The organism is Paraburkholderia sp. 35.1 (assembly GCF_050436525.1).
GTDB lineage: Bacteria > Pseudomonadota > Gammaproteobacteria > Burkholderiales > Burkholderiaceae > Paraburkholderia > Paraburkholderia tuberum.
Map to the genome: position 1 here is coordinate 1 of NZ_JBNDMJ010000003.1, position 56,041 is coordinate 56,041.

At 65.5% G+C, this 56,041-nt stretch carries 51 protein-coding genes and 7 pseudogenes (1 of these 58 cut by a window edge); 23 read left to right on the forward strand and 35 right to left on the reverse strand.

Annotated features, from left to right (window positions below; translation table 11 throughout):
- Positions 1–225: 225 nt before the first annotated feature.
- The 10 genes and pseudogenes from OKW27_RS20025 to OKW27_RS20070 all read left to right on the forward strand — a co-directional run bounded on the left by OKW27_RS20025 (position 226) and on the right by OKW27_RS20070 (position 7,888).
- Positions 226–735: a hypothetical protein gene (locus tag OKW27_RS20025; protein ID WP_429332867.1), complete on the forward strand. Its 510-nt coding sequence runs from the start codon at positions 226–228 to the stop codon at positions 733–735.
- Positions 707–1,096 carry a hypothetical protein gene (locus OKW27_RS20030; RefSeq protein ID WP_429332104.1) on the forward strand — a complete coding sequence of 130 codons (390 nt, stop codon included), beginning with the start codon at positions 707–709 and terminating at the stop codon, positions 1,094–1,096. Before OKW27_RS20025 ends, OKW27_RS20030 begins: the two co-directional genes overlap by 29 nt.
- Complete coding sequence (istA, locus tag OKW27_RS20035; protein ID WP_429332103.1) at positions 1,089–2,588, forward strand: IS21 family transposase; 1,500 nt, start codon at positions 1,089–1,091, stop codon at positions 2,586–2,588. The genes OKW27_RS20030 and istA overlap by 8 nt, the downstream gene beginning before the upstream one ends.
- On the forward strand, positions 2,566–3,366 hold the full coding sequence (gene istB, locus OKW27_RS20040) for an IS21-like element helper ATPase IstB (RefSeq protein ID WP_429332102.1): 801 nt from the start codon (positions 2,566–2,568) through the stop codon (positions 3,364–3,366). The genes istA and istB overlap by 23 nt, the downstream gene beginning before the upstream one ends.
- Positions 3,367–3,405: 39 nt before the next feature.
- On the forward strand, positions 3,406–3,768 hold the full coding sequence (locus OKW27_RS20045; RefSeq protein ID WP_429334646.1) for a hypothetical protein: 363 nt from the start codon (positions 3,406–3,408) through the stop codon (positions 3,766–3,768).
- Positions 3,769–3,839: 71 nt separating this feature from the next.
- A complete protein-coding gene (locus tag OKW27_RS20050; protein WP_429333246.1) occupies positions 3,840–4,925 on the forward strand; it encodes an IS630 family transposase in 1,086 nt (361 codons plus the stop codon).
- 197 nt (positions 4,926–5,122) lie between these two features.
- A pseudogene (locus OKW27_RS20055) lies at positions 5,123–5,248 on the forward strand (ATP-binding protein); the annotation flags it as partial.
- 481 nt (positions 5,249–5,729) lie between these two features.
- A complete protein-coding gene (locus tag OKW27_RS20060; RefSeq protein WP_429334647.1) occupies positions 5,730–6,422 on the forward strand; it encodes an NnrU family protein in 693 nt (230 codons plus the stop codon).
- Between the two features lie 153 nt (positions 6,423–6,575).
- A complete protein-coding gene (locus OKW27_RS20065; protein ID WP_184043462.1) occupies positions 6,576–7,283 on the forward strand; it encodes an SDR family NAD(P)-dependent oxidoreductase in 708 nt (235 codons plus the stop codon).
- A gap of 140 nt (positions 7,284–7,423) precedes the next feature.
- Positions 7,424–7,888: a RidA family protein gene (locus OKW27_RS20070; RefSeq protein ID WP_429334648.1), complete on the forward strand. Its 465-nt coding sequence runs from the start codon at positions 7,424–7,426 to the stop codon at positions 7,886–7,888.
- 68 nt (positions 7,889–7,956) lie between these two features.
- Here OKW27_RS20070 and OKW27_RS20075 read toward each other — a convergent pair.
- From OKW27_RS20075 to OKW27_RS20110, 8 genes and pseudogenes are all read right to left on the reverse strand, one after another.
- Positions 7,957–8,142: pseudogene (locus OKW27_RS20075) on the reverse strand (biosynthetic-type acetolactate synthase large subunit); the annotation flags it as partial.
- Positions 8,143–8,263: 121 nt separating this feature from the next.
- Positions 8,264–8,464 (reverse strand): hypothetical protein, encoded by a 201-nt coding sequence (locus tag OKW27_RS20080; protein WP_090805095.1) that lies wholly within the window; start codon positions 8,462–8,464, stop codon positions 8,264–8,266.
- A gap of 48 nt (positions 8,465–8,512) precedes the next feature.
- Positions 8,513–9,742: an MFS transporter gene (locus tag OKW27_RS20085; RefSeq protein WP_090805793.1), complete on the reverse strand. Its 1,230-nt coding sequence runs from the start codon at positions 9,740–9,742 to the stop codon at positions 8,513–8,515.
- Between the two features lie 90 nt (positions 9,743–9,832).
- Positions 9,833–11,356, reverse strand: coding sequence for an efflux transporter outer membrane subunit (locus tag OKW27_RS20090; RefSeq protein ID WP_429334649.1), 1,524 nt, complete (start codon positions 11,354–11,356; stop codon positions 9,833–9,835).
- The gene (locus OKW27_RS20095) at positions 11,353–12,429 is read right to left on the reverse strand and encodes an HlyD family secretion protein (protein ID WP_429334650.1); all 1,077 of its coding nucleotides are present in this window, start codon (positions 12,427–12,429) and stop codon (positions 11,353–11,355) included. Before OKW27_RS20095 ends, OKW27_RS20090 begins: the two co-directional genes overlap by 4 nt.
- Before the next feature lie 12 nt (positions 12,430–12,441).
- Positions 12,442–14,049 (reverse strand): MFS transporter, encoded by a 1,608-nt coding sequence (locus tag OKW27_RS20100; protein WP_429334651.1) that lies wholly within the window; start codon positions 14,047–14,049, stop codon positions 12,442–12,444.
- Between the two features lie 348 nt (positions 14,050–14,397).
- Complete coding sequence (gene mug, locus OKW27_RS20105) at positions 14,398–14,979, reverse strand: G/U mismatch-specific DNA glycosylase (protein WP_429334652.1); 582 nt, start codon at positions 14,977–14,979, stop codon at positions 14,398–14,400.
- The gene (locus OKW27_RS20110) at positions 14,966–15,937 is read right to left on the reverse strand and encodes a GlxA family transcriptional regulator (protein ID WP_090805106.1); all 972 of its coding nucleotides are present in this window, start codon (positions 15,935–15,937) and stop codon (positions 14,966–14,968) included. The genes mug and OKW27_RS20110 overlap by 14 nt, the downstream gene beginning before the upstream one ends.
- A 420-nt stretch (positions 15,938–16,357) precedes the next feature.
- Between OKW27_RS20110 and OKW27_RS20115 the strand changes: the two genes are divergently transcribed.
- The 4 genes and pseudogenes from OKW27_RS20115 to OKW27_RS20130 all read left to right on the forward strand — a co-directional run.
- Complete coding sequence (locus OKW27_RS20115; RefSeq protein WP_429334653.1) at positions 16,358–18,826, forward strand: 2-oxoglutarate dehydrogenase E1 component; 2,469 nt, start codon at positions 16,358–16,360, stop codon at positions 18,824–18,826.
- Between the two features lie 6 nt (positions 18,827–18,832).
- Positions 18,833–19,438, forward strand: coding sequence for an AraC family transcriptional regulator (locus OKW27_RS20120; protein WP_429334654.1), 606 nt, complete (start codon positions 18,833–18,835; stop codon positions 19,436–19,438).
- Positions 19,438–19,737 (forward strand): ArsR/SmtB family transcription factor, encoded by a 300-nt coding sequence (locus OKW27_RS20125; RefSeq protein WP_429334655.1) that lies wholly within the window; start codon positions 19,438–19,440, stop codon positions 19,735–19,737. Before OKW27_RS20120 ends, OKW27_RS20125 begins: the two co-directional genes overlap by 1 nt.
- Positions 19,738–19,799: 62 nt before the next feature.
- A pseudogene (locus OKW27_RS20130) lies at positions 19,800–20,216 on the forward strand (LysR substrate-binding domain-containing protein); the annotation flags it as partial.
- A gap of 60 nt (positions 20,217–20,276) precedes the next feature.
- Here the strand turns inward: OKW27_RS20130 and OKW27_RS20135 are convergent.
- The 5 genes from OKW27_RS20135 to OKW27_RS20155 all read right to left on the reverse strand — a co-directional run bounded on the left by OKW27_RS20135 (position 20,277) and on the right by OKW27_RS20155 (position 25,832).
- Positions 20,277–21,593, reverse strand: coding sequence for an HlyD family efflux transporter periplasmic adaptor subunit (locus OKW27_RS20135; RefSeq protein WP_429334656.1), 1,317 nt, complete (start codon positions 21,591–21,593; stop codon positions 20,277–20,279).
- Between the two features lie 34 nt (positions 21,594–21,627).
- Positions 21,628–23,148 carry an efflux transporter outer membrane subunit gene (locus OKW27_RS20140; RefSeq protein ID WP_429334657.1) on the reverse strand — a complete coding sequence of 507 codons (1,521 nt, stop codon included), beginning with the start codon at positions 23,146–23,148 and terminating at the stop codon, positions 21,628–21,630.
- 54 nt (positions 23,149–23,202) lie between these two features.
- Entirely contained in the window at positions 23,203–23,640 is a 438-nt protein-coding gene (locus tag OKW27_RS20145; RefSeq protein WP_429336574.1) for a MarR family winged helix-turn-helix transcriptional regulator, read from the reverse strand.
- A gap of 106 nt (positions 23,641–23,746) precedes the next feature.
- The gene (locus OKW27_RS20150; RefSeq protein ID WP_429334658.1) at positions 23,747–25,309 is read right to left on the reverse strand and encodes a DHA2 family efflux MFS transporter permease subunit; all 1,563 of its coding nucleotides are present in this window, start codon (positions 25,307–25,309) and stop codon (positions 23,747–23,749) included.
- An 85-nt stretch (positions 25,310–25,394) separates the two neighbouring features.
- Positions 25,395–25,832 carry a MarR family winged helix-turn-helix transcriptional regulator gene (locus OKW27_RS20155; protein ID WP_184043427.1) on the reverse strand — a complete coding sequence of 146 codons (438 nt, stop codon included), beginning with the start codon at positions 25,830–25,832 and terminating at the stop codon, positions 25,395–25,397.
- Between the two features lie 196 nt (positions 25,833–26,028).
- Between OKW27_RS20155 and OKW27_RS20160 the strand changes: the two genes are divergently transcribed.
- Positions 26,029–26,451 carry a VOC family protein gene (locus OKW27_RS20160; protein WP_429334659.1) on the forward strand — a complete coding sequence of 141 codons (423 nt, stop codon included), beginning with the start codon at positions 26,029–26,031 and terminating at the stop codon, positions 26,449–26,451.
- A 200-nt stretch (positions 26,452–26,651) separates the two neighbouring features.
- Positions 26,652–27,362 (forward strand): SDR family NAD(P)-dependent oxidoreductase, encoded by a 711-nt coding sequence (locus tag OKW27_RS20165; RefSeq protein ID WP_429334660.1) that lies wholly within the window; start codon positions 26,652–26,654, stop codon positions 27,360–27,362.
- A 31-nt stretch (positions 27,363–27,393) separates the two neighbouring features.
- On the opposite strand, the gene OKW27_RS20170 is transcribed toward OKW27_RS20165, so the two are convergent.
- From OKW27_RS20170 to chrA, 9 genes and pseudogenes are all read right to left on the reverse strand, one after another.
- On the reverse strand, positions 27,394–28,338 hold the full coding sequence (locus OKW27_RS20170; RefSeq protein WP_429334661.1) for a LysR substrate-binding domain-containing protein: 945 nt from the start codon (positions 28,336–28,338) through the stop codon (positions 27,394–27,396).
- A 166-nt stretch (positions 28,339–28,504) separates the two neighbouring features.
- On the reverse strand, positions 28,505–29,605 hold the full coding sequence (locus tag OKW27_RS20175; protein WP_429334662.1) for an NAD(P)H-dependent flavin oxidoreductase: 1,101 nt from the start codon (positions 29,603–29,605) through the stop codon (positions 28,505–28,507).
- Between the two features lie 58 nt (positions 29,606–29,663).
- A pseudogene (locus OKW27_RS20180) lies at positions 29,664–30,948 on the reverse strand (MFS transporter).
- Positions 30,945–32,153, reverse strand: a complete 1,209-nt coding sequence (locus OKW27_RS20185; protein ID WP_429334663.1) for a YbfB/YjiJ family MFS transporter — start codon at positions 32,151–32,153, stop codon at positions 30,945–30,947. The pseudogene OKW27_RS20180 and the gene OKW27_RS20185 overlap by 4 nt, the downstream one beginning before the upstream one ends.
- A gap of 120 nt (positions 32,154–32,273) precedes the next feature.
- Positions 32,274–33,206, reverse strand: coding sequence for a LysR family transcriptional regulator (locus tag OKW27_RS20190; RefSeq protein ID WP_184043413.1), 933 nt, complete (start codon positions 33,204–33,206; stop codon positions 32,274–32,276).
- A 346-nt stretch (positions 33,207–33,552) separates the two neighbouring features.
- Positions 33,553–33,716: pseudogene (locus tag OKW27_RS20195) on the reverse strand (Hsp20/alpha crystallin family protein); the annotation flags it as partial.
- Positions 33,717–33,764: 48 nt separating this feature from the next.
- Positions 33,765–34,040 (reverse strand): DUF1488 domain-containing protein, encoded by a 276-nt coding sequence (locus OKW27_RS20200; protein WP_429334664.1) that lies wholly within the window; start codon positions 34,038–34,040, stop codon positions 33,765–33,767.
- A gap of 172 nt (positions 34,041–34,212) precedes the next feature.
- Positions 34,213–35,067: a potassium channel family protein gene (locus OKW27_RS20205; RefSeq protein WP_429334665.1), complete on the reverse strand. Its 855-nt coding sequence runs from the start codon at positions 35,065–35,067 to the stop codon at positions 34,213–34,215.
- Positions 35,068–35,223: 156 nt separating this feature from the next.
- Entirely contained in the window at positions 35,224–36,465 is a 1,242-nt protein-coding gene (chrA, locus tag OKW27_RS20210; protein ID WP_429334666.1) for a chromate efflux transporter, read from the reverse strand.
- A gap of 359 nt (positions 36,466–36,824) precedes the next feature.
- On the opposite strand from chrA, the gene acs reads away from it, so the two are divergent.
- Together acs and OKW27_RS20220 are read left to right on the forward strand one after the other, a co-directional pair.
- The gene (acs, locus tag OKW27_RS20215; RefSeq protein ID WP_429336575.1) at positions 36,825–38,723 is read left to right on the forward strand and encodes an acetate--CoA ligase; all 1,899 of its coding nucleotides are present in this window, start codon (positions 36,825–36,827) and stop codon (positions 38,721–38,723) included.
- A gap of 31 nt (positions 38,724–38,754) precedes the next feature.
- Complete coding sequence (locus OKW27_RS20220; RefSeq protein ID WP_429334667.1) at positions 38,755–39,366, forward strand: acetate uptake transporter; 612 nt, start codon at positions 38,755–38,757, stop codon at positions 39,364–39,366.
- A gap of 244 nt (positions 39,367–39,610) precedes the next feature.
- Here OKW27_RS20220 and OKW27_RS20225 read toward each other — a convergent pair whose 3' ends face one another.
- The 12 genes and pseudogenes from OKW27_RS20225 to OKW27_RS20280 form a co-directional block, all read right to left on the reverse strand.
- Positions 39,611–41,179 carry a F0F1 ATP synthase subunit alpha gene (locus OKW27_RS20225; protein ID WP_429336576.1) on the reverse strand — a complete coding sequence of 523 codons (1,569 nt, stop codon included), beginning with the start codon at positions 41,177–41,179 and terminating at the stop codon, positions 39,611–39,613.
- Positions 41,163–41,921: a F0F1 ATP synthase subunit B gene (locus OKW27_RS20230; RefSeq protein ID WP_429334668.1), complete on the reverse strand. Its 759-nt coding sequence runs from the start codon at positions 41,919–41,921 to the stop codon at positions 41,163–41,165. Before OKW27_RS20230 ends, OKW27_RS20225 begins: the two co-directional genes overlap by 17 nt.
- A gap of 8 nt (positions 41,922–41,929) precedes the next feature.
- A complete protein-coding gene (locus OKW27_RS20235; protein ID WP_090805166.1) occupies positions 41,930–42,175 on the reverse strand; it encodes a F0F1 ATP synthase subunit C in 246 nt (81 codons plus the stop codon).
- Positions 42,172–42,870, reverse strand: a complete 699-nt coding sequence (locus OKW27_RS20240; RefSeq protein WP_090805797.1) for a F0F1 ATP synthase subunit A — start codon at positions 42,868–42,870, stop codon at positions 42,172–42,174. Before OKW27_RS20240 ends, OKW27_RS20235 begins: the two co-directional genes overlap by 4 nt.
- Complete coding sequence (locus OKW27_RS20245) at positions 42,867–43,160, reverse strand: ATP synthase subunit I (protein ID WP_244144802.1); 294 nt, start codon at positions 43,158–43,160, stop codon at positions 42,867–42,869. Before OKW27_RS20245 ends, OKW27_RS20240 begins: the two co-directional genes overlap by 4 nt.
- The gene (locus tag OKW27_RS20250) at positions 43,153–43,506 is read right to left on the reverse strand and encodes an AtpZ/AtpI family protein (protein ID WP_409259876.1); all 354 of its coding nucleotides are present in this window, start codon (positions 43,504–43,506) and stop codon (positions 43,153–43,155) included. The genes OKW27_RS20245 and OKW27_RS20250 overlap by 8 nt, the downstream gene beginning before the upstream one ends.
- Positions 43,503–43,934, reverse strand: coding sequence for a F0F1 ATP synthase subunit epsilon (locus OKW27_RS20255; RefSeq protein WP_429334669.1), 432 nt, complete (start codon positions 43,932–43,934; stop codon positions 43,503–43,505). The genes OKW27_RS20250 and OKW27_RS20255 overlap by 4 nt, the downstream gene beginning before the upstream one ends.
- A 13-nt stretch (positions 43,935–43,947) precedes the next feature.
- Positions 43,948–45,420, reverse strand: a complete 1,473-nt coding sequence (atpD, locus tag OKW27_RS20260; RefSeq protein WP_429336577.1) for a F0F1 ATP synthase subunit beta — start codon at positions 45,418–45,420, stop codon at positions 43,948–43,950.
- A 75-nt stretch (positions 45,421–45,495) separates the two neighbouring features.
- Positions 45,496–46,536, reverse strand: a complete 1,041-nt coding sequence (locus OKW27_RS20265) for a zinc-dependent alcohol dehydrogenase family protein (RefSeq protein ID WP_429334670.1) — start codon at positions 46,534–46,536, stop codon at positions 45,496–45,498.
- A 420-nt stretch (positions 46,537–46,956) separates the two neighbouring features.
- Complete coding sequence (locus tag OKW27_RS20270) at positions 46,957–47,832, reverse strand: helix-turn-helix domain-containing protein (protein ID WP_090805174.1); 876 nt, start codon at positions 47,830–47,832, stop codon at positions 46,957–46,959.
- A 37-nt stretch (positions 47,833–47,869) separates the two neighbouring features.
- Positions 47,870–48,427 carry a carboxymuconolactone decarboxylase family protein gene (locus tag OKW27_RS20275; RefSeq protein ID WP_187612778.1) on the reverse strand — a complete coding sequence of 186 codons (558 nt, stop codon included), beginning with the start codon at positions 48,425–48,427 and terminating at the stop codon, positions 47,870–47,872.
- Between the two features lie 102 nt (positions 48,428–48,529).
- A pseudogene (locus OKW27_RS20280) lies at positions 48,530–48,685 on the reverse strand (alcohol dehydrogenase); the annotation flags it as partial.
- 9 nt (positions 48,686–48,694) lie between these two features.
- Here OKW27_RS20280 and OKW27_RS20285 point away from each other — a divergent pair.
- Positions 48,695–48,799 (forward strand): annotated as a pseudogene (locus tag OKW27_RS20285) (alcohol dehydrogenase); the annotation flags it as partial.
- A gap of 136 nt (positions 48,800–48,935) precedes the next feature.
- Here OKW27_RS20285 and katG read toward each other — a convergent pair.
- Positions 48,936–51,194, reverse strand: coding sequence for a catalase/peroxidase HPI (gene katG / locus OKW27_RS20290; protein ID WP_429334671.1), 2,259 nt, complete (start codon positions 51,192–51,194; stop codon positions 48,936–48,938).
- A gap of 546 nt (positions 51,195–51,740) precedes the next feature.
- On the opposite strand from katG, the gene OKW27_RS20295 reads away from it, so the two are divergent.
- The 4 genes from OKW27_RS20295 to OKW27_RS20310 form a co-directional block, all read left to right on the forward strand.
- Entirely contained in the window at positions 51,741–52,985 is a 1,245-nt protein-coding gene (locus OKW27_RS20295; RefSeq protein ID WP_429334672.1) for a tyrosine-type recombinase/integrase, read from the forward strand.
- Between the two features lie 214 nt (positions 52,986–53,199).
- Complete coding sequence (locus OKW27_RS20300) at positions 53,200–53,796, forward strand: hypothetical protein (protein ID WP_429334673.1); 597 nt, start codon at positions 53,200–53,202, stop codon at positions 53,794–53,796.
- A gap of 334 nt (positions 53,797–54,130) precedes the next feature.
- Entirely contained in the window at positions 54,131–54,730 is a 600-nt protein-coding gene (locus OKW27_RS20305; RefSeq protein ID WP_184022779.1) for a DUF2760 domain-containing protein, read from the forward strand.
- Positions 54,727–56,041, forward strand: the 5' portion of a protein-coding gene (locus OKW27_RS20310) for an Hsp70 family protein (RefSeq protein ID WP_429334674.1). It continues 533 nt past the right edge of the window; only the first 1,315 of its 1,848 coding nucleotides appear in the window; its start codon is at positions 54,727–54,729; its stop codon lies beyond the right edge, outside the window. Before OKW27_RS20305 ends, OKW27_RS20310 begins: the two co-directional genes overlap by 4 nt.

A 56,041-nucleotide genomic window follows, 5' to 3' on the forward strand; every position in this document is an offset into this window, starting at 1 on the left:
TGTCATCGGCAACTTGAAAGTCGTCGAGATCTGACGGTGCGAACGTCATCTTCTTCGTGGTGGTTTTTCTTCCGGGTGCGTTTTCTTCCGGCTTTTGTTTCATAAAGGCCTGGCTGTTCTTCGCTTTTCGCTTCTTCTTCGGCTGTTGTTTTTTGTTCGTGCCGAACCTGACGGCGAGGCTCGGGCGTAGGCGCGCGCATGATCTGCCCCCAAGGAGGGTCGGTCATGAAGCGCGTCGGACAGCGAAAGTGCCGGCATTGCGGGGCCTGGTTTCGTCCCGATCCCCGCAATGCGCGGCACCAACGGTACTGCAGCGAACCCGCGTGTCGCCGGGCGAGCAAAGCCGTCAGCCAGCGGCAATGGCTGGCCAAACCCGAGAACCAGGACTATTTCCACGGTGCGGAGCACGTCGCGCGGGTGCGGCATTGGCGCGCCGAGCATCCGGGCTACGGGCGCCGAACGCAGCAGAAGTCCGAGAAGTCTGGGGATGCGTTACAAGAGAACTGCCGCGCGCAAACCCTTGCCCCACAAGGCTCGGGGGCCGATTCGGGAGGCGCTGCGTTACAAGAAGTCTTATCGGCGCAACCGGCCGTCCTGATTGGGCTGATCGCCCATTTGACCGACAGCCCGTTACAAGAAGACATCGTGCGCAGCAGCCGGCGGTTGCTACAACTGGGGCAGGACATCTTGCATGGGAGGGGGGAGCATGCCGAGCAAGCGTGTGATTTGCCCTGAGCGGATCCGGCAGATTCCGGCGCACTTCAGTTGGGTCGATCACCGGCTGGTGCGCGAGCGCTACATCGAGCGCTGTGACGCCTGTGCGGCTGCGCTGTACCTGTTTCTGGTCACCGTCGCCGATGCGCAGGGCCTGAGCTACTACGCCGACGCGACGCTCGCACGGCGCCTGTCGATGGCGCCGGCGCGTCTGGAGATGGCCCGCAGCGACCTGATTCGCGTCGGCCTGATCGCCTGGCAAGGGCCGATCTATCAGGTGCTGGCGCTGGATGCGCCGGTGCCGGCGCCGCCGCTGCCTCACGCGGACGTGACGACGCAGCTTGAGCGGTTGCACGCGGCGCTGGGGAAGCGTCGTGCTTGATTATGAAACGTACTGCAAGATTCGCGACTGCCATGATCGGCAGCACCTGACGATCACGCAGACGGCGCGCGCGCTCGGCCTGCATCCGCAAACGGTGTCCAAGTGGTTGAAGGCCGCGCGGTACGCACATCGCGCGCAGCCGCCACGCACCAGCCGGCTCGATCCGTTCAAGGCGCAGGTGGTGCGCTGGCTCGATGCGCACCCGTACAGCGCGCAGCAGATCTTCCAGCGCTTGCGTGAAGCGGGCTTCGACGGCGGCTATACGATCGTGCGCGACTACGTGAGCAAGATCCGCCCGCCGCGGCGCGAGGCATTCCTGAAGCTCGCGTTCGCCCCGGGCGAGTGTGCCCAGGTCGACTGGGGCGAATACGGTTCGATCGCCGTGGGCTCGACGCGGCGGCGGCTCTCGTTCTTCGTCATGGTGCTGTGCTACAGCCGGCTGATGTATCTGGAGTTCACCGTCTCACAGACGATGGAGCACTTCCTCGCCTGCCACGAACATGCCTTTGCCGCCTTCGGGGGTTGTCCGGCCAAGATTATGGTGGACAATCTGAAGTCCGCGGTGCTGCAGCGGCTGATCGGCCAGGCGCCGGTATTCAATCCGCGCTACCTCGATGCAGCGCGCCACTGGGGGTTCGAGATCGTCGCCTGCAACGTCGGCAAAGGCAACGAGAAGGGCCGCGTCGAGAACGGCGTGGGCTACGTCAAGAAGAATCTCTTGAACGGGCTCGAGCTCGCCGAGTTCAGCGCCATCAACCCCGCGGCCCGACTCTGGCTCGATACCATTGGCAACGTGCGCATCCACGGCGAGACGCACCAACGCCCCGTCGATCTGTTCGAGACCGAGCGCGCGCATCTGAAGCCGCTCAATGCTTCGCCCTACGACGTCGCGCGCATCCTCACGGTGCGCACGAGCAGCCAGTTTCGCGTAGCGCTGGACACCAACCACTACTCGGTGCCGGCGCGCTACGCCAATACGCGCGTCACGCTCAAGGCCTATCCCGATCGGATTTGCATCTACTACGAGAACCAGTTGATTGCCCGCCATGTGCGCAGCTACGAGCGTCACCTCGATATCGAGGATCCCGAGCATCCGAAGGCCCTGCTCGCGCAGCGTCGCCATGCGCGCGAACAGCGGCTGATGCTGCGCTTCCTGAGCCTGGGCCCGCACGCCCAGGCCTATTGCGAAGGCCTCGAGCAACGGCGCATCAATGCGCGCCAGCATGTGCGCAAGATCGTCGCGTTGAGCGAAATCTACGGCATCGAGGCCGTTGCGCGCGCCCTGCAGGACGGGCTCGCGTTCCAGGCCTTCAGTTGCGAGTACATCGCCAACATGCTCGAGGCCAGAGCGCGGCAGCGGCCCGAGGCCGGAGCACTGCATCTGATCCGCCATCAGGATTGGCTGGAGTTCGAACTCGCGCAGCCGGATCTCTCGTGCTACCGCGTGCCGGAGGCCAACGATGACCAGGATGACGACAAAGACAAAAGCTGAATCCAGCGCGCCACAGTCAGGCGCCGATTCTGCGGCGACGCTGCGCACGCAGCTTATGCAGCTGCATCTGGCCTACACGCTGCAACACTACGAGGCTTTGGCCAGCGAGGCAGCCGCCCAGCACTGGTCGCATGTCGGGTATCTGGCCCGCCTGGTCGAAGGCGAGGCGCATCGGCGTGAAGATCGCAGCGTCGCCCGACGCGTCGCGCTCGCGCGATTCCCGGTACTCAAGACATTGGACCAATTCGAGTGGAACTGGCCCACCAAGATCAATCGTCTGCAGGTCCAGAATCTGTTTCGCCTGAACTTCATCGAGGAGCACGCCAACGTGATCTTCCTCGGCGGCGTCGGGCTGGGCAAAAGCCACTTGAGCATTGCGCTGGGCCATACCGCCTGCCTGCGCGGCTACTCGGTGCTATTTGCCACGGCCGTGGACATCATCAATTCGGTGAATGCCGCCTGTGCCCATGGCGGGCTCAGGCGTGAATTGCGCCGCTACGCCAAGCCGCGCCTGTTGATTATCGACGAACTCGGATATTTGCCCATCGACCAGCAAGGCGCCGACATCCTGTTTCAGATCGTCAGTCAACGCTACGAACACGGCGCCACCATCATCACCTCCAATCGCGCCTTCAAGCACTGGCCCGACATCCTCAACCACGACAGCACCTTGACCTCCGCGCTGCTCGATCGCGTCTTGCATCATGCCGAGACCGTCGTCATCGAAGGCAAGAGCTATCGCATGAAAGACCAGAGCGACCCCGAACCCGCCGCTTGACGCCGTTCACCACCGTGAGTTTCAAACCGCCCGATTCGCGTGAAATTGACGCCGCCGCTGACAATCGGCGTGGTTGAAACGGGTTACCTGTATCCATCAACAGCGGAGGATCAGCGAGACTTCGCGTTTTCCATCTCGCATACCTCCTCCTACGTCCGGGGTTATGCCGACCAGCTTTACATCAAAGCGCGGGGCCAACAGCAAGGGCGCGCCACGAAGGTGGAGTACAACACGGACGAGTTTTATTCGGTGTTCTTAAAGCGCAGCTGGGCCGATCTGGCGAATGGTTGTCCTCCCGTTGCAGGGTTGCGGGAGGCCGAGCATGCGATCGCTGTCGTCGAGGCAGGATACCGCTCTGTCGCCAACGGCGGCGCACCAGAACCGGTCGACAATGCCTTCTAGTGTAGTGCGTCGTAAATAATGCAACTTAATCGCGATTTGCGAGTCTCCTTCCAGGTGATGAGGGAGAACCCATGAGAATCGCGGCAAAAGTTGAGCTGAGCGAAGGCCAGCGCAAACAATTGGAAACGTGGGCGGCTGGGCGGAGGGTTCCGGTACGACTGGCCGAGCGTGCCAAGATGATATTGCTCGCGGCACTGGGCCACACAGACAAAGAGATCGGTGTGCAGTTGGGTATCTGGCGAGGCACGGTGGCGCGCTGGCGAGCGCGCTTCATCGCGGACGGTGTGGCGGGGATCGAGCGGGACGAGACGCGACCCGGGCGCAAGCCGAAGATCTCTGCGCGCAAGGTCAAGGCCATCGTGGCGATGACCATGCAGCAGCGTCCCGATAACGCGACGCATTGGAGTACGCGCAGCATGGCGGCAGTGGCCGGCGTCAGCGAGGCGAGCGTGAGGCGCATCTGGCAGGCGCATGGACTCAAGCCGCATCGGATAGAAACCTTCAAAGTCTCGAACGACAAGCACTTTGCCGAGAAGCTGGAGGACATCGTCGGCCTTTATCTCGATCCACCTGAGCACGCACTGGTGTTCAGTTGTGACGAGAAGTCCCAGATTCAGGCTCTGGACCGGACCCAGCCTGGCTTGCCGATGAAGCGAGGTCGAGGTCAGACGATGACGCACGATTACAAGCGCAATGGTGTGACGACGTTGTTCGCCGCGATGAACACGCTCGATGGCAGCATCATTGGCCAGTGCCAGACGAAGCATCGTCATCAAGAATGGCTGGGCTTCCTGCGCAAGATCGATCGCAGCACCCCCAAGGGTAAGGAACTACATTTGATTGCCGACAACTACGCCACTCATAAGCATCCCGAGGTGAAGGCGTGGCTGGCCAAGCACCCACGATTTCACATGCATTTCACGCCCACCAGCGCTTCCTGGCTCAATATGGTCGAACGCTTCTTTCGTGATCTGTCCGAGAACCAGCTACGGCGGTCAGCCTTTCGCTCGGTACCCGAGTTGGTCAGCACGATCGAGCAGTACATTGAAAAGCACAATGGTGATCCAAAACCCTTCATCTGGACCGCTAAAGCTTCCGACATTCTGGCGAAAGTCACGCGTGCCCGCACCAAGCTGAATAAGATGCAATCCGTTTGACGCAGACCACTAGGTCCGTTGCCGCCTAACGGCTCTACCCGCCGCTACGCCTTGCGACGAGTTGTTGTGCGAGTCAAATTTCAACGCAGACCTTAACTCCGCCGCCAAGGGGCCGCTCTTCGCCGCTTGCGGAAGACCGCACCACGCGCGCCCGCCATCCGCCGCAACAGCGGCTAGAGAGCTTCCGCACTTCACACATCGCCAAACGGTACGAAACCGGCAGTCTCATAATGACCAATCTGCGGTTCGGCAAGTCGGACTGGACCTTCGCCGACGAGGCAACGCTCACGGCGGTGCTTCTCGATCGGCTGCTTCATAACGCGGATCAGCGGAATCAGCCCGGCATGCAGGAAATTGGCCGGCGTCTTGTCGACGAGACGCGAACGGCCCTGTGCAAGCGGCTCGACCGCGCTCGAGATAGCACCAGCTGCGTTCCCGGAGCATTGATTCAGTCGCAATCGTTTGGCGTCCCTAATACTCGGGTGCGTTGACGCTATGCAGACTACGAGCCTCGCCTCTCGACATTTGCCCATCCTGAACCTCTCGACGGATGCGATTGTTCTGGTTGCAAGACGGTTGTTCACTTCGACGCGCCGGGGATGGTTGGCGGCCCATTGCCCCGCTTGCGCAGTCGATGCGATGGCGAGTGTCCCGGCCATTGCGACGACGACACTGCCAATCAAGGTTTTGCGGCGCGCGGCAATCGAAACTCGCGAAGCGATCGCTGCATTCGTTGTGGCGCGCGAAGTAGTATTCTCGCAATGCACGCGGTCGACCGATCATCTGACTTGAGGAGCCGGGCCCATGGAAAGCATCGACACACTCGTCGTGGCGGCATTCGCTTTTGTCGCCAGCCACTTTCTCCTGTCCCATCCGCTGCGGGCGGGTATGGTCCGGGCAATCGGCGAACGGGGTGCCATGGGCGTCTATTCGCTGATTGCGATACTGACGTTCGGCTGGATGGTCGTGGCTTACGACAGGACGCCCGTCTCCGCGCCGCTATGGCCGGCAGGCAATGCGCTGTGGGCAGTTGTGACCGTGCTCATGCTGATCGCGTCGATCCTTCTGATGGGCTCCCTGATCCGCAACCCGGCGTTGCCCACCGGCGGCCGGCCCACCGCGTTTCCCGACGCGGCGCGCGGCGTGTACGCAGTGACCCGTCACCCGATGATGTGGTCGTTCGCGCTTTGGGGACTGTGCCATATCGCCGTGTTCCCGGTCACCCGGAACATCGTGCTTGCCGGGGCGATAATCATCCTCGCGCTGGTCGGTGCCGCGCTACAGGACCGCAAGAAACGGCGGCTGCAACCCGATCTGTGGCCCGCATGGGAATCGAAGACGAGCTATCTGCCGTTCGCGGCGATCGCCTCCAACCGCGCGCGGCTGGGCGGGTTCGGCATGCACGCGCTGGTGGGCGGCGTCGTTTTCTGGCTCGTCGCGACCTGGGCGCATATCCCGCTCTCCGGTTGGCCCGCGGGCATCTGGCGCTGGCTCTAGCCGCACGGTTCCACGAGATTTGTTCTCGTGGCGCAAGACTCTTTGTCCACGGTGTGTGTTCGAATTCGCGGCGGATGCGCCTACAGTGCCCTCCATCGGGTCCATCGATTCGAACGGCCAGCAGGCCGGATCAATCACACTGTGAGACAAACCATGAGCACTTCCAAAGTCGTCATCGTCACCGGCGCATCGCAAGGCATCGGCGCTGAAACCGTCAAAGCCTTCCGCGCGCAGGGGCATCGTGTCGTCGCCACGGCTCGTTCCATCGCACCGGCCGTCGAGGCCGACTATGTCGCCGTGGCCGGCGACATCGGCGACGCCGCTAGCGCCCGCCGTGTCGTCGACGCTGCCATCGAGCACTTCGGACGTGTCGATACGCTCGTCAACAACGCGGGAATCTTCATCGCGAAGCCGTTCACGCAGTACACCGCCGAAGACTACGCGGCGATCCTGAACGTCAACCTGAACGGCTTCTTTTACATTACCCAGTACGCGATCGACGCGATGCAGAAGCACGGCAGCGGTCACGTGGTCAGCATTACCACGACGCTCGCCGAAAAGGCGAACAGCAAGGTTCCGTCGGTGCTCGCGTCGTTGACGAAGGGCGGCCTGAATGCCGCGACGCGTTCGCTCGCCATCGAATATGCGCGCGCCGGTATCCGCGCCAACGCGGTGTCGCCCGGCATCATCAAGTCGCCGATGCATCCCGCCGAATCACACGCGACGCTCGCCGGGATGCACCCGGTCGGGCGCATGGGCGACATGAGCGACATCGTCAATGCGATCCTCTATCTCGACTCCGCACCGTTCGTGACCGGCGAGATCCTGCATGTGGACGGCGGCCAGAGCGCAGGCCAGTAAATGGTCTGGCGTCACCCGCACTCGCCCGGCAAGCCGATCCACACCCGCACCCATGACGCGATTGATCGTCAGTGCGGGTGTCCGCACATTGCGCGCATGATCTGATTCGCGCGCTCGACGCCACACTCAAGGAGCCCACCATGTCCGTCCAACAGAAACTCGCAGAACTCGGTCTCGAACTGCCCTCGCCTCCGCAGCCGCTGGGCAGCTATACGGCTGTCAGCGAAGCCGGAAACCTGCTTTTCATCTCGGGACAGGTGCCGCTGTCCGACGGCAAAATGGTCTATTCCGGGCGTGTCGGCGAGAACCTGACGCTCGAAGAGGGCCGCAAGGCTGCCCAACTCGCCGCGCTCAACGTACTCGCGCAGATCTCGCGTCATCTCGGCGGTTTCGAGCGCCTGCATCACATCGTTCGCGTCGAGGGGCACGTCAGTTCCGCCGATGGATTCTACGGGCAGCCCGCCGTGGTCGACGGCGCTTCGGATCTGTTCGCTGCCGTGCTCGGCGACAAAGCGGGACATGCGCGTTCAGCGTTCTCGCATAGCCAGGGTCCCGCCGACGCCGCTGTCGTGATCGTCGTCATCGCCGAATTCCTGCCCGCCTGATCGACGCGCGCCAGGCGTGACGCACGCCCTTCCCGCTTGGCGGCGCGGGCCTCGAAACGCCTCCAAACGTGCTTGCCGCCAGCCTCCCGCTGATCGCGAGACGGGATGAAAGGCCCGGTGATCATCTCCGCATAGCTTTGTCCCGGCCCGACCATGGGAAACACATCGGCGTTCTGGTCGATCATGACTTCGAGGAACGCCGGTCCGGCGAATTCGATGAACGCCCTGAGTTTCTGTTCCAGTTCAGCGAGCGATTCGTCGGCGCGGCGCTCGGTTACGACGAAGCGGCTTCGGATGGCGGCGGCAATCGCGCCGCGGCCCATGCCTGGCGTCAGCGATCCGCCCGCCGCGATTCGCGAGCGGGCGTCGTTGGAGTCACCACTCCTCGACGGCCACTTCGTAGTTGTCGTCGTAGAACGCGACGAGAAACTCCTCGGGCATCAGCCACGAGTCGACGCTCACGCTTTGCGTTCCAACGTCGACCTCGACTTTCGCGTCGGGATCGACCGACTTCATCGCATGCTCGAGCTTGGTCACATCATCTGCACGGATTTCAGTTTTCATCGAGAACTTCATGTTTCACCTCCCCAGTCAGCAACGTTCGAACCAGGCGGTGGCTCGCGATCAATCCCGGCTCGCCTGAACCTCGACCACCGTGCCGCGAGGCGTGCCGATCCAGTGAATCGCGGCGGCGAGAATGCCGAGCGCGATACCGAACGCGACGATGCCCGTCCAGCAATAGCGTGTCATCAACCAGCCGCTGACCGTCGCACCGAGCGCACCGCCGAAAAAGGTGGCCGTCATATAAAGACTATTGATGCGGCCCTGCGCTTTCGGATCGACCGCGAACGCGCGGGTCTGGTTCGATACGAGACCGGACTGCACGCCGATATCGAGCACGATCACGCCCACGATCAACAGCGTCAGCGAGTTCGCCGCGCCCGACAGCAGCAGATACGCGAGCGTGACGATGCCGATACTAGCGCCGATCACCTTGCGGAATCCGATGCGATCGGTCGCATTGCCGCCGAGTGAAGCGGCGAACGCGCCGGCCGCGCCGATCACGCCGAAGCCGCCTGCCCATGCACTGCCGAGATGCCACGGTCCGCTCGCGAGAAGCGCGGCGAGATTGACCCAGAACGCATTGAAGCAGGCCCACAGCAAGGCCTGGATCAGCATCGATTCCCGGATCGGCCGATTGTCCCTCGCGAGCGGCCACAGCGAAGCGAGCAGGCGCCCATAGGAGAGATTCGTCGACGGCACGCCGCGCGGCAGCAGGGCCGCGGCCGCGATCCAGACCGGCACCATGAAGGCCGCTTCGGCGACGTACACCGCGCGCCATCCATACGCCGTACCGATCACGCCGGCGATGGTACGGCCGCTCAGGATGCCGACCATGATCCCGCTCACGACGGTGCCGACGTTACGCCCGCGCTCGCTTGGCAACGACATCACGGCGGCGAACGGCACCAGCTGCTGCGGAACGCAGCTCACGATGCCGAGGCCGAACGACGCCGCGACGAGCGCCCAGATGCCGGGCGCGACGGCCGCGGCGACGCCGAACACGCAGGCGAGCGCGATCTGGATCAGCACGAGCTTGCGGCGATCGAACCGGTCGCCGAGCGGCAACAGCAACGCGAGCCCGCTCGAAAAACCGAGCAGTGCCGCGGCGGCGACGAGATCGACGGTCGTCACGTCGACGCGCAGACCCGCGGCGATCAGCGGCAGGATCGGCTGCGTGCAGTAAATGTTGGTGATCACCGCGCCGGCGATGATCGCCATCATGACGATCTTGCCGCGCGATGCGAATGCGGGCGTGGCGGCACTATCGGCTAAGTGGGTTGAGTCGCGCATGCAGCTCCTTGTTGTTCGTTCGCTCCGGTATTCGCAGCGACATGCCGCGATCCGGGTTCCAGTTTTGAACGGCGAGCGGCCCGTTGCCCGTTATCCGCCGTAGGTCGACTCCCATCCCCCTCCGAGCGCTTTACAGAGCGTGATCAGATTGGTCGCGGCGGTGGCTTTGCTCTTCTGCAGATTGCTCTGCGCTTCGAGCAATTGCCGCTGCACGTTCAGCACGTCGAGATAGTCGAGCGCGCCCGCCTTGTAGCGTTCCCGCGCAACGGCTAGCGCGCGCTCGTTCATGCTGACGGCCGTGGCGAGCCGATCGCGGCGGCGTTGTTCGGCGTCGTAGGTGACGAGCGAATCGTCGACTTCCCGCCACGCGCGTAGCACCGTCTGCCGGTAGACGATTGCGGCTTCCTGTTGTTGTGCTTCACGCAGTTCAAGCGTGCCCTTCAGACGGCCTCCCTCGAATATCGGCAACGAAATCGAAGGCCCAACGACGAACTGCCCGGACGCCCAGCTGGCGAGATTCGACAATTGAAGACTCTGAAACCCCGCGCTGCCGTTCAGCGTGATGCGTGGATAGAAATCGGCCTTCGCGACGCCGACGGTCGCGGTTGCAGCATGCAGGTCCGCCTCCGCCTTGCGGATATCGGGCCGGCGCTGCACGAGCTCGGACGGAAAGCCGATCGGCACCTGCGCGGGCAGCACCGGCACCTCGCGCGGTTCGGCAAGCGTCTGCCGCAGCGCACCGGGTTCCTGCCCGAGCAGCAGCCCGATCGCGTTGATGGTGGTCTCGCAGTGCGACTCCAGCGTCGGAATCAGGCTTTCGATGTTTTCCACCTGCGCGGCAGCGTTCGACACGTCGAGATCGGTCGTGACGCCTTCATGCGCGCGAACCCGCGTGAGCTTCAGCACATCGTTGGCGATGTCGAGGTTCTGTCTCGCGATCTGCAGCAGATCCTGCGTGTCGCGCAGCTCGATATAGTCGCGCGCCAGTTCCGCGCGCGCTCTCAACAGCACCGCGTTGCGGTCCTCGTATGACGCCTGGGACAGCGCGCTCGCCGCTTCGACGCTGCGTCGCACGTGCCCCCACAGATCGATCTCCCACGACGCATCGAACCCGGCCTGATACAGGTTATAGGCGGGCGAGCCCGCCGAGCCCGGCAACGGGGCCACGCCGAGCGGCGCGCTGCCGGAAGCCGATTGCGGCTGACTGTGCGTCGGCGTGACGCCGAGCAGCGACAGGATGCCGTTTTCGCTGCCGCGTTCGCGGTTGTACGAGGCGGCGCCGTCGAGCGTCGGGTATTCGGCGGCGCCGGCAACGCGCCGCTCGGCCCGGCTTTGCAGCAAACGCGAGGAGGCCGCGGCCACGTCGAGGTTGGCGTCGGCCAGCTGCTTTTCCAACTGGTTCAGTACCGGATCGTTGAACAGCGTCCACCAATCCGGACCGAACTGGGCTTCCATCGCCCGGCTCGGCGACTGCGCGGTTTGCGTGCGCTCGAAGACCTGCGGCGTGGCCGTCTCTGGACGTACGAAATCCGGACCCACCGTGCACGCCGTCAGCGCGACACAGGTCAGAAGCGCCGCGACGATCGCGCGCGCAGAGTATTGGCTCGTGTTCATTCTTTTTCCGCTCCCTCGGCCGTCGCTTCGCCACTGTGACCCACCACGACGTCCGCTTCGACCGAGAGGCCCACACTCAATGCCGATGCACTCGCCTGGCCGCGATCGATCGTGATCTTGACGGGCACCCGCTGCACGACCTTCGTGAAGTTGCCGGTGGCGTTGTCGGGCGCGATCGGCGCAAAGCTGACGCCGGTCGCCGGCGCGAGGCTATCGACACGGCCGCGGATCACTACGCCGGCCAGGCTATCCACCGTCACGCGTACGCTTTCGCCCGGTCGCATATTGCTGATCTGGCTCTCCTGGAAGTTGGCGACCACGTACGCGTCCGACAGCGGCACGATCGCCAGGACCGGCGCGCCGGGCGTCACGAATGCGCCGACCCGCGCCGAACGGCGGCCGACTTTGCCGTCGACGGGCGCGCGGATCTCCGTGTACGAGAGGTTGAGCTTCGCCTGCTCGAGCACCGCCTCGGCGTGTTCCAGCGCGCCCGCGGCCTTGTCGCGCTGCGTGCGCAGCACGTCCAGATTCTGCTCGGTGGCCAGCAAAGCCGCCTGGTCGTGCGACTGCTGCGCAAGCTGCTGAGCGAGCGTGCTCGAAGCGCGTTGTTGTTCCTGCGCCGTCCCCGCGCCGGCGTCGGACAGATTCTGGTAGCGCGACGCGTTGGCCCGCGCAAAACCGGTCGATGCGTCGTCGGCGCGCAGCGTCGCGCGCGCCTGCTCGACCAGTGACGGCTGCCGCGTAATCTCCGCATCGAAGTTCGCCACCGACGCCTTCGCCGCGACCACTTCCGCCTCGGCGCTCATCAACGCCGCGCGAAAGTCGCGGTCATCGATGCGCACGAGCAGTTGGCCCGCTTTCACGTCCTCGTTGTCGTTGACCAGTACGTCCGTGATCTGGCCCGGGACGCGCGGCGCGACGAGCGTGAAGTCTGCGGTGACGTAGGCGTCGTTGGTGGACTCGGTATTCGGGCTCGCGAGCAGCCTCGTACAGCCCCATGCGGCGAGGCCGACGACGCCGATGACCGCGGCAGCACGAAAGGTCTTCAATGGGGATGGCATAGTCGATGACATGGGAATCGTTCCTCAATGCGAAGCAGGCGGCGTCGTGCTCCACGGCGGATAGATACGCACCGGCAGCACCGGAACCAGCAGAAGAAGCGCAACGGCGACACACGCCATCACGCGGTACAGATCGGCGGAAGTCAGAACGACCGCCTGTTCGTGGATCCGGTGCGCGAGCTGACCCAGACCGTAGTCCGCGCCGACGCCCTGGTTCGCCATCAGTGGGCGGTTGCCCAACTGGTCGACCAGCATGCTCGAATGGAAATGCTCGCGCGCGGTCCCCACACTTTCGATGAGCCCGCTCGCCACCGCCGCGGAAAACGTCTTCAGGGAATTGAACATCGCCGAAGCAAACGGACCCTCGGTGGGCGGCAGCCCCGTCGTTACGCCCATCAGGATCGACATGATCACCATCGGCTGCGCGACGATCTGCAACGATTGCAGCAGGTAGAAATTGTCGCGAATCCACTCGGTCGTGATGAAGCTTCCCATCGCGCAGGTCACGAACATCAGCGCGAGACCCGTAGCGATTACCCAGCGGTGATCGGCGCGGCGCGTGTTCAGCAAAGCGGCCGTCAGCGGCAGCGTGATCAACAGCGGCACGGCCAGAAACAACGACAGCGGCGCGGTCTGCAGCGGGCGGTACGTATGGACTATCGCGAGATACTGGGCCGGTATTGCCGCCATGCCCACCAGCAGGATCACGGTGCCGAGCAAGGTCGATAGTCCATGCGTGAAATTCCTGCGCGCAAGCAGTTGAAGCTTGAAAAACGGCACCGGCTGACACCATTCGTTGACGAGAAATGCAACGAGCAGCGGCGCCCCCGCGCCGAACATCACGCGAATGAACCCCGAATCGAACCAGTCGAGACGATCGCCCTGCAAAAGACCGATCACCAGCATCGCGATGGCGGGAAATCCGGTCACGAAGCCGAGCCAGTCGAACGAGCGAAACCGCTCGAGCTTCATCGGGTCCGCGGGAAGCCCCCGCTGAATCGCGATGCAGCACAGCACGCCGAGCGGAACGATCTGCCAGAACGCCATGCGCCAGTTGACGAACTCCGTCCACAACGCGGCGAGCGGCGTGCCGAGGGCCGGCCCGAAGGTCGCTGTCAGCGCATAGCCGGCGAGGCCATACAGCTTGAGATTGGGCGGCAGATAGCGCAGCGCCACGATGATCAGCATCGGCGGAAGACTTCCGCCCGCGATTCCCTGCAGGATGCGCAACACGTACAGCGTCGGCAGGTTCGGGGCGAACGGGCACAGCAAGCCGAAGAACATCGTCGCGAGTACGGCGCCGATCGTGAACCGCTTCAGCGTGAACGTGATGCCGAACCACGGCGCAAACACCATCGTCGCGACGTTCGCTGCTTCGAACAGCGAAGTGAGCCAGGTGCCGTCGTCATGTCCGATCAGGAACGCGCCCTGGAGATCGGCCATCGCGGCCGCGGTGACCTGCTCGTTCAGGATCGCCAGCAACGATGCGAACAGCATGCCGACGAGCCCGAGCGCAATACGCGCCGTAAAAGTCACCTGCGCAGGAGCCGTCCGGGGCGGCGCCGCTACCACGCGTACAGGATTGCGTTCCAGCGATCGCGGGATACTCGGCGCTTCCGGTTCAGTCGTCATAGGTTTCACCCGCTCTGGTTTAGTTAGCTCTACTGCCCGACGTGGATAGTCAGCTGTCGGCTCACCGCTCTTCGTTGCTGTTCACCGATTGCTTAATTGTCAGAGATCAGGGCGATTTCTTAAAGCTTCGGCTAGGCGGGTTTTGGGCCATCCAGTACGGAAAATTGGCCAGGCCGTGCTGAGTCGACCGGCTGTGCGCCGCGCGCGCGGCATGGGCGGAAAAGCGTGCATCGTGACGAACCATCGTGGTTCGTCACGGGCCGACCCGCATGGGCTCGGGCAAAAGCGTGAGACGAGGCTTAGCGCGCTGCAACGGCGGCAACGCGCGCGTATGGCGACAACCGCCGTCTAGTCGGGAAGCGCCGGCTCCGCCGCAAACCGGAGCTCACGATAGGCGCTCACGAGTGCATCGAGGCTGAACGTTCGGTTCAGGCCGCTTGGGTTTGGCAGGACCCATGCGCGCGCACCGGCGAAATCGCGGGCTTGCAAGCCCCATTTGATATCACGCTGGCCGGACATTTCGGCGAGCGCCACCTTGCCAAGAAACGCGATGAAGCGCGGCGCGTAGTGTCGAATCTTCAGTTCGAACTGCGCCGCGGCGGCTTGAATCTCCGCCTTCGACAGTTGGTCCGCACGAGCCGTGGGACGTAAGACCGCCGTGGTCAGACCATATCCACAATTCAACAGCTGCCGGTCGTTCTCGGGGCGAAACACCTCGTCCGTGAAATCGGCGAGATGGAGAACTCTCCAGAACCGGTTGCCCCTGCCTTCAAAGTGGTGCCCTGTCGACGCCGCGCGTAATCCCGGGTTGATGCCGCAGAAGAGGATCGACAAGCCGGGCTGAATAATGTCGGGAAGGAATTGCGCCGAATCGTCGTTCGTCAACGACGACACGTCCGCCAGCTCCGCGGTGAATTCACTGTTGCGCACTCGCCTCCCCTCGGAATCGCATCCGATATTGCTTCGGCGTGACGTTGAGCCGCCGCGAGAATGTCGTGCGCATGTGCGTGGCGTTGTGAAAGCCACAATTGAACGCGACCGTCTTCAGCGGAGCATCGGTATCCTCGAGCAGTTTTCTCGCCGTATCGACGCGCACCTGCTCGACGAATACCGAGGGCGTCATCTTCGCGTGCTTCGCGAATACCCGCGACAACGTGCGGCGGCTCACCGAGGCCGCGCTCGCAAGCTCCTCGATCGACAGCGTCTCGGTAATATGCTCGCTCACATATCGATAGACCTTGTGGAGGATCGGATCTTCGTCCTTGCCCGCGCCGATATAGGGGCTGTACTGCGACTGCCCGCCTTCGCGCTGGATATACACGACCAGACGCTTCGCGACCCGCACCGCGAGTTCGTGCCCCCAGTCCTCGGCGACGAGCGCCAGACACAGATCGATGCCCGCGGTCACGCCGGCTGACGTGAAAAGCCGTCCGTCGCGAACGAAGATCCTATCCGGCTGCACGTTAGCTTGCGGAAATTCATTGGACAGCCGATTCGCGTCCGACCAGTGCGTCGTGACCTCCTTGCCATCGAGCAGCCCCGCATGCGCGAGCACGAATGCACCATTGCATACGGAGCCGAAGCGGCTCGCGCTGCGCGCCTGATTCTGCAACCACGTCAGGAATTCATTCGACGGCTGCGCATCGGGCAACTGAGGTCCGCCCGCGACAAGCAGCAGGTCCCATTGAATGTCACGGTCGGCATAGCCAAACGAAACAGCCAGTTGCATGCCATTCGAACAGGTCACGGTGCCCGCTTCGCGTCCGACCAGCGTGACCTCGTAGCGCTGATGCTCGGGAAGAAACGTATTCGCCTCGGCAAACACATCGAGTGGGCCCGCTACATCCAGCGCCTGCACACCATCGAATACAACAATGGCGACTTTCATGCCGTGACCTTCATGGTGGGAACTATGTTTGCGATGCCGTGGCGCAGCTTACCGCATCATCGGCCGCTGATGCCGTCAGCGGCTGGAAAAACTATTGTGTCTGGGCGGAACAAATCTCTCGCCACAACGATGCCCGACACGAGGTAAGCCAGGACCGCGGGCGTGGCCCAAAACTTCGACTAGTTGGCAGAAGAACTAACCATCCTCGCATTTCCGCCACAGCATCGATTAACTAGACTGTCTACACGACCGCGGCCAGGGCATATCGCCCGGGCGTGCCGGGAGGTCTCCCGCCAAGGACGGCGCTTGTGACGCGCGTCGATGCCTGGCTGTTCGGTGGGCGACTACAAGCAGCGATAGTCGTCACTCCATGTGTTGTGGCCGCCTCACGGCCGCACAGCGACCAAGGGCAGATTCATCATGTTCAAGGAACGTCAGAGCTCTTTCCTCTTCGGGGGCAACGCCCCCTACGTCGAAGAGCAATATGAGCTTTACCTGGCTGACCCGAATGCGGTTACAGCGGAGTGGCGGGCGTGGTTCGACGCGTTGCGCGACACGCCCGCCATCGATGGCAGCGATCGTGACGACCAGCCGCACGCACCGGTGATCTCCAGCTTCGTCGAACTGGCGAAGCGACCGCCGCGTGCCGTCGTCGCGGCCAGCAACGAAGCCGGTAGCGAGCCCGATAAGCAGGCCAATAAGGAGGCCGCCGACGCTCTGGGCCTCGCGAGAAAGCAGGTAGCGGTGCAAACGCTGATCGCCGCGTTCCGGATGATCGGCGCGCGCGTGGCCGATCTCGACCCGCTGGCGTGGACGCCGCCACGCTCCTACGCCGAATTGACGCCGGCCTACTACGGCCTGTCGGCCGCCGATATGTCGACCACGTTCAGCACCGCCGACACGTTTCTCTTCGAGGACGACGCGAAGCTGAAGGATATCGTTGCCGCGCTCGCGCAAACGTACACCGGCACACTCGGCGCCGAGTTCATGCACCTCGCCGACGCGCAGCAGCGGCGCTGGTGGCAGATACGGCTCGAATCCACGCGCGCCACGCCGTCGCTGCATGTCGCTGAGAAACTGCGGCTGCTGGAGCGTTTGAGCGCAGCCGAGGGGCTCGAAAAACACCTGCACGCGCGCTATGTCGGACAAACGCGCTTCTCGCTCGAAGGCGGCGAGTCGTTGATCGTGCTGCTCGACGAACTGGTCCGGTATGGCGCGTCGAAGAAGCTGCTCGTCAACAACCAGATCGGTTTCACGACTTCCGATCCGCGCGACACGCGTTCGTCGTTCTATACGACGGACGTCGCGAAGATGATCGAGGCGCCGATCCTGCACGTCAATGGCGACGACCCCGAAGCGGTCGCGATGGGGGCGCGGCTCGCCCTCGACTATCGCAGCACGTTCAAACGCAGCGTCGTCATCGATCTCGTTTGCTTTCACAAGTACGGGCATCAGGAACAGGACACGCCCGCCATCACTCAACCGCTGATGTATCGCTCGATCGCGAGTCATCCAGGCGTGAGGACACGCTACGCGAACCGGCTGATCCAGCAAGGCGTGCTGACAACCGACGAGGCGCAACGCTACGTCAGCACGCGTCGTGAACTTCTCGAGCGCGCGCATGAAACCGTGGGTTCCTATGCTTCGCCGCTGCACGAGGAAGCCGGCAGGCGCTCGCGCTCAGCCGCGCAAACAGGCCCGGCTCGCCACCTCGTCCCGTCGGCCGACGATCTGCGCGGCCTCGCGCAGCGGATCTCGACCGTCCCCGCGGACCTGACGCTGCATCCGCTCGTCAGGAAGATGATGAACGGGCGTCAGGAGATGGCATCCGGAAAACGCCAGCTCGACTGGGGCATGGGCGAACATCTGGCATTCGCATCGTTGCTCGTGGCCGGGATCAGTATCCGACTGAGCGGGCAGGACAGCGCACGCGGGACGTTCAATCACCGGCACGCAGTTCTGCACGATCAGACACGGATAAATCGTCCCGATGGGGTCTATGTTCCACTCGATCATATCGGCGCAACCCAAGGCCGGTTCACCGTGACGAACTCGATTCTCTCCGAGGCCGCCGTGCTGGCATTCGAGTATGGCTATTCGACGGTGAATCGCAATGCGCTGGTGATCTGGGAAGCGCAATTCGGTGATTTCGCCAATGGCGCGCAGGTCGTGATCGACCAGTTCATCGCGGCGGGCGCGGCCAAGTGGGGACAACACAGCGGCCTGACGCTATTCCTGCCTCACGGGCAGGAAGGCCAGGGCCCCGAGCACGCGTCGGCGAGGCTCGAGCGCTACCTGCAATTGAGTGCCCAAAACAATATGCGGGTTGCGGAACCGACCACGCCCGCGCAACTGTTCCATTTGCTGCTGATGCAGGCCCGCGCCTCTGAACGGCGCCCGCTCGTCGTGATGACGCCCAAGTCGCTGCTGCGCCACCCGGAAGCGACCAGCACGTTCGACGAGTTGAGTCACGGCGAATTCCGGGAGGTTCTGCCGGACACCCAGATCGACGCGTCGCGCGCGACTGATGTGGAGCGTGTGATCGTGACGAGCGGCAAGGTCTACTTCGAATTGCTCGAGCATCGCCGCAGCGCCGGTATGACCGACACCCCGATCATCCGCGTCGAGCAGCTCTATGCGTTTCCGGCGCAACAACTGGCCGCCGAGCTCGCCCGCTACCCGAACCTGAAGAGCGTGGCCTGGTGCCAGGAGCAAGCACGCAACCAGGGCGCATGGAGTTTCGTCGAACCGCTGCTACGCGAGATTCTGCCTGCCGGCACGACGTTGCTGTACGCGGGACCTGATGCTTGCGCATCGACTGCGCCGGGATCGTATGCGGCGCATGTGGCGAGACAATCTGCGCTCGTGTCGCGAGCGTTCACCGGCTGAGTGTGCATGCGTGTCGCGATGATGCTCTATGCGGGATTTCAACTGCTCGAGGTCAGCGGTCCGATGGATGTGTTTCATCAGGCAAACCGCCTGTATGGCGGCGTCCTCTATGAATCGCATCTGATCGGGCCGTCGCCGGGGCCGGTGGTTTCGTCGAACGGGACGGCCGTGGGTACGACCGAGTGCCTGTTCGATCCGCGCCCGCCATTCGATATCGTCGTGGTGCCCGGCTCCCCGGTGGTCAGTTCTGTCCGTGAGCATCGCGAACTCGTGGACTGGTTGAGCGATGCGGCGCCAAGGACCCACAGGCTCGCCTGCATTTCGAACGGCGCGTTTCTGCTTGCAAGAGCCGGTCTCGCCGATCGCCGCTGGCTGACCACGCATTGGCGCGACGCTGATCGCCTCGCGGCCGAATATCCGCTGGTCCATGTGATGTCGAATCCTGGCTGCCTGAAGGATGGCAACCTGTACTCGTCGGGTGGCGCGAGTGCGGGCATGCATCTCGCCCTGTCGCTGGTGCGGGAAGACCTCGGCGAACATGCCGCGGGAACGATCGCCACGGCGTTGTTGATGCCGCCGGCAGGAAGCGCCAAGCGCGCACGGAACAATTGATGATCGACACGAACCTGATTCACAAAGCGCTCGCGAATCCGCTGCGGCGTGACATCCTCGCGTGGTTGAGAGCCCCCGCCGAGACCTTTCCGAACGCCTATGTCAACCATGTCCGCGGCGTACCCGTGCACGCCATCCAGGCGCGCAGCGGTCTGGCCCAGTCGACGGTATCAATGCATATCGCCGTGCTCGTCGAAGCGGGACTGCTGGTTCCGAAGCGAGTCGGCCAATGGATTTTCCTGTCGCGCAATGAAGAACTGATACGGGCATTTACGGATCAGATTCGCGTGCATTTGTAATGGACAAGCTCAACATGATGCGGATATTCCTCCGCATCGCCGAAGAAGGAAGCTTCACGGCAGCTTATCTGCACGCGCGCGGTACGTCACGCACGGTACAGGACATTCGGGGTCACACGTGCCTACAACTCGTCATGTCGATTTTCCCGCGCGATCGCTCGCATCTGGACGGACCCAACGGCTGTGAAACGGTCGAGCTTCCGAAGGCGGCGGTCGAAATCAACCTTCCTGACGCGCTCGATGTCGCGCTGCGCGAAGGGGTGGGTATCGGTGCGCTGCCGATGCCGAGCGCTCTGCGCTTGCTCGACACCAGCGCACTGGTGCGCGTGCTGCCGCAGTATCGGCTGCAGAAACTGACGGCCTTCACGGTCCACGCGTCGCGCCAGTATCTGGACGCCAAAATCAGAACTTTTGTGGATTTCCTGCGCGAGGCCGTACCGACGGCCTTGGCCGAGGACGAGGCGGCGCTCGGCCGTTGAGCCCCGCCTCGGTGACCTGCCGCTTCACGCTGTGTCGCGACAGGCTGCGCTTGACGCGCTTCAACCCGCATTTGCCTTGTGCTCGTGCGACGCCACGCGTTGCGATTGCGATTGGGGTTGCGATTGCGGTTGCGCGGCCATCGCGCGCGAGACCATTTCGTTTTGCTTGATGATCTTGTCGATCTCGGCGTCGGCCTGCGCATCGTAGTGCGCGAAAACATCGGTGCGATAGCGCGTGTTCTGCGCCGCGCCCAACTGCGAACCGGATTCGTCGCGCGTGTCGGCGTCGACCGCCATCGACAGGCCGATACGCAGCGGATGCGCGGCCAGCTCGGCCGGGTCGAGAGCGATGCGAACCGGCAGCCGCTGTACGATCTTGATCCAGTTGCCGGTGGCGTTCTGCGCCGGCAGCGTCGCGAACGCGCTGCCGGTGCCGGCCGAAAAGCCCTCGATACGCCCGTGATATCGCACGCCTCTACCGTAGACGTCCGATGTCAGCGTGACCGGCTGGCCAATCCGCATGTGCTTGAGCTGCACTTCCTTGAAGTTCGCGTCGACCCATACGCCGTCGAGCGGCACGATCGCCATCAGCGGCGTGCCGGGCGCGACCCGCTGGCCGACCTGCACCCGGCGCTGCGCGACGTAGCCGGTCACCGGCGCCGGCAAGGTATCGCGCGCATAGGCGAGCCACGCGGTCCGCACTTTCGCGGCGGCGGCCTGCACGTCCGGATGCTGCTCGACCGTGGTGCGATCGGTCAGCGCATGGTTGGCTTCACCCTGCTGGCGCGCGGCTTCGAGCGCGGCCTGTGCGACGCTGACCGCGTCGCGGGCGTGTGCGATGTCCTCGGCGGACACGGCGCCCGTGTCCGCGACGGCCGCGCGGCGGTGCAGGTCGTCGCGGGCGCGGCCCAGATCGGCTTCGCGCTGAGCGACGTTCGCGGCGTAGAAGTCGTTGTTGACATACAGGCCGCTCACGCGTCGCACGGTCTGGCCGAGTTGCGCTTCGGCATCGGCAAGCGCCAGTTTTGCATCGGCCGGATCGAGCGTGACGACAGGGTCGCCCTGCTTCACGATCTGCGTGTCGTCGGTGTTGACGGCGATCACGGTGCCGGTGACCTGCGGCGTCAGTTGCACGAGATTGCCGCTGACGTACGCGTCGTCGGTCACTTCGTGATATCGGCCCTCGGTCAGGTAGTACCCGCCGTAGGCCGCGCCCGCGAGCACGACCGCAGCGCCGAGCAGCGCGATCAAGCGTTTGCGGCGTGCCGGCGGCGTGGCCTTGTTGTCGTCTTGGGGCGCGGCAGGCGCTTGCCCGCCGGTCTTCTGTTCGTCTTCCCGATCCGCCAGTTCGCGGTCGGTCGTGATCGAATCGCTCATTGCAGTTCTCCTGATGGGTTTTCCGACCTGCCGTTCAACGTGCGGCAACCGCGGCATTGGCTTGTCGGGTCGGGACGGCGGCGACGTCCGCGTGATGGTCGGTGCTGGCCGACGTATCGACGTAGCCGCCGCCTAACGCCGACGCGAGCTCGATCTGCTGGTCGCGGCGGTTCATCTTCAGATTGGCGATCGCCTCGTCGGCGTTCAGCGCGGTGACGTCGGCATTGAGTACGGTCAGCTGGTTGGTGAGGCCGGCCTTGTATTGCGTGGTCGCCAGTCGATCGGCATCGCTCGCGGCCTGCTGCGCGGCCTGCGCATCGCCGAGCTGCGCGTCGCTCGAGCGGATCTGCGCGATCTGCGTGGCCACGCCGCTCAGCGCGCCGATCAGCGTCTGGTTGTAGGTCGCCACCGCATAGTCGAACTCGGCGTAGCGGCCCTTCAACTGCGCGCGCAACTCACCCCCATCGAAGATCGGCAGATGGATCGCCGAGCCCACCGAGGCCGTGCGACTCGCGGCGCTCAAAAGGCGGCCGAAGCCGAACGCGTCGAAACCGATCGCGGCGCTCAGGTTGATGTCGGGATAGAACTCGGCCTTCGCTTCCTTCACCTCGTGCGTGATCGCATCGACGCGCCAGCGCGCCGCGACGATGTCGGGCCGGCGGCCCAGCAGATCGGCCGGCAGGTTGTCCGGCAGACGCACGTCGTCGCCGACGCCGAGCGTCGGCCGCGTGATCGCGAGTCCACGGTCGGGACCCTTGCCAAGCAGCGCCGCCAGTTGATACCGGGTGGTCAGGATGCTGCCGTCGAGCGCGCTGACGCGCGCACGGCTCGTGAACAGATTCGCCTCGGCCGTCTTGCGCTCCACTTCGGTATCGAGGCCGTTTGCGATGCGGCTCGCGGTGATGCGGTCGATCTGCTCGCGCCGCGCGACTTCCTGCTGCGCGATGTCGCGCAATGCGTAGAGCCGCGCCAGCTCGTTGTAAGTGCGGGCGATCGAGGTGTCGAGCGTGAGCCTGACGACTTCCACGTCGGCCTCGCTCGCGGACGCCTCCGAGACAGCCGCGCGCAGCGCCTCGCGGTTCTTGCCCCACAGGTCGAGATCGTAAGAAGCGCTCAGCAGCCCCTTGTTCTCGGTCTGCCATGAGCCAGCGTACGGCGGCGGAATCAACGCGGTGCTGCTGTACTGCTGGCGCGTCAGCGTGTACGACGCATCGACGCGCGGCAGCGTGTTCGCCTTCGCCGTTTCGCTATAGGCTTGCGCCTGCTCGACTCGCGCGCGCGCCTGGCCGAGCGTCGGGCTACCTTGCAGTGCCTCGGCGATCAATGCTTTCAGTTGCGCGTCGCCGAACTGGTCGACCCAGTCGGCGGATGGCCAGTGCCCCTGCTCTTGCGGGAGGCTCTGGGACGTTTCCAGCTGCCGTGGTTGATCGATCTGCTTGTCGCTGTGGATGCCCGCATAGTTTGCACATGCCGCCAGCACCGCGAAGGAGATCACCGAAACACCGAGCTTCAGCGAACGGGCGACGGTGTTTGCTCTAGAAGTCTGCGTTTTCATTTTCTGACAAATCAGATTAATGGTGAAAAAAAGCGCGGCACACGGCCGCGCCGTTCAATCGCCTGTGAACTTGCGAAGCAGGCGGTCCAGCTCGGCAAACTCGGCCTTCGTGAATTTGCGCAAGCGGGCGTTCAACACATGCGGCGCGACTTCCGGAATCCGTGCGGCGACTTTCTGCCCCTCCGCGGTCAAGGTCAGATTGACCACGCGGCGATCTTGCGGGTCGCGCGATCGTACCAGCAGCCCCTTCGATTCCAGCTTGTCCAGCATCCGCGTCATCAGGCCGGTGTCGATTCCGAGCAGCTTCGACAGCTCGAAAGGCGTGGTTGCCACACCCTGCTTCAGCGAAAGCAGGATGCCCATCTGCTGGCCGTTGATTTCGAGGTCCTTGAGCGCCGCGTCCATTTCCGAGACGACGACGTTACGGGCCTTGACGAGCCTGAAGCCGATACTGTTCGTAAGCATGAAGTTCTTCGTCGTGTAATGGTCCATGGCGGTGTCCTCCTCGTTGATTTGAACAATATCTGCATTATCAGATAATGTCAAGGAGAGGATGGTCTGTTTCATTTTCCGTCCGAACCGGGTTGCCAAATTGGATTCAATGTCCGCCGGCGGCTGCCGCGCCCGCGGCACCACCCTTGGCCGGCTTCGTCACCCAGATCAGCGGGATGATGACGACAAAGATCACCGCCGAAATCCAGAAGATGTCGTTCAGGCCGAGCATCGTCGCCTGCGCGTTCAGCGAGGCTTCGTAAAAGGCCGTGGCCTTGGGAACGCCCGCGTCCAGCGCCGCCTGCAGGTGCGCGATCGCGCCGGTAAAGCCAGGATCGTCCACGCTCGATTGTTCGGCAAGTCGCGCATGGTGCAGAATCGTGCGGTCGTTCCACGCGGTGCTCATCAGTGACGTGCCCACCGCTCCCGCAAAAATGCGCACGAAGTTGGACAGACCCGCTGCCGCTGGAATCTCCTCCGGCTTCAGACCCGACAGGATGATCGCGGTGAGCGGCGTGAAGAACAGCGCGGTCGGAATGCCCTGCAGCAAGGTGGGCAGCACGAGCGTCCAGGCGTCGACGCCGGTCGTGTAGTTCGAGCGCATGAAGAACACGCCGGCGAATCCGACGAACGCAAGCGTGGCAAGCACTCGCATGTCCGAACGAGGCATGATCTTGCCCATTACCGGGGCGAGGATCACGGCAAAAATGCCGAGCGGCGCGGTCACGAGCCCCGCGTCCACCGCTCGGTAGCCGAGGAAGCCCTGAATCCACTGCGGCAGGATCACGAGGTTGGCGAAGAAGATCGCGTAGGCGACCGAAATCGCAATCGTGCCGCCGAGGAAGTTACGTCTGGCGAAAAGCCGCAGGTTGACGATCGGTTTCTCCTCGGTCAATTCCCAGATCAGGAAGAACAGGAAGCTGACCACGGCGACGATCGTCAGCACCCAGATCACCGGCGAGCTGAACCAGTCGAGGTCGCGGCCCTTGTCGAGCATGATCTGCAGCGGCGCGACCCATGCGATCAGCGAGATCAGTCCGACCTTGTCGATCGGAAGTTTGCGGGCCGGCGTCTCGCGGTCGCGGTAGATCGCCCAGATCGCGCCGGCGGCAAACAGGCCGACCGGCACGTTGATGTAGAAAATCCACGACCAGCTGTAGCTGTCGGTGATCCAGCCGCCGAGCGCCGGGCCCGCGATCGGTCCGACCGTCGCCGTCATGGCCCACAGCGCGAGCGCGTTCGAGCTTTTTTCCTTCGGAAACGAGCCGAGCAGCAATGCCTGAGAAAGCGGCACCAGCGGCCCCGCCACCGCGCCCTGCACGACGCGGGCGGCGAGCAGCACCATCAGGTTCGGAGCGAGCCCGCACGCCGCCGATGACAGCACGAACAGCAGGATCGCCCAGACGAACAGCTTGACCTGGCCGATGCGCTGCGTGAGCCACCCTGTCAACGGAATCGACACCGCGTTGGCCGCGGCAAACAGCGTGATGACCCATGTGCCTTCGTCGATCGACACACCGAGGTTGCCGGACAGCGTAGGAATCGCGACGTTGGCGATCGACGAATCCAGCACATTCATGAAGGTGGCGAGCGCCACCGCAAACGTGCCGAGTGCAAATTTTGCGCCAGTCAGTTGGGCCGGCGCGCCCGGGTTGGCCGATGGATTCATGTCACGTCCTCGTCTCGGTTCGAAGCGCCCGTCAGTCGCGGGCGATTATCTGCAATGTCAGATAAATGGTTAAAAAAATGCCGCCTCAGCGGTCGAGCAGTCTTGAAAGCAGGAGGCTCAACGCGTCGAAATCGGACTTCGAGAAATGCGAAAGCCGCTCGCTCCATGCTCCCTGGATAACCCGTGTGTTCCGGGCGGCGACGGTCTGCCCTTCCTGCGTCAACGACACATCCACTAGACGACGATCCCTGCCGTTGCGAGCGCGCTCGATCAGTCCGCTGTTTTCGAGCTTGTCCAGCACTCGGGTCATCCGGGCCGGGTGGACGCCCGCCAATTTCGACAGTGCGGCCGGTGTTTTCACTCTCCCGCGCGCCAGCGTAAGCAGAACGCCGCGCTCCTGCAGATTCAGTCCTGCATCCGCGAGCCCCGCCTCGAGTTCGCTTGCAATCAGCTGACGCGCCTGACCCAGCACGGACACCAGCTTCTGCGTGCGCTCAAAGTCTTCGTTGATCGAATCATCCATCGGTCGCCTCCGCTATATCTGACTTTAATATATTTGACTATGCAGATTGATGCAAGCGGATTTCCTCGCCGTATGCGCTACATGGTGTAAAAACTGAATTGAACTGCCGGCGACTATTGTCGCGATTCCCTGGGGCGAAAATCTTTCCGGCGCGGATTCGGGCGCTGCCCGCTCTCACTTCAGGAGTGACAGAAGGATGACTGACAAACCGCTTACGCTGGGTCTCGATCACGTCGGACTCACCGTCCGCGATCTGAACCTCACGCGCGACTTCTTCGTGAAGTGTCTGGGCTGGCAGCAGGTGGGAGAGAGGCCTGCCTATCCGGCTGCGTTCGTGTCGGACGGACACGTGGTGGTGACGCTCTGGCAGGTCACCGATTCAAGCCGCCTCGTCGAATTCGATCGCAAGGTCCATGTCGGACTGCATCATCTTGCGCTGCGCGTGGGCAGCGAGGCAGCACTGCAGGACATCTTCGCGCGCGTGTCCGCCTGGCCGGGCGTCAAAGTCGAATTCGCGCCCGAAGACCTCGGCGGCGGGCCCAAACGCCACACGATGGTGTACGAGCCGGGCGGCATCAGACTCGAATTCGATCACGACCCGCGAACGCAGGCATCGTGAACGCGGATGCGCGCGACAGACCGGCCGACACCAACAGGACCACTGCCGCTACGCGCCATCACTCACCGCTTGTTCCTGCGGCTCACAACTGTTTGTCCGCGCCTTGTGTGCAAAAGCGGAGCACGACCTCATAAATTAGTAGCGATCGGAGCCATCAGTCCGATCACAGATTGCTGATCCAACCTACTTCGAGGTTCACTATGAGTCAGTCTCCCAAAGTCATCGTGGTCACCGGTGCATCGCAAGGCATCGGCGCCGAAACCGTCAAGGCATTTCGCAAGCTCGGCCATAACGTGGTCGCGACATCGCGCGGCATCAAGCCGTCTGACGATCCCAACCTCGTCACCGTGGCCGGTGACATCGCCGATCCGGACACGGCTCGACGGGTGATAGAGACGGCCGTGGCGCGCTTCGGTCGTGTCGACACGCTCGTCAACAATGCGGGCATTTTCGTGGCCAAGCCGTTCACCCAATACACGGCGGAAGATTACGCGACGATCACCGGCATCAATCTCGCGGGCTTCTTCCACATCACGCAGCTCGCGATCGCCGAGATGGAGAAGCATGGGCGCGGGCACGTGGTCAGCATCACGACGAGCCTCGTGGATCACGCGATTGACGGCGTGCCGTCCGTGCTGACCTCGCTGACCAAGGGGGGCCTCGCCGCCGCGACCCGCTCGCTCGCGATCGAGTATGCGAAGCGCGGAATTCGCGCCAACGCAGTTTCGCCCGGCATCATCAAGTCACCGATGCACGCGCCCGAAACGCATGCGGCGCTTGGCGCATTGCATCCAGTGGGTCATATGGGCGAGATGAGTGACATCGTGAATGCGATCCTCTATCTCGACTCGGCGCCGTTCGTGACCGGCGAGATCCTGCATGTGGACGGCGGCCAGAGCGCCGGCCACTGAGCGGGCCATGCGATGAAGCGGCGCGCGCCGCTCAATGCGCGCGCGTGCTCGGGGCGGGCGTCGCGGGTTTGGCCAACTGCTCGACGAGAAATTCGACGAAAGCTCGCACGCGCGAGGTCAGGTAGCGCGCGTGCGGATAAAGCAGGATGAATGGCCGCGTGCGTCCGCCCGCTTCGCGCAACACCTCCACGAGCCGACCTCCGCGCAGGTCGTCCTCCACGACGAAGCGATACGTCTGAAACAGGCCCGCGCCGGCACGCGCGAGCGTCACGCCGGCGAGCGCATCGCCCGACGTTCCATAGCTTCCAGTCGTCAGCACGTCGCCATCTTCAGGCGAACCCTCGAAGGTCCAGGCGAGATGACGCCCGCTGCTCGGCAGTTCGAACTGGATGCACTCGTGCGCCCGCAGGTCCTCGACGGTTTTCGGCATGCCCGCGCGCTTCAGATAGGCGGGCGTCGCCACCACGACCATTTCCGCGTCTTCGAGCTTGCGCGCGACGAGGTTTGAATCGGCCGGCGCGCGTCCGCGTATCGCGAGATCGAAACCTTCGTCCGCGAAATCGATGTTGCGGTTGCTCAGATGCGTCTCGACCCGGACTTGCGGATAGCGCTCGCGAAACGCCGGCAGCAGCGGCAACACGCGATAGTGCCCATACGGCGTCGGCATGCTGATCCGCAGCACGCCGGCCGGCGTGGTCTGCTCGCCCGTTACTTCGCGCTCGGCATCCATCAGTTGCGACAGCGCTTGCCGGCACTGCTCGAAGTAGCGCCGCCCCGCGTCGGTCAGACGGATCTGGCGCGTAGTGCGCACGAACAGGCGCACGCCGAGCCGTTCCTCGAGCCGCGCCACCGAGCGGCTCACCGCCGCCGGTGTGACACTCGCGGCGTTGGCCGCCAGCGTGAAGCTACCCAGCTCCGCCGCGAGACAGAAGAGCTCGATGCTGCCCAGCAGGAGATCGTCGAATTTGCGTTGCATGCCTGTCCGCCTTTGTTTTGTTGGCTTGAGAACCCGTCGATCGCGGCCGCGCTGGACCGAATGCATGGGTGCGGAACTGAGGCTGGAAGCTAATCGGACATCGGCCCGCGCATGCCCCACGCGTGCCGATGTGTTCCATCTGTGCGATGGTATTGAAGCTGGACTGCTAGTTCCACACCGATTGCAGCCGCTCGATACTTTCTCGCGTTTCGCGTTCCAGTCGCGCCATCAGTTCGCCGGCAGGCAACGAACGCGCAAGGGGCGCGGCCTGGCCCGCCCATTGCGCGTCGTAGCCGAATTCACCCTTGGCCTTGGCGGCTGCATTGAGCGCCTTGCCCGCGTCATAGGTGATCGGATAGGACGGCGTGCGCGGGGCTTGCGGGTCCTCGCCGAGCGCGGTGAAGCGATTGACGATGCTGCGCGCGAGCCGCCCCGAAATGGCCGACGTGAACGTCGTCGAGCGCGCCGCATCGCTGAGCAGCGCGCGGCGATAGCCGTCGTCGATCGAGGTTTCCGGGCACGCGACGAACGCCGTGCCCAATTGCGCAGCCTGCGCGCCCAGCGCGAGCGCGGCCGCGATGCCGGCGCCGTCCATGATGCCGCCCGCCGCGATCACGGGCAGGTCGAACTCGCTCGCGAGCAGGCGCGTCAGCGCGAACGTGCCGAGGCGTTCGTCGCGCCCGGTCGTGTCGAACACGCCGCGATGACCGCCCGCTTCGATGCCCTGCGCGACGATCGCATCGACACCCGCCTCGACGGCCGCCGCCGCTTCGTCGAGATTCGTCGCGCTCGCCAGCAAACGGATGCCCGCGTGCTTCAGTTGCGCGATCACCGCATCGGGCGGCAAGCCGAAATGGAAGCTCACGACGGCCGGCTTCTCCGCGAGCAGCATCGCCTGCATCGCGGTGTCGACGACGAAGCTCGTGTAGATCTCGCAGAGCGCTTGCGGCGGCGTCGCGCCGTATTGCCGGAACACCGGTTCGAGCCAGTCGAGCCATGCACGCTCGACGGCCGCATCGGGTGTCGCCGGGCGATGGCAGAACACGTTGATGTTGAAAGGCTTCGTCGTTAGCTCGCGAGTCTGATGGATCGCGCGGCGCGCGTTCTCCGCGTTCATCGCGGCAACGCCGAGCGAGCCGAGGCCGCCCGCGTTCGACACCGCGGCGGCCAGCGCCGGCGTGGTGACGCCGGCCATGGGCGCCTGAATGATCGGCTTGTCGATGCCGAGCGTGCGCAGTAACGCGCGATTATCCGCTTGTGTGCTCATGTTCCCTTCCCACCGGATGCGTTAAACGATTCTATGTGCCTGCCAGCTTGCCAGCATGTCAGGCCCCAGCGCGGCGGTGCGCCCAGCCCGCGAGGCCGCCGCAAGCGATCAGCAGCGCGCCGGTCACGAAGAACACCGCGTGCAGCCCGAGATGAACGCCGATCACGCCGCCGATCACCGGTCCCACCACCTGGCCGCTGAATTGCGCCGATTGCAGATAACCAAGCATGCGGCCGGTCCTGCTTTCATCCACCGATTGCCGCGCCAGCTTGCCGATCGAGGGCAACAGGCCCGCGAGCGTCATCCCCATCAGCACGCGCAAAGCCGCGAGCTGCCACCAGTGCGTGACGAAGGCTTGCGGCACCATCGCCAGCCCCGTGAGCACGAGGCAGACAACGATCACGCGCCAGCTCCCGAACCGGTCGGCCAGCGCGCCGAGGCGCGCGGCCGTCAGCATGCTTCCGAGCGCCGAGCATGCCATAACCACGCCGGCCACGCGCGCAAGATGCGTGGCATTCACGCCAAGGCCGCCGACATACACGGTGATGATCGGCTCGATCGACATGTTGGCGAGCAGCACCATCATCGCGGTCACGAGGAACGCGGCCACCACCGCGTAATTGGTGCGTCGGGCGGGCGCGTCGGCGCTGCCGCGCGCATGAGCTTTCGCGTCGCTATCCGGGTGAAACTCTTCCTTCACCACGAAGATGGTGAGCAGCGCCGCCGCCGCGATCATCGCGCCGCCCGCGAAGAACGTGCCGCGAATGCCGATCCAGTCTGGCAGCACGCCGCCGACGAGCGGCCCGACCAGATTGCCCGCGAGCGCGCCCGTCGAAAGTATGCCGAGCGCCCAACCCGCGCGCTCGCGCGGCGCCTGGGTGCCCACCATCACCGTGGGAAGCCGATGCATAGCCGCCCACCAGACCTGCGATCAGACGCAGCGCGACCAGTTCGTAGACATTGTGCGCCACGCCGATCAACGACATCACCAGGGCCATACCGATCGCCGCGCGAACAAGCATGGGTTTGCGGCCGAAACGGTCGGCCAGACGCCCCCACAGTGGCGCGGTAAGAGCGGTGCCGAGGAAGGTCGCGCCGAAGGCGATGCCCGACCACTGGATCACCGCGGACGGCGAGCTGACGCCGAGTTGCCGCACGTAAAGCGGCAGGAACGGCAGCAGCATGCTGAGGCTCACGAGCGTCGTGAACGAGCCGATCACGCAGACGACCAGATTGCGCCGCCAGTACTGGAGGTTGCGCTCGGCGTAGCCGCGTGGCCGCGCGTCGCGCTGCAGGTGCGTCGGCACGAGCGCCGCCGGTGAAGAGGAAACCGTGGCATTCATTTCACGCTCCGTGCGGAAAACAGATCGACGGCGAGTGCGAGCAGAAGCGCCACCGCGCCAATCGCGTAGAGCACCAGATAATTGCCGCCGCTTGAAGAGAACACGAACGAAAGACCGTAGGCCGCCAGCGCCTGCATCACGGCGAAGCTCGTCGTTGCGCGGCTCCATGCGCCCTTGACGGCGGACGGATGGTGCGCGAGCAACTCGTTCACGCGGCCGAGCGCCAGCGGCACGATACCCGGCGTGAATGCGCCCACGACAAAGGCGGAGACCATCAGCCCCGCCGACCCGAACAAGCCCGCGGCGGGAATCGCGACCGCAACGGCCTGCACCAGATACGCGACGCGCAGCGCGCGGCCGAAACCCGCGCGATCGGCGAGATGCCCCGCCGCGAGCGGCCCGACGATCGCGCCGAGGCCGTACAGCACCCAGAATTCGGCGCCCGCATCGACGCCGCGGCCAAGCCCGCGCGCGACGAAATCGACGAGGAACAGCATGTGCGGCACGAGCCCCACCGCGTTCAGACCATACTCGGCATAGAGCGCGCGCAGGCCGGCACGAGGATAGGCCGGCGCTGTTTCGAAGCGCGAACGCGCAGCGGCGTGCGCGGGTGCGGTGTGCTCGGGCCAGCCGTTCCACGCGACGGCGGTCAGCGCGAGCGAAACGGCCGCGAGCCCGAGCCAGGTCCACGTGAGCCCCTGACGCAACAGAATCGGCACGATCGTGCCCGAGGCCGCGATGCCGAGCCCGATCCCCGTGAAGATGCCACCGCTCGCGAAGCCCCGGCGCGCCGCCGGCACGTGCGCGAGGATCGTGGGTGCGGCGAGCACCATCAACGCGCCGCCCGAGACCCCCGAGGCCAGGCGCCAGATGAAAAACCACAGGAACGACACGGGCACCGCGCAGGCCACGAAGGCGATGGTCGCGAGCAGCATCATCGCGCGCAGCACGGTGGCGGGTTTCGCCACGCGTACCATTGCGCCCGCCAGCAGTGCGCCGGCCAGATAGCCGCCGAGGTTCGCCGCGCCGAGATAGGCCGCGCTCGAGGCGGGAAACCAGTGCGCGCCGATGATAGCCGGCAAAAGCGGCGTATAGGCAAAGCGCGCGAGACCGATGCCGATCAGGCTCGCGCTGGCCCCGGCGAGCGTGCCCCGCCAGACGTTGTAGCCGGCCGGAGCGGCCGGATTCGAGATGGCTTGCTGCATGACGACTCCCATGGACCGGTGCTGTTAAGCACCCGATGAATATGGGAGCCAGTCTAGAACGACTCGTATCGCGGGAGAATCACCGCACTGCGTAAGTCATTCTTCCGCGCGGCGATCGAATCAGCGTCGATCGGCGTCGGTGATTTGCTGAGCCCGCTCGAAATACTCGCGCAGCAGCGGCGTGGCGAAATCGACGAAACCGCGCACCTTCGGCACCGCAAGGCGCCCGTGCGGCGTCACCAGGTTGACGGGCAACGGCGCATGCTCGCTGTCGCGCAGCACGATTTTCAGCGCGCCGGCCTTGACCTGCTCGGCCACGTGATAGGAGAAAAGCCGCGTGACGCCATGCCCGGCCACGGCCGAAGACAGCGCAGCGCGAATCGTGTTGACGATGAAGCGCGGCGTGAACCGGACGACCTGCGGCAGCGCCGTTAGACGGGCCGCCGGAAAGCTCCACGAATCGAGCCCGAAATGCGTCATCGAGATGATCGGATGGCTGGCCAGATCGGCGGGGACATCGATGGCCGGGTGCGTGGCGAGATAGTCGGGCGAAGCGACCACCACCCGCCTCACCTCGCCCACCGGAATGGCGACGAGCGTGGAGTCCTGTAGATGAGCGATGCGCAACGCCACGTCGATGCCCTCGTCGACGAGGCTCACGGGCCGGTCGAGCAGGTGCAGGCGGATCGACGCCTGGGGATGGCGATCGAGAAACGAATCGACAATCGGGCGCAGCACCTCCTCGCCCACCGCCACCGCCGCCGTCACGCCTAGCAGTCCGCGCGGCGCGGAGCGCTCGTCGGCTGCGAGCAGGTCCGCCTCCTCCAGATCCGCGAGGATGCGCCGGCACGCCAGCGCATAGCGCTCGCCCGCCTCGCTGAGCCGGATCGTGCGCGTGGTGCGGTGTAGCAGCGGCGTGCCCGTGTGCGTCTCCAGAAACGCGATGGCCCGGCTCACAGCCGCGGGCGAGCGGCCCAGCCGACGGCCTGCGCCCGCCAGACTGCCCTCGTCGAGCGTGGCGACGAATACCTTCATGGCGTCGATACGGTCCATCGCGTGTTTGAGCTTGAGATTGGGCCTAGGTGGCGCCGCAGTCTTTTAGGGCGGTGAGTTCCGGCACGATCTTAGCGGAATACGAGAAGCGACAGCGTGGCATGCACGGCTGCACAATCGTAAGACTGAATGTGGCGCTAGTGCGGCGCTTGGCATACCCTGAAGAAGTTGTTCAGCAGATCCTGGTACGCTCCGCTGCCGCTAGCGGGCTGGGTACGTCAAATGTCGCGAGCACCCATTCGGGTGCGAAGGTGCGCGAGCGCTTTCCTGCAGACTGGCGCGCGCTTCAGCCGGACCTTCGCCGCAACAAAAAGGCGCGCCCGTGACAGCGCGCCATCCTCGCGTGTCAGTCGATGGTCAGCCGCTTGCGATCGCCCGACGCCTTTTTCGGCAAGCTGAGCGACAGCACGCCATCCCTGTACTCGGCTTCGCGTTCGCCTCGTCGACCTCGCCGCCGAGCGCGAACGAGCGGCTGAAGGTGCCGGCGTAGCACTCGCGGCGGATCACCCGCCGCGACGACGCGTCGTTGATCCACGTCAAGCGTGCCCGCCCGACCCGTCACGCGCAAAACCTGAAAAACCCGCTATGCAGCAGCACGGGCCTGGCGCCGAGCTCGTCGAGCAGACGCCGGGCGGCCTGTTCGATCTGGGAACGGTGCGCGAGGAACGCCTGGAGCAGATCGTCTTCCCGCAGCGAGCGCGCGCCGAAATGGTCTTCGAGCGCCTCGGCCGTGATCGCGCACTGCACGGGCCGATCGTCGACGAGCGCCGCAAACGCCAGCACCAGATCGCGGGCGCAGTATTCGGGCATGCAGGACGGAAAGGAAATGTGCATGGTGACGCCCCCCACGGGCATGAAGTGCCGCATCGGCGGAGGCGAGGTAGCGGACCCGCCGCGACGTCTCCAGCTTAATCACGCAATCCACGGCGGATTTGACGTGCGTCAAGGCGGAGTCGCGCACGGTCCGCGGTGGCCCCGTTTGCCGCGGCGCTGTCAGCGCGAATGGTTATTCGCCCGTGCGCGTCACGGAGCCCGCAGCGGCGTCGCTGCGTCGCGCGGCGGCGTCGATCGTCTGCCGCAACGCCTTCAGTTCAGCGTGCAGGCGCACGATTTCATCGTTCAGATGCTTGATATCCCGATGCATCTCGCGTCGCAACGCCCTCTCTTCCTTGCCGATGAACGCCGCGGCGATGCTCGCGAAGACCAGCGACAACATGCCGTAGCCGAGCAGCACGACAAATGCCGCGAACACACGCGATGCGGGCGTCGTCGGCGCGATGTCGCCATAGCCCACCGTCGCGCTGCTTTCGAACGCAAGCCACAGCCCTTCGGAGTACGAGTGCACGTGTGGTTCGAGCCAGTAAAATCCGGCGCCGGCCATCGCGAGCACGAGCGCGCCGGCGAGCAGCAGCCACATCAACCGGTTCGGCGTGACGAATTCGCGCAGCGACAGCACGATGCGCAACGCGACGACACCCATGAACGACAGCCGCAGCAGCCATTCGACGGGCTGCCACGGCGGCGTTCCGAAACCGGTGCTGAGCGCCGCGCCCAACGCGATGAGCAGGTCGAGCCAGTTGTTCGCGAGCAGCGTCTTCGGCCGTCTGCTCAGATGGGCAAGCCAGGTGAACGACAACGCGAAGCCGGCGAACATGCCGACGTATAGTGTCCGCGACAGGCTCAGCGCCAGCGGCGTGGGCACCGTCAGTTCGACGTAGAACGCGGGGATCGCGCAAAAGCTCAGCGCGCACAGCCCCCAGCGCAGGTGGCGCCATGCCCGCACGGCGCGCGGACCGTCGTGCGCGCTCGCACCGCCCAATCCGTAGCCGCCGAGGCCGTGGTCGATCATGTGGTCCGTCATCGCGCGAATGGCTTCCGGCCTGTCGGGTTTCGCGCGATATCGTCGTGGTGCCGCAAACGCACCGAGGCCGCGCGATCATCGTTGCAGGCTAACCGACCCGCGGCTGTCAGCCTTGATGCAGATCAGTGCTGGTGCAAGGCGTGCGCGATCAGCCTGTCAGAGCGGGTGCAGCACCGTTTGCGCGACGCCGGCCGCCACACACAGCACGACGACCGCAAGCGGGGGCACCTTCCAGCGCAGCAACAGCAAAAAGCCGATGCACGCCACGGCGAAATCCGTCGCCGACAGGACCGCGCTCGTCCACACCGGCGAATAAAGCGCGGCGGCCAGCAGGCCGACCACCGCGGCATTGACGCCGGCAAGCGCCGCCGCCATCGCCGCACGCGCGCGCAGCGCCTGCCACCACGGCAATGCGGCGAGAACGAGCAGCAGACCCGGCAGAAAGATGCCCACCGTCGCCAGCAGTGCGCCGCTCCAGTGTCTGGGTGGCAGCGCCATCATCCAGCCGAGAAACGCCGCGAACGTGAACAGCGGTCCGGGTACGGCCTGGGCCGCGCCATAGCCGGCCAGGAAGTCGTTGGGCGCGACCCATCCGGTCGCGACGGTTGCCCGCTGCAACAACGGCAGCACCACGTGGCCGCCTCCGAACACGAGCGCGCCGGAGCGATAGAACGCATCGAACACGCGGATGCCTTGCGAGGTCCCGCTTGCCGCCCATAGCGGCAACGCGAACAGCAATGCGCAGAAGACCACTAGCGCGACGATGCCTGCCGTGCGCGACACCTGAAAATCGCCGGCCCGCCGAGGAATGGCGCGTGGCGCTTGCACCGCCGTGGTCCGGTACAGCGCGACACCGAGCACGGCGCCGGCGCCGATCACGATCAGTTGGGCGTAGACGGTGCCAGGCACGCTGAGCAATCCGAGCGATGCGAGCGCGATCGCCGCGCGGCGGCGATCCGGACACAGACGCCGCGCCATGTCCCAGACGGCCTGCGCGACGACGGCCACCGCGACGAGCTTCAGGCCGTGAATCACGCCCGTGCCGAGCGCGCCGCCCAGGTCCGGCGCGATCGCGGCAAAGGCCAGCATCACGAGTACCGACGGCAGCGTGAAGCCGCACCAGGCCGCTAGCCCCCCACCCCACCCGGCCCGCAGCAGCCCGATCGAAAACCCCGCCTGGCTGCTCGCGGGTCCCGGCAGAAATTGGCACAGGCCGATCAGGTCGGTGAAGGCTTCATCGTCGAGCCAGCGGCGCCGCTCGACGAACTCGCGCCGGAAGTAGCCGATGTGAGCGATCGGACCGCCGAAACTGGTCAGCCCGAGTTTCAGAAAGACGATGAAAACCTCGCTCACGCGCGTGAGCCGTGAGCGGCGCGGCGACGACAAATCAGTTTCCATGGATGTGCGGGTTCGAGCGCTGCCGATGTCGAGAGCCGGCGGGCAAGGCGCCGTCGGCGGGCCTCGTGTTTGACGACGCACAGTATAGAGGCCTACGGCGCGACCACGCGCCGCACCCGCGCTTGATCTGGGTCAATCGTGCCCCTTGCTTCCCGCCACACACTGGTCGCGACATCCAGAACACTGTTCGAGTCATGCGCGCAGCCGCGCCGCCGATGGTTGGATATCGGCAGTCGCGGTGTGCCCTTCCCATATCACTCATTCAAGCCAGCGAGGAGACTATGTCCACTGTCGCCATCAACCATCAAGCGCCGGAAACGGCGGCCCCGCCGCTTCTGACGGACACGGCCATCGACGGCATGGCCGCCTACGAAGCGCTCGTCAACGAAGCGCGCAGCGACCGGACCGGCTTCTGGGCGCGGCTCGCGCGCGAGCATCTGAGCTGGCACCGGCCCTTCACCAAGGTACTCGACGAATCGAACGCACCGTTCTTCAAATGGTTCGACGACGGTCTGTTGAACGCGTCGTACAACTGCCTCGATCGTCATCTGCACGACGGCAATGCCAACAAGACCGCGATCATTTTCGAGGCCGACGACGGCAGCGTGACGACCATCACCTACCGGCAACTGCATGCGCGCGTGTGCCGCCTCGCGAACGCGCTGCGCGCGCGCGGCATCGCGTGTGGGGACCGCGTGATGATCTATCTGCCGATGTCGATCGAAGGCGTCGTCGCGATGCAGGCCTGCGCGCGCATCGGCGCGCTGCATTCGGTCGTGTTCGGCGGCTTCTCGGCGAAGTCGCTGCATGAACGGATGGTCGATGTCGGCGCCGTCGCCGTCATTACCGCCGACGAGCAGATGCGCGGCGGCAAGAACCTGCCGTTGAAATCCGTTGTCGACGAAGCGCTGAAGATGGCAGGCACCGACGGCATCCATACCGTGATCGTCTATCGGCGCACGGGCGGCTCGATCCTGTGGGACGAACCGCGCGACTGCTGGCTGCACGAACTCGAAGCGGCCCAACCCGACACCTGCGAGCCCGAATGGGTCGGTGCCGAGCATCCGCTGTTCGTGCTGTACACGTCCGGTTCGACCGGCACGCCGAAGGGCGTGCAGCACAGTACGGCGGGCTATCTGCTGTGGGCCGCCGTCACGATGAAGTGGACCTTCGACCTCCGCGCGGACGACGTGTACTGGTGCACGGCCGACATCGGCTGGATCACGGGGCACAGCTACATCTGCTATGGCCCGACCGCGGTCGGCGCGACCCAGGTGATTTTCGAGGGCGTGCCGACGTGGCCGGACGCGGGACGGTTCTGGGAGATGATCGCGCGGCACAAGGTCAGCATCTTCTATACGGCGCCCACCGCGATCCGCTCGCTGATCAAGGCCGCCGAGACGGACAGCGGCGTGCATCCGCGCCGCTTCGACCTCGACTCGTTGCGTTTGCTCGGCACCGTCGGCGAGCCGATCAATCCGAGCGCGTGGGAGTGGTTTGCGCGCGAAGTGGGCGGCGGGCGCTGTCCGGTGCTCGACACCTTCTGGCAAACCGAAACGGGCGGCCACATGATCACGCCGCTGCCGGGCGCAACACCGCTCGTCGCGGGATCGTGCACGTTGCCGCTGCCTGGCATCGAGGCGGCGATCGTCGACGAAACCGGTTGCGAGTTGCCGCACGGCCAGGCAGGTCTGCTGGTCATCAAGCAGCCGTGGCCGTCGATGCTGCGCACGATCTGGGGCAATCCGCAGCGGTTCCGCAGCGGCTACTACCCCGCGGACCTGGGCGGCAAGCTCTATCTGGCCGGCGACGGCGCGATCCGCGATGCGCAAACCGGCTACTTCACGATCACCGGCCGCATCGACGACGTGCTGAACGTGTCCGGCCACCGCATGGGCACGATGGAAATCGAATCGGCGCTCGCCGCGCATCCGCTGGTGGCGGAGGCCGCGGTCGTCGGCAGGCCCGACGAGACCATCGGCGAAGCCATCGTCGCGTTCGTCGTGCTCAAGGGCCCACGCCCGCAAGGCACGGAAGCAAGGCGGCTCGCCGATCAGCTGCGCGCGTGGGTCGGCAAGGAAATCGGGCCGATCGCCAAGCCGAAGGAAATCCGCTTCGGCGACAGCATGCCGAAGACGCGCTCCGGCAAGGTCGTGCGGCGTCTGCTGCGTTCGGTCGCGAAGGGAGAAACGCTCGCGCAGGACATGTCCACCGTCGAGAACCCCGCCGTGCTGCGGCAGTTCGGCCACCACGAGTAAGCCCCCCCGGATCGATTCAGGAGACTTCACGATGAAACCCACCGCACCCAACCCCGCATCGCTCGGCCTTGCGGCTTTCGCGATGACCACGTGGCTGCTCAGCATGATCAACGCAGGCTGGTTCAGCGGCGGCTCGCTCGGTCTCGTGCTCGCCGTCGCGTTCGCGTTCGGCGGCAGCATGCAGATCGTTGCCGGACTGATGGAGATTCCGCGCGGCAACACGTTCGGCGCCACCGCGTTTCTGAGCTATGGCGCGTTCTGGTGGTCGTTCGGGCTGTTTGCGTTGTTCCTGCACGAGCAGGTGCCGGCCGCGTTCGTCGGCTGGTATCTGCTGTTGTGGGGCGTCTTCACGTTCTATATGTGGATCGCGACGTTCCGCTCATCGCGCGCGCTGCAGTGCGTGTTCGTCGCGCTGTGGGCAACCTTCTTTCTGCTCGCGGCCGGCGAATGGCTCGGTTCGGCCACACTGCGGCACGCGGGAGGCTATGGCGGACTGCTGACCGCGCTGCTGGCGTTCTATCTGTCGGCGGCGGAGATCATCAACGAGTCGTTGGGCCGCACCGTGCTGCCAGTCGGCGCGAAACCCGGGCTCGTCAAAATGGAAACGGTCGGCGCCGCGGTGGTGACGCGCTTTGCGGAGTGACTGATTGCGCGCATTCGGCGCTTCACCAAGCCCGTCGCGAATCCGGCATGCGCGGCGGGTTTTGTCGTCTGGCCGTGCTCATTCAGGCGCGCAGTTCGCGCTCGATCGTGCAACGGGGCGCCATCCCATGCCCCTTGGCTTTGCCACGTCCCCGGGACGGATACCACTTGTGGCACGCACACGTCCCAGCATGATGCCGATCACCGTTTCGATCTGCCTCGCCTAAGCGGTACGGCTTTCGTTCTCACCGAGCTTGCTGGTCATCGGGGTTCCCTGCCGCTTGCGTCGCGGCCGCGCGTTCGTGCGTCGCCCGTTCGACGAGCGCGCGAATGCGCCCGCTCAGACTGTCGCGCAGCGTGTCGTCGAGCGGCTTGCGCAGCCACGCCGCGGGGGCCGCGTCGGTGTGCGCGTCGTCCGCCGAGCTGAGCTTGTCGCGCACCCACGTCGTCACCTCCGGCGCAACGCCGTCGAACACGCCGGCGGCGAGCGCCGCGAGCAGCGCGATCTGATCGGCGACGCGCAACGCGTTGAAACGCGGCTGCGTGAGCAGCGCGCGAATCCGCTTGCCCCGCTCGATCTGCGCGTTGACGCGTGCGTCCGCGAGACCGCCGAAGCGGCTGAACATCTCCAGTTCGAGAAACTGCGCGTAGTCGAGCCGCAAGCGGCCCGCGACGTCGCGCAGCGCCGCATGCTGCGCCTTGCCGCCGACCCGGCTCACGCTCAGGCCGACATCCACGGCGGGCCGCTGGTTCGCGGCGAACAGCGCGGCGTCGAGCACGATCTGTCCGTCCGTGATCGAGATCAGGTTGGTCGGAATGTAGGCCGACAGATTGCCGGCGTCGGTCTCGGCGATCGGCAGCGCGGTCAGCGAACCGCCGCCGAGCGCGGGCGACAGTTTCGCCGCGCGCTCGAGCAGTCTCGCGTGCAGATAGAAGATATCGCCGGGATACGCTTCGCGTCCGGGCGGCTCGCGCGTGAGCAGCGCGAGTTCGCGATGCGTCGCCGCGTGCTTGGTCAGGTCGTCGATCACGATCAACGCGTGCTGGCCGCGATCGCGAAAGAACTCGGCGATCGACACACCCGCGAACGGCGCGATCCATTGCAGTCCGGGCGGCGCGGCCGCCGAGGCGACAACGAAGATGCAGCGCTCGAACGCGCCATGCTCGCGCACGGCGTCGATCACCCGCTGTACCGCCGTCGCGCGCTGCCCGACGGCGACATACACGCAGATCACGTCGCTGTGCTTCTGATTGACGATCGCCTCGACGGCGAGCGAGGTCTTGCCCGTCGCGCGATCGCCGATGATCAGTTCGCGCTGCCCTCGCCCGATCGCGAACAGCGCGTCGACGACGAGCACGCCCGTCTGCAGCGGCTCGCTGACGAAGTCCCGCTCGATGATCGCGGGCGCCGCGCGCTCGACAGGCAAACGCGTGACGGCACCGAGTGCCTCGCCGTCATCGAGCGGCCGACCGAGCGGATCGACGACGCGGCCGAGCAGCGCGTCGCCGACCGGCACGTCGAGCACGCTGCCGGTCCCCACGACGCGCATGCCGGCCCGCACCGCGTCGCCGCTATCGAGCAGCACGACGCTCGCGCTCGCCACGTCGAGCGAATGAATGAAGCCGCGCACGCCGCATTCGAGTTCGACGACCTCGTCGAGCGCGGCGTCGGGCAGACCCGACACGAACGCGATGCCATCGGCGATCTGTTCGACGCGGCCGATGCTCGCCGCCCGCGGTTCGAGCGCGACGCGCGCGAGCGCGGCGCGTTTGCGCGCGAGCCACGCGTCGGCGGTGTCAGCGCGCGTGGCCATCGTCGCGAAGCAGTTCACCGTGAATCTGGTCGAGCTGATCGCGCCAGCTATTGCGCACCACGGCGTGCGCGCCCGACAGTTCGAGCCCCGCAAGCAGCGTGCGGTCGATGTCGGTATCGAATTCGAGGCGCTGTGCGAAGGCGGCCGCGAGCGCCGTTTCGCACGCGGCGCGCTCGTCCGGCGTCAACGCGCGCGGCGCGCTAACATGCAGCGGCACATCCCCGGCAAGCGCGGCGCGCGCGCCGGGCGACAGCCGGCGCACGCCGTCCGCGAGTCCGTCGATGAACCCGGCGACGCGCAGGTCCTCGGGCGACCGGTCGAGCAACCGGTCGAGCAGCTTGCCCGCGATGTCGACGGCGAGCTGCGCGGCCGCCGCCGACGCGGCTTCGGCCTCGCCCGCGCGCTCGCGCTGCCGGTCCGCGGCCGCCTGGGCGCGCAGCCGCTCGGCCTCGTCGCGCGCGGCGTCGAGCAGCGCCGCGTGCTGTGTGCGCGCGTCGGCCTCGATCGTCGCGAACGCCTGCGCGCGCTGCGCGGCGAGTTGCTCTCGTTCGGCCCGCAGCGCCTCGCGTTCGGCCTGCGCCGCGAGCTTCGCGGCGTTCGCGTCGCCCGTCAGCGCATTCGCGCTCGCCTGTCGCTCCGCGATGATCTTCGCGACCGGACGGAACAGAAAGCGCGCGAGCAGCCAGACCAGAATCAGCGCGTTGAGCGTCTGCAGCGCGAGCGTCGACCAGTCGATTTTCATCGCGCGCCCTACTTGACGAACGGGTTGGCGAACAGCAACAGCAGCGCGACCACGAGGCAATAGATCGCCATCGTCTCGATCATCGCGAGCCCGACGAACAGCGTGCGCGACAGCGTGCCCGCCGCATCGGGCTGCCGCGCGATCGCGTCCATCGCGGCGGCGACCGCGCGGCCCTCGGCGAGCGCGGGCCCGATCGCGCCGAACGCCACAGCGAGCGCGGCGGCGGCGATGCTGACGATTTCGATGAGGTTCATGCCGGTCCTTTCTGATTGTCGTGAACGGCGGCGCGCGACTCGCCGACGGCGGCGCCGATGAATACCATCGCGAGCACCGCGAAAATGTAGGCCTGCACCGCGCCGGTCAGCAGATCGAGCGCCATCAACGGAATCGGCACGAGCAGCCCGGCCAGCGACAGCACGATGCCTACCACGAAGACGCCGCTCATCACGTTGCCGAACAGGCGCACCACCAGCGAAAACGTGCGCGTGATCTGCTCGACGACGTTCAGCGGAATCATCACCCAGGCCGGTTCGGCGAACGTCGCGAGATAGCCGCGCCAGCCGCGCGAGCGCACGCCGCACACGAGCGTCGCGGCGAGCACGACGAGCGCGAGCGCGGCATCCGTTTCCAGGTGCGCGGTGGGCGGCTCGACGCCCGGAATCAGCGACGACCAGTTCGCGATCAGCACGAACAGGAACAACGTGCCGATCAGCGCGCGATACGGCGCGGGCTCGGTCTGCATCGTGTCGCGGATTTGCGCGTCGAGCGTGCCGACCAGCAGTTCGAGCGCGGTCTGCGTGCGCGACGGCAGGATGGACAGCTTGCGCGTGAGCCACAGCGAGACGACCGTCATGACCGCCATGATCACCCACGTGACGACCACGGGCGTGGTGATCACGAGCGGACCGAGGCGTACGAGCGGCTCGGTGACGAGCGGCGAATGAATCACGACGTCGCTCGCCGCATGCCGAGCGCCACACCGCGCGCCCACAGGAAACCGCCGATGCCGCCGAGCAACGCGAACGCGCCCGCTTTCGCCAGCAGGACGAATAAAGCGGCCGTCAGCGCGAGCCGCGCCAGTTGCAGCGCGAAGGCGCGCAGCACGCGCCCTCGTGCGAAGTACGCGACGTTCCAGCGCAGCGTCGCGAAGTGCAGCGCACCGCTCAGCAAGCCGACCGCCATTCCCGTGGCGGCAAGCGCGAACGTGTCGGTGAAATGAAACGTGGTGGCGTCAATCACGATCTCTCCTTTGCTGTCGATGCATCCAGCGCCATGCGGACCATAGGCCGATGCCCGCGCCGATCATCAGAAGCGGCGCCGCAAAAAACACCCGCGTACCGGCGATGCGGTCGAGCCAGCGCCCGAGCGCGAGGCAAAGCAGGATCGGCAGCACGATCGTCCAGCCGAGAATGCCGATCTGGCCGAGTCGCGCGCCCAGCGACGGCTCCGGATTCGCGCGCCCGGTCCGCTCGCGGCTCGCCGCGCGCTGCGCGGCTTGCGCGACGCGATCAGCGGGTTCGCCTGGTTCGTCGCGTTTGCCATCCGTTTTCCCGTTTGCCTTGCCGGCAGCAGGCCGCATCGTCATCCCGGTTCTCCACGTGTGGCTTGCGGGCGCAGATAGCGCAGCATCTGGCGCACGGCCTGCGCGTGCAGACGCGTCTGCTCCACGCGCGCGCGCCGCATCGCGTCGAGCTGCGCGGCACGCGCGCGGCGCACGTCCGCTTCGAGCGCTTCAAGCGAGTCGCCCTGCACCGCTTCGCGGCACGCAAGCGAGACGGCCGTGCCGTGCGACACGATCAGCACGCCACCATCGACGGCACAGTAATGCTCGCCGCCATCCGCCGTGCGCCAGCGCACCACCGATGCGCTCAACAGCGTGACCATGTCCGCATGCCCCACGCGCACGCCAAAAGCACCGCTTTCATCCTCGGCGCGCAACGACACGACCGGCAAGCCGTCGACCATGAGGCGCGCCGGTGTCGCGATCGTCAGAGACAGGCCATGCCGCGGCATCGCAGACTCCTCGTCACGCCGCGACGGCGCTCGCGGCCGCCGACCTGCCGCGGGCTTCGTTGTCGCGCGCCTCGTCCAGCGCGCCGACCATGTACAGCGATCGCTCCTGCCAGTCGTCGCACTCCCCGGCGAGAATCGCCTTGCAGCCGACGATCGTCTCGGCGAGCGCGACCGTTCTGCCGGGCTGTCCGGAGAACGCCTCGGTGACCGCGAACGGCTGCGTCAGAAAGCGCTGCAGACGGCGCGCGCGCTGCACGGCGCGCCGGTCGTCGATGCCGAGTTCCTCGATACCGAGCAACGCGATCACGTCCTGCAGCTCACGCTGATGTTCGAGTAGGCGTCGCACCTCGTTGGCGAGCGCCGCGTGCTCCGCGCCGACGACGAGCGGATCGAGCAGGATCGACGACGACGCGAGCGGATCGATCGCCGGATACATGCCCTCGGCGGCGAGCGCGCGCGACAGCACGATCATGCTGTCGACGTGCGAGGCGATCGTCGTCACGGCGGGGTCGGTGAAGTCGTCGGCGGGTACGTAGACGGCCTCGATCGCCGTGACCGCAGCGTTGCCCACCGACACGATCCGCTCCTGCAACGCTGCTACCTCGCTCGCGAGCGTCGGCTGATAGCCGACCCGCGACGGCATTCGCCCGAGCAGCCCCGACACTTCCGCCCCCGCCTGCACGAAGCGAAACACGTTGTCCATCAGCAGCAGCACGTTCTGGCCGCGCTCGTCGCGGAAGTACTCGGCGATCGTCAGCGCGGTGAGCGGCACCCGCCAGCGCGCGCCAGGCGGTTCGTTCATCTGTCCGTAGACGAGCACGGCGCGCGGCAACACGCCCGAGCCGCGCATGTCCGACAGCATTTCGTGCCCCTCGCGGGAACGCTCGCCGACGCCGGCGAACACCGACATGCCGCCATAGCGCGCGGCCATCGCGTGAATCAGCTCCATCACGAGCACCGTCTTGCCGACGCCCGCGCCGCCGAACATCGCGGCCTTGCCGCCATGCGCGAGCGGCGTCAGCAGGTCGACGATCTTGATGCCGGTCTCGAACAGCCGCGTGGCGCCGCGCTGCGCCGCGAGCGGCGGCGGGGCGCGATGGATCGGCCTGCGTTCCACGGTCTCGGGCGCGGGCTCGCCGCCGTCGCGCATCACACCGGCGACGTCGAGCAGTCTGCCGAGCACCGCGTCGCCGACCGGCACCTCGATGGGGCCCGCGCCGACCCGCACGACGGCGCCGCGCGCGAGGCCCGCGGTGGCCTGCAACGCCAGCGCGCGCACCGTGCGCTCGCTGGTGTGCGCCTGCGCTTCCGCGAGGATCGAGGTCCCGTCCGGCCGCGTGATCCACAGCGCGGTATCGACTGGCGGCAGTTCGTGCGTGTCGAACTGGACATCGACGACCGCGCCGCGCACGGTGCTCACGCGCCCGCTTGCGGCGACCGTAGTCGTAGGCGGCGCGGTGTTTTGACGGGCTGCGCTCTCTGCAATTGGCACCTGGCGCTCCAACGATCAGTTGCAAACCCCTTCACGCTGACGAAACGTCCAGCATCAAATCGGGACCGTCTATGACGCTTCGATCAACACCTTCAGCGCGCGCGTGCTCGACGCGCGGGAGAACGTTTCGTAAGCCGAAAGAATATCGTCGAGCCGGAAGCGATGCGTGATCAGACGCGTGGGATCGATCCGCCCCGCCTTGACTGTCTTCATCAGCATCGGTGTACTGACGGTATCGACGAGACGCGTCGTGATCGCGATGTTGCGATCCCACAGTTTTTCCAGATGCAGATCACACTTGACGCCGTGCACGCCGATGTTCGCGATCGTTCCACCCGGTGCGACCAGCTGCTGGCAAAGCTCGAACGTCGGCGCAATGCCGACCGCCTCGATCACGCAGTCGGCGCCTACCGATTCGGTCAGCTTCAGCACTTGCGCGACCGCATCGGCACGCGCGTTGTCGATGCAAGCGGTCGCGCCGAAGCGTTGCGCGACCTCGAGCCGGTTCGCGTCGGGATCGATCATGATGATCTGCGCCGGCGAGTAGAACTGCGCGGTCAACAGCGCAGCGAGACCGATCGGCCCGGCGCCGACGATCGCCACGGTGCAGCCCGGCTGAACCTTGCCGTTGAGCACGCCGCACTCGAAGCCGGTCGGCAGAATGTCGGACAGCATCACGAGCGCCTCTTCGTCGAGGCCAGCCGGAATGCGGTACAGACTGCTCTGCGCATGCGGAATGCGCACATATTCGGCCTGCGTGCCGTCGATCCGGTTACCGAGAATCCAGCCGCCCGTCGTGCAATGCGAATACATGCCGCGCCGGCAGTAGTCGCAGCGGCCGCACGAGGTGATGCACGAGATCAGCACGTGATCGCCGGCCGCGAGCCCGCTCACCGCCTCGCCGACCTGATGCACGACACCGACGCCTTCGTGGCCGAGAATGCGGCCCGGCTCGCAGGTCGGCACGTCGCCTTTGAGAATGTGCAGATCGGTGCCGCAGATCGTCGTGCGGGCGACTTTGACGATTGCATCGGTGGGCGCCGTGAGTTCGGGTATCGGCCGTTCGTCGAGCGACTTTTCGCCGGGACCGTGATAAACGAGTGCTTTCATGACGGACTTCTCCTATGGCCGGAATGAAACACGATGCGTGGCGGCAAACGTGTTCGCGCCTGAACCTGGTCGTGTCATGCGTCGGCTAGCGCCGGCGGGAACGTAATGCGTCACGCGCTTGCATCATGAGCCCCGGCGTGGCGGGCGGCTTGATCTGGGTCAAGCACTACGAAAACAACGCCGACGCGTCGATGTCGGCCATTTTCTCGAGTTCTTGCAGATAGAGGCTTGGAAAGGGGCCCGCGCCTGCCTGCACATCGGCCGCGAAGAAGCTGCACGCGCGAGCACCTCGGTCACGTCGCCGAAGTCGGAGATGATGGCCGCGCGCGAGCTGGGCGCGCGGCGGAACCAGAGTGGCGTCGGATTGCTCGACCTGATCGGCTCGGATGATCGCCCAAAAAAATCGAAGACATCGCTATATCACGGCATACGGTTTGCCGATATTGGAGGTTGCGGGGACGCATGCGCCGCGAGCAGCTGCTGATGACGTGCTTCGGTCGCGTCGTCGGCGGGGAACATGCATTCGATGCGCAATTCCTGCGCGGCCACGTTTTGCGGTGTGCCCACGGTCGTGACCATCGAGAAATAGCGCAGCACCACGCCCTCGCTGATGAAGCCGAGCGGAACCATCGGCAGCGTCGCGGGTGTCATGGACGAGCCATGATGCGTCTTCCAGTCGCGCGGCACGTCGGGATACGCAAGCAGTTCATCGAGTAGACGCTTCGTGTTGGCGCCGATTACATGACCGACCGACTCGCGATACACGCGTTGCAGCAGACTTCGCGCGACCTCCTGCCAATCGGCGACGAACGGACGCATGCCATGTGGATCGAAGATCAGATGCAGCATGTTGCGCGGGCCTTCGCGCGCGGTCATGTCGATGAAGCAGTTGAAGAAGCGCGGGGCCGCGTCGTTGGTCATCAGCACGTCCCAGTCGCGGTCCATCACGAGCGCCGGAAACGGCTCATGCTGACGCACGACCCGTTCGAGCGCGCGCACCACGCCGTGCATTTCCTGCGCATTCCACGGTGCTTCCGAATAAATCGGTGCATAACCCGCGGCAAGCAGCAGCGCGTTGCGCTCGCGCAGCGGCACGTCGAGGGTCTGCGCGAGCGTCAGCAGCGTGTCGCGGCCCGGCACGCTGCGCCCGCTTTCGATGAAGCTGATCTGCCGCTGCGAGATGCCGGCCTCGAGCGACAGATCGAGCTGACTCACGCCACGCACGTCACGCCAATAGCGCAACAGACCGCCGAGATCGCCCGGCTGCACTTTCGGATCGTGACTCGTGACGTTCATGGTGTTGCCCTCCTGTTGATGCCTGAACGGGATCGCTTCAGCGCGCGGGCGCGTGCCACGCGAATTCGGCGAACTGCGCTTCGAGCGGCGGCTCGGTCACGCTGCCGGTGTAGTTCGTGATCGTCGACGCGGCGACCGCCGCAACCACCTCGAGAATCTGCTCCGCGCTGAAACCTGCCGCGAGGAAGCGTTGCCGGTCCTCATCGTCGAGGCGGCCGCGTTTTTCGATCAGCGTGCGCGCGAGCGTCGACAGCGCCGCGAGCCTCGTGTCGTCGGGCACGCCGCCGTGGCGGATCGCCTCGACATCGGCGCGACGCAGGCCCGCGTTCAAGCCGAGCGCGGTATGAAACGCAACCGCCCATTCGCTCGCGTTCGTCACGGCGTTGGTGAGCAGCAGCGTCTGGATCTCCGGTTCGGTCAGACTGCTCGCATGCACGCGCTCGAACAGGCCGATGAAGCCGTTGATCAGCACCGGTGAAGCCGCCATCTTGGCCGCGATGTTCGGAATCAGGCCGAACGCCTGTTGCAGTTTGCGGAGCACGGGTTTCGATTGCTCGGGAGCGGACTCGATCGTGTGAACGGGATAGCTGGACATGGTATCTCCTTGACTTTGCGCCATCGGAGCGACGGCGCGGTAGTCGAAGAGTAGAGGCAGCCGCGCGGCTCGCCAATTACATCGGATGTCATCGCCATGCACGATCGGCTCTTCGATCGGCTCTTCGGAAACGCCGACCATCACGAGCTTGCCGTTCAGGCCGAGACCGCCGAGCGTCGCGGTCATCGCCTTGCCGCTCGTCACCGTGGCCAGTATCAGCTTCGCGCCGCCCAGTGCCTGCAGCTTCTCGGCGAGTTCAACATGTGACGCAACTCGGTGCAAGGCTGGCCCTCCGGCACCTCGGCCGATTCGCAGGACACGCTTGCGTTCAGCGCGCTCACCGGTGTCAAGCCGATGATCGAAGAGTATCCGCCGGCGCAGAAGCAGTGACGAGGCGAAGAAAAAGCGCGCTTGCCGGCATCCCGGCAAGCGCGCTCGATGACTTCGCAAATCCACCGTCAAAAACTGCGTCGACGTGGCAAAGAACCACTCGCCAGCACTGGCTGGATCAAGCCAGATCGAAACGATCCAGATTCATCACCTTGACCCACGCGGCAACGAAGTCGCGCACGAACTTCTCCTTGCCGTCCTCGCTCGCGTAGACCTCGCCCAAGGCGCGCAGCACCGAGTTCGAGCCGAACACCAGATCGACGCGCGTACCGGTCCACTTGACCTCGCCGCTCTTCGTGTCGGCACCTTCGAACGTTTCCGCGGCCTCCGACACCGGCGTCCATTCCGTACCCATGTCGAGCAGGTTACGGAAGAAGTCGTTGGACAGCGTTTCCGGCTTGCTCGTCAGCACACCTTCGCTGCCAGCGCCCACCTTCAGCACGCGCAGGCCGCCGATCAGCACCGTCATCTCGGGCGCGGTCAACGTCAGCAGTTGCGCCTTGTCGATCAGCAGCTTCTCCGCCGCCACCGGGAACTTGCCGCCCAGATAGTTGCGGAAGCCGTCGTGGACCGGCTCCAGCACCGCGATCGCCTGGACGTCGGTCTGCTCCTGCGACGCATCCATGCGACCCGGCGAGAACGGCACCGTCACCTGCTGCCCGGCGTTCTTCGCGGCCTGCTCGATACCGGCGCCACCCGCCAGCACGATCAGGTCGGCAAGCGAAATCTTCTTGCCGCCGGACTGCGCACCGTTGAACTCGCTCTGGATGCCTTCGAGCACCTTCAGCACCTTCGCGAGCTCAGCGGGCTGGTTGACGGCCCAGTCCTTCTGCGGTGCGAGCCGGATGCGCGCGCCGTTGGCGCCGCCGCGCTTGTCCGAGCCGCGGAACGTCGAGGCCGAGGCCCACGCGGTCGTGACCAGCTGCGACACCGACAGCCCCGACGCGAGGACCTTCTGCTTCAGCGCCGCGACGTCCTTGTCGTCGACGAGCGGGTGATCGACGGCCGGAATCGGGTCCTGCCACAGCAGTTGCTCAGACGGCACTTCCGGGCCAAGATAGCGGGCGCGCGGACCCATGTCGCGGTGCGTCAGCTTGAACCACGCGCGCGCGAACGCGTCGGCGAACTCGTCGGGGTTGGCCATGAAGCGCCGCGAGATCTTTTCGTAGATCGGGTCGAGGCGGAGCGACAGGTCGGTCGTCAGCATCGTCGGCAGCACTTTCTTCGACGGGTCGTGCGCGTGCGGATACGTGGCCTGCGCGTCCTTCGCGACCCACTGGTTCGCACCCGCCGGGCTCTTCGTCAGCTCCCACTCGTGGCCGAACAGGCTCTGGAAGTAGCTCATGTCCCACTGCGTCGGCGTCGCGGTCCACGTGACTTCGATACCGCTCGTGATCGTGTCGCCGCCCCTGCCGGTGCCGAAGCTGTTGCGCCAGCCGAGCCCCTGGGCCTCGAGACCGGCACTTTCCGGTTCCGGACCGACGTTATCGGCCGGCGCCGCGCCGTGCGTCTTGCCGAACGTGTGGCCGCCGGCGATCAGCGCGACCGTTTCCTCGTCGTTCATCGCCATGCGGCCGAACGTTTCGCGGATGTCGACAGCCGCGGCGAGCGGATCGGGATTGCCGTCCGGGCCTTCCGGATTCACGTAGATCAGGCCCATCTGCACCGCGCCGAGCGGGTTTTCGAGGTTGCGGCCGGGCGGATCGGTACGGCTCTTTTCGGTGCCGTGCAGCTCCTCGTCGGCGACCAGCACGCCTTCGTCGTCTTCCCTGCCGGCCGCTCCCTTGCCGTAGCGCACGTCGCCGCCGAGCCAGGTTTTTTCATTGCCCCAGTAGACGTCCTGATCCGGTTCCCATGTGTCCGCGCGGCCGCCGCCGAAACCAAAAGTCTTGAAGCCCATCGTTTCGAGCGCGACGTTGCCGGTCAGGATCAGCAGGTCGGCCCACGAAATTTTCTGGCCGTATTTCTGCTTGATCGGCCATAGCAGCCGGCGAGCCTTGTCGAGGCTCACGTTGTCCGGCCAGCTATTGAGCGGCGCGAAACGCTGCTGGCCGCGCCCTGCGCCGCCGCGGCCGTCGCCGATGCGGTACGTGCCGGCGGCATGCCACGCCATACGGATAAACAGCGGACCGTAGTGGCCGAAATCCGCGGGCCACCAGGGCTGCGAATCGGTCATCAGCGCGGCGAGGTCTTTCTTGACCGCGGCGTAGTCGAGGCTCTTGAATGCCTCGGCATAGTTGAAGTCTTTGTCTAGCGGATTGGAGCGGTTCGAATGCTGGTTGAGCAGGTCGAGGCGCAATTGCTTCGGCCACCAGTCCCGATTGGTCGTCCCGCCGCCGGCGGTATGGATGAACGGGCACTTTGCTTCGTTTGACATGCGTTCTCTCCTTTGGAGGATGTCTCCGTTGTCGATCGGAGTCGGTGCCTGGGTACTTTCTCCAATCCCATGCAAGGTACTTGTTATGCGTTTGTCATCGTGTCAGGCTTGCGTGGCAATTTGACGACCCGAAAACCCGACAGTCAGCCGAATGGCTCGGCAGTGCACTCATGAAATCCAGGGTCGAGGGCAACGCAGCCGATGTCCGTAACGGCTGACTCCGGTCGGCGCTCCACTCCTATTCGAATATAGGCGAGGACCAAGTTCAATAGAATTCGAATACGGCAATGCCACTAATAGACGGCGACTATAGCGGGCGGAAAACGAGCGCCGCCCTGCATCACTATATGCCGATCGATCGTCACCGCGTCGAAGCTTGAGCGCACCCGGCTGTTTTGCGCCAGGCGCAGCCGACTGTGTGATAGGGTTTCGCGTTTCGTCCACAACAGAGTGGGCACTGCTTTCTTTTCAGGCAAGCGCTTCTGACAGCACCTGAGCGGAGCAGAATGACGCCAACCGGCGTGCGCCCGAGGAGTGTCCCGAACCGTGTCCAAAGCCGTGCCGAAAGCTGCCCCGAACGCTGAGCTCGCCACCGTCCAGCCCGTCGAATCGCTCGTCGTGCCGGAACTGCTCGATGGCCGCGACGGCACCAATCGCGGCGCGGCGGAAAACTCGCAGCTATCGGCGCGCAACGACCTCGACGCCGTCCGCGCCTGGCTGTCCAATTACGCGGACACCAAGACCACCTTCGACAACTACCGCAAGGAAGCGGAGCGGCTGCTGCTGTGGGCCGTCGTGCAGCTCGGCAAGCCGCTGTCGTCGCTGACGCACGAGGATCTGCTGCTGTTCAAGGCGTTCATCGCCGATCCGCAGCCGGCCGCGCGCTGGGTGTCGGCGAACGGCGGCAAGTACGCGCGCGGCGACGCACGCTGGCGGCCGTTCAACGGGCCGCTGTCGCCGGCCAGCCAGCGCCAGGCGCTGATCATCCTGAACGCGATGTTCACGTGGCTCGTCAATGCCGGCTATCTGCGCGGCAATCCGATGGCGCTCCTGCGACAACGCGCGAAGCGCTCGGCGCCGCGCGTGACGCGCTATCTGTCGACCTCGCTGTGGGACGAAGTGAAGCTGTTCGTCGAGCAGCTGCCGCAAGATACCGATGCGCAACGCGCGTACTACGCGCGTTGCCGCTGGCTGACCACGCTGTTCTATTTGCAGGGCATGCGCATTTCCGAGGTGGCCGGCGGGCAGATGGGCCAGTTCTTCAGAAGGCTCGGCGCCGATGGTCAGGACCAGTGGTGGCTCGAGACGCTCGGCAAGGGCGACAAGGAGCGGATCGTGCCGGTGTCGGCCGAACTGGTTCAGGAGCTGCGCGGCTACCGCACGCTCAATGGCCTCGCCGCGCTGCCGACCCGCGCCGAGGAAACGCCGCTCGTGCTGCCGTTCAAGGGCCGCAACCGCTGCCTGTCGCGCTCGGCGATTCACGACGCGATCAAGAGCATCTTCGCGGGCGCGGCCATGTGGCTGCGTGCGCGCGGTCCCGAATTCGCCGATCGCGCCGACGAGCTCGAGCGCGCGTCGGCGCACTGGCTGCGGCATACGGCCGGTTCGCATCAGGCGGACGGCGGCGTCGATCTGCGCACGATCCGCGACAACCTCGGCCACGTTTCGCTGAATACGACCAGTCTTTACCTCCACACCGAGGACGACGCGCGGCATACCGAGACCGTTAATCGACACCGGATGAACTGGGACGACGCGAAGTCTGAAGACGGCAATGCGGGCGGCAATTAGGCGCGGATCGGGTGGGTGAAACGCGCCGGAATTTTTGCGTTATTTCTTTCTATTTCCCGGTTGGATCAATTCATCAGGCGATGCGCGCCGGGCACGCGTTTGCGCCTGCGCGTTTACCCGCTCGTTTCCGAGGTCGTCGATTCATATCTCAAGAATGCAAAACGCCGACCGTTAAACGGGCGTCGCTCGACAAATAACCAATACAAACCGGGGAATGAACTTGAAAACCATCACCAACGCGCTGTTGGCGTCGGCTGCGTGCGCTACCTTTCTCGCGGGCTGCGTGACCAGTGGGCAAGGCCGGCTCGTCAGCGCCCCGAACCGGGTCAACGAAGTGAGCGTGACCGCGTATCAGCCGTTGCCGACCGATGTGTACGTCGCCAATGTGGTCGATCGCGATGTGGTGCTCGTCGGCGGCGATACGTATATCTGGGTCGTCGGCCGGGACGGCGTCCGGCATCGCCAGTTCTATGCTCATGGCGATCATCGCGCCGAGGTTTTCCATCGCCGTGAGGAACTGCATCGTGTGATGGCGAGCCATGACGGTCATCTGCCGGAGCATCCGGGCGGCGGCGAGCATCCGGGCGGCGCGCATCCGCCGCTCGGGCACCCGGGCGGCCCCGCGCCGGCGATGGCCGCGCACGGACAGCCGCCGCGAGCCGACAGGCACGCCACCAGACCGGTCAGGTCTGCACCCGCGACGGCCGCGCACGGACAAGCGCGCCGCGCCGTCATGCACGTCGCCGGGCCGGTCAGGCCCGCGCCCGCACCATCGGCAAAGCGGGTGTCGAAGGATCCGAAGAAGTCGTAACGTCGCTGATAGGCGCGCTGCCAAAGCGCCTTCCTGCATCGCCCGCTTCCCCCAACTCCCCGCCAATCCCACCCCATTGCCCGCTAGAATTGCCGGCTTTGCCCGCGTCGGGCGCGCCGCAAGGCAAAATACGGGTTTTGCGCGCGCCGCACGCGCGGCCGACCCGGTCGCGAAGCGTCCCCAAGCCGTTTTCGGGCCCGGCGGTTGCATCGTCGCCCCGGGCCGCGCGCCGACCCGCAACATCACAGCCCCGCCCGGCCCGTCAGCTTCGCTGCCCGGCGCACGCGGCGCGGCGAGGACCGCTCGTCCCCAACAGAGCAGATCAGGAGCCTTTATGAGCGATTCGAATCCATCCTTCCTCGGCCGCATTTCGCTGGCCGTCGGGACGTTTTTCAGCATTCTCGGCAATGGCGACTTCGCCGCCGACGTCTTGCGCCTGCGCAACGGCGAAAAGATCGGCGCGGCCCCGGCAGCCGCCCCCGCCGCCACGCCAACCCCGGCCCCCGCCGCCGCCCCGCAACCGAAGCCGCAACCCGCGCCGGTGCTGAAGGAGGCCTCCCCCGACGCCGCGCTGCAACTGCTCGGCCTGCTGCAACGCGACGCGCGCTTCATCGATTTCGTCGAGGAAGACATCAAGGCCTATAGCGACGCCGACATCGGCGCGGCCGCGCGCCTCGTGCACGAAGGCTGCCGCGCGACGCTGCGCGAGCACTTCACGATCCGCCCGGTGCGCGACGAAGCCGAAGGCAGCCGCGTGACGCTGCCCGCAGGCTTCGACGCGAGCTCGGTCCGTTTGACCGGCAACGTGGTCGGCAGTGCGCCGTTCAACGGCAGCATCAGCCATCGCGGCTGGCGCGTCGAGGATGTGCGTCTGCCGAAGCTGGCGGACGGTCATAACGCAAAAGTCATCGCACCGGCGGAGGTGGAGCTATGAGCGACGCACGCTATTCGATCGGCATCGATCTCGGCACCACCCACTGCGCGTTGTCCTACGTGGACACGCACGCGAGCGACGGCGAGAAAACCACCCAGGACGTGCTGTCGATCGCCCAGCTCACGGGCCCCGGCGCAATCGATAATCTGCCGCTGCTGCCCTCGTTCCTGTACCTGCCGCATCCCGACGAACTGGCCTCCGGCGACCTCTACCTGCCGTGGACCGGCCAGCGCGAATTCGCGGTCGGCGAATTCGCGCGCAGCCGCGGCGCCGGCACGCCGATCCGGCTCGTGTCGAGCGCGAAAAGCTGGCTGTGCCATCCGGGCGTCGACCGGCGCGCGGGCATTCTGCCGAACGACGCGCCGCCCGAAGTCGCGCGCGTGTCGCCGCTGGAAAGCTCGGTGCGCTACCTGACGCACCTGCGCGAGGCGTGGGACCACGCGCATCCGGACGCGCCGTTCGGCGAGCAGGACGTCACCGTGACGATCCCCGCGTCGTTCGACCCCGCGGCGCGCGAGCTGACGGCGGAGGCCGCCGAGGCCGCCGGCTTCACACGCATGACGCTGCTCGAAGAGCCGCAGGCGGCGCTCTATAGCTGGATCCAGAAGAGCGGCGGGCAGTGGCGCAAGCAGGTCAAGATCGGCGACATCATCCTCGTCGTCGACGTCGGCGGCGGCACGACCGACCTGTCGCTGATCGCGGTGATCGAGCGCGACGGCAATCTCGAACTGCATCGCGTCGCGGTCGGCGATCACATCCTGCTCGGCGGCGACAACATGGACCTCGCGCTCGCGCACGTGGTCGCGCGCAAGCTCGCCGCGCAGGGCACCCAGGCCGACGCGTGGCAACTGCGCGCGCTCACCTACGCGTGCCGCGCGGCGAAGGAAACGCTGCTCAGCGACCCCGCCACCGACACCGTGCCGCTCGTCGTGCCAAGCCGCGGCTCGAAGCTGATCGGCGGCTCGATCCGCACCGAGCTGACGCGCGCCGAACTGACACAGACGATCCTCGACGGCTTCTTCCCGCAGGTCGACAGCGCCGCGCGTCCGGTGAGCCGCGCGCGGGTCGGTCTGACGCAGCTCGGCCTGCCGTATGCGCAGGACGCGGGCATCACGCGGCATCTGGCGGCGTTCCTCGGGCGTCAGGTCGGCGCGCTGGCGGAACTCGAAGGGCTGCGCGAACATGTCGCGCCCAACGCGAGCTTCCTGCATCCGACCGCGATGCTGTTCAACGGCGGCGTGTTCAAGTCGACGCTGCTGGTCGAACGGATCATGGGCACGCTGAACGGCTGGCTCGCGACCGAAGGCGCGG

What these genes read in the sequence shown, in the direction of transcription:
- OKW27_RS20025 (WP_429332867.1), top strand. Translation starts at nt 226, where the DNA reads ATGAAGCGCGTCGGACAGCGAAAGTGCCGGCATTGCGGGGCCTGGTTT.
- OKW27_RS20030 (WP_429332104.1), top strand. Translation starts at nt 707, where the DNA reads ATGCCGAGCAAGCGTGTGATTTGCCCTGAGCGGATCCGGCAGATTCCG.
- istB (WP_429332102.1), top strand. Translation starts at nt 2,566, where the DNA reads ATGACGACAAAGACAAAAGCTGAATCCAGCGCGCCACAGTCAGGCGCC.
- OKW27_RS20050 (WP_429333246.1), top strand. Translation starts at nt 3,840, where the DNA reads ATGAGAATCGCGGCAAAAGTTGAGCTGAGCGAAGGCCAGCGCAAACAA.
- OKW27_RS20060 (WP_429334647.1), top strand. Translation starts at nt 5,730, where the DNA reads ATGGAAAGCATCGACACACTCGTCGTGGCGGCATTCGCTTTTGTCGCC.
- OKW27_RS20065 (WP_184043462.1), top strand. Translation starts at nt 6,576, where the DNA reads ATGAGCACTTCCAAAGTCGTCATCGTCACCGGCGCATCGCAAGGCATC.
- OKW27_RS20070 (WP_429334648.1), top strand. Translation starts at nt 7,424, where the DNA reads ATGTCCGTCCAACAGAAACTCGCAGAACTCGGTCTCGAACTGCCCTCG.
- OKW27_RS20080 (WP_090805095.1), bottom strand. Translation starts at nt 8,464, where the DNA reads ATGAAGTTCTCGATGAAAACTGAAATCCGTGCAGATGATGTGACCAAG.
- OKW27_RS20085 (WP_090805793.1), bottom strand. Translation starts at nt 9,742, where the DNA reads ATGCGCGACTCAACCCACTTAGCCGATAGTGCCGCCACGCCCGCATTC.
- OKW27_RS20090 (WP_429334649.1), bottom strand. Translation starts at nt 11,356, where the DNA reads ATGAACACGAGCCAATACTCTGCGCGCGCGATCGTCGCGGCGCTTCTG.
- OKW27_RS20095 (WP_429334650.1), bottom strand. Translation starts at nt 12,429, where the DNA reads ATGTCATCGACTATGCCATCCCCATTGAAGACCTTTCGTGCTGCCGCG.
- OKW27_RS20100 (WP_429334651.1), bottom strand. Translation starts at nt 14,049, where the DNA reads ATGACGACTGAACCGGAAGCGCCGAGTATCCCGCGATCGCTGGAACGC.
- OKW27_RS20110 (WP_090805106.1), bottom strand. Translation starts at nt 15,937, where the DNA reads ATGAAAGTCGCCATTGTTGTATTCGATGGTGTGCAGGCGCTGGATGTA.
- OKW27_RS20115 (WP_429334653.1), top strand. Translation starts at nt 16,358, where the DNA reads ATGTTCAAGGAACGTCAGAGCTCTTTCCTCTTCGGGGGCAACGCCCCC.
- OKW27_RS20120 (WP_429334654.1), top strand. Translation starts at nt 18,833, where the DNA reads ATGCGTGTCGCGATGATGCTCTATGCGGGATTTCAACTGCTCGAGGTC.
- OKW27_RS20125 (WP_429334655.1), top strand. Translation starts at nt 19,438, where the DNA reads ATGATCGACACGAACCTGATTCACAAAGCGCTCGCGAATCCGCTGCGG.
- OKW27_RS20135 (WP_429334656.1), bottom strand. Translation starts at nt 21,593, where the DNA reads ATGAGCGATTCGATCACGACCGACCGCGAACTGGCGGATCGGGAAGAC.
- OKW27_RS20140 (WP_429334657.1), bottom strand. Translation starts at nt 23,148, where the DNA reads ATGAAAACGCAGACTTCTAGAGCAAACACCGTCGCCCGTTCGCTGAAG.
- OKW27_RS20145 (WP_429336574.1), bottom strand. Translation starts at nt 23,640, where the DNA reads ATGGACCATTACACGACGAAGAACTTCATGCTTACGAACAGTATCGGC.
- OKW27_RS20150 (WP_429334658.1), bottom strand. Translation starts at nt 25,309, where the DNA reads ATGAATCCATCGGCCAACCCGGGCGCGCCGGCCCAACTGACTGGCGCA.
- OKW27_RS20155 (WP_184043427.1), bottom strand. Translation starts at nt 25,832, where the DNA reads ATGGATGATTCGATCAACGAAGACTTTGAGCGCACGCAGAAGCTGGTG.
- OKW27_RS20160 (WP_429334659.1), top strand. Translation starts at nt 26,029, where the DNA reads ATGACTGACAAACCGCTTACGCTGGGTCTCGATCACGTCGGACTCACC.
- OKW27_RS20165 (WP_429334660.1), top strand. Translation starts at nt 26,652, where the DNA reads ATGAGTCAGTCTCCCAAAGTCATCGTGGTCACCGGTGCATCGCAAGGC.
- OKW27_RS20170 (WP_429334661.1), bottom strand. Translation starts at nt 28,338, where the DNA reads ATGCAACGCAAATTCGACGATCTCCTGCTGGGCAGCATCGAGCTCTTC.
- OKW27_RS20175 (WP_429334662.1), bottom strand. Translation starts at nt 29,605, where the DNA reads ATGAGCACACAAGCGGATAATCGCGCGTTACTGCGCACGCTCGGCATC.
- OKW27_RS20185 (WP_429334663.1), bottom strand. Translation starts at nt 32,153, where the DNA reads ATGCAGCAAGCCATCTCGAATCCGGCCGCTCCGGCCGGCTACAACGTC.
- OKW27_RS20190 (WP_184043413.1), bottom strand. Translation starts at nt 33,206, where the DNA reads ATGGACCGTATCGACGCCATGAAGGTATTCGTCGCCACGCTCGACGAG.
- OKW27_RS20200 (WP_429334664.1), bottom strand. Translation starts at nt 34,040, where the DNA reads ATGCACATTTCCTTTCCGTCCTGCATGCCCGAATACTGCGCCCGCGAT.
- OKW27_RS20205 (WP_429334665.1), bottom strand. Translation starts at nt 35,067, where the DNA reads ATGACGGACCACATGATCGACCACGGCCTCGGCGGCTACGGATTGGGC.
- chrA (WP_429334666.1), bottom strand. Translation starts at nt 36,465, where the DNA reads ATGGAAACTGATTTGTCGTCGCCGCGCCGCTCACGGCTCACGCGCGTG.
- acs (WP_429336575.1), top strand. Translation starts at nt 36,825, where the DNA reads ATGGCCGCCTACGAAGCGCTCGTCAACGAAGCGCGCAGCGACCGGACC.
- OKW27_RS20220 (WP_429334667.1), top strand. Translation starts at nt 38,755, where the DNA reads ATGAAACCCACCGCACCCAACCCCGCATCGCTCGGCCTTGCGGCTTTC.
- OKW27_RS20225 (WP_429336576.1), bottom strand. Translation starts at nt 41,179, where the DNA reads ATGGCCACGCGCGCTGACACCGCCGACGCGTGGCTCGCGCGCAAACGC.
- OKW27_RS20230 (WP_429334668.1), bottom strand. Translation starts at nt 41,921, where the DNA reads ATGAAAATCGACTGGTCGACGCTCGCGCTGCAGACGCTCAACGCGCTG.
- OKW27_RS20235 (WP_090805166.1), bottom strand. Translation starts at nt 42,175, where the DNA reads ATGAACCTCATCGAAATCGTCAGCATCGCCGCCGCCGCGCTCGCTGTG.
- OKW27_RS20250 (WP_409259876.1), bottom strand. Translation starts at nt 43,506, where the DNA reads ATGACGATGCGGCCTGCTGCCGGCAAGGCAAACGGGAAAACGGATGGC.
- OKW27_RS20255 (WP_429334669.1), bottom strand. Translation starts at nt 43,934, where the DNA reads ATGCCGCGGCATGGCCTGTCTCTGACGATCGCGACACCGGCGCGCCTC.
- OKW27_RS20265 (WP_429334670.1), bottom strand. Translation starts at nt 46,536, where the DNA reads ATGAAAGCACTCGTTTATCACGGTCCCGGCGAAAAGTCGCTCGACGAA.
- OKW27_RS20270 (WP_090805174.1), bottom strand. Translation starts at nt 47,832, where the DNA reads ATGAACGTCACGAGTCACGATCCGAAAGTGCAGCCGGGCGATCTCGGC.
- OKW27_RS20275 (WP_187612778.1), bottom strand. Translation starts at nt 48,427, where the DNA reads ATGTCCAGCTATCCCGTTCACACGATCGAGTCCGCTCCCGAGCAATCG.
- katG (WP_429334671.1), bottom strand. Translation starts at nt 51,194, where the DNA reads ATGTCAAACGAAGCAAAGTGCCCGTTCATCCATACCGCCGGCGGCGGG.
- OKW27_RS20300 (WP_429334673.1), top strand. Translation starts at nt 53,200, where the DNA reads ATGAACTTGAAAACCATCACCAACGCGCTGTTGGCGTCGGCTGCGTGC.
- OKW27_RS20305 (WP_184022779.1), top strand. Translation starts at nt 54,131, where the DNA reads ATGAGCGATTCGAATCCATCCTTCCTCGGCCGCATTTCGCTGGCCGTC.